Raw genomic sequence first — 57,671 nt, 5'->3', positions numbered from 1 at the left:
AGCCGGATCCACACCACGCGAGCCCGCCACCGATGCCCCAGATCGACATCCAGCACTTTCCTGCTCCGCTGCGCTGGTCCTTGCTGATCGCGCTTTCCGTGCTGGCTGCGGCCGTGCTGGAGATGATGGGGCTGCCTGCCGGTCAGTTGCTGGGGCCGATGCTGGTGGCGATCGTGTTCGCGCTGATCGGTTCGCCCCTTTCCACGCCTCCGGTCATGTTCAGTGCCTCTCAGGCGCTGATCGGGTGCCTTATCGCCTCCTCGCTGGGGCCGGACATGCTGCCGCAGGTCCTGCGGGAATGGCCGATCTTCGTATTCGTCTCGGTCGCCACGCTGGTCGTCGCTTTCGGAACCGGGCTGCTGCTGGCGCGGCTGAAAATCCTGCCCGGCGCGGTGGCAATCTGGGGCTCGGCACCGGGATTGGCCACGGCCATGGTGCTGATGGCGCGCGATTATGGCGAGGATTACCGCCTTGTCGCCTTCATGACCTATTTGCGCGTGCTGATGGTCGCCATCGGCGCCTCAACGCTGGCAATGGTCTTCGCGACCGGCAGCGGTCACGCCGCCGATGTCCGGCCGGACTGGCTGGCGCCGGTCAATCTTGCCGGTCTGGCGATGACGCTGGCGGTGGCGGCGATCGGCGCCGTGGGCGGCAGACTGGTGCGCCTGCCCGCGCCCAACATGCTCGGTCCGATGATCGTGGGCACCGTGCTGCAAATGTCGGGACTGATGGCCGGCTTCGAGCTGCCGCGCCTGCTTCTGGCGACGGCCTATGTGATCGTCGGCTGGGGCATCGGCATGCGCTTCACCCGCGAGACCGTGGAGCGCGCCCGCAAGGCCTTTCCCGCCGTGGTCGTCTCGATCGCGGCGATGATGACGGCGTGTTTCCTGCTCGGCCTGCTGCTGACCCGGATCGCCCATGTCAGCATCGCCACCGCCTATCTCGCGACGAGCCCGGGCGGGATGGACTCGATCGCCATCATCGCCGCCAACTCGCCGGTGGACATGGGCTTCGTGATGGCCATGCAGACGATGCGGATGTTCGCGATCCTGCTGCTGGGGCCGACAATCGCCCGCACCGTGGCGCGCCGGGTGGCGCCGCCGCAGGATTGAGCGCCCCAATCCTCCCCTGCAAGGGGAGGGGGACCGCCCGGAGGGTGGTGGAGGGGTGTCAGCCTCTCAGTAGTGCACGGCGGAAACCGAGACACCCCTCCGTCAGCGCTACGCGCTGCCACCTCCCCTTGCAGGGGAGGAGTTTACCGCCTCACCGGCCCAACAGATTGCGCGCCTGACTGGCGATCTGTGCCAGCATCGCCGGGGTCAGCGGCACGGTATTCTCCGCGCGGTGCACCATGCCCCGGAACGTACGGATCGCGGCGGTGTGCGTGCGGCCCCATTCCTCTGCGGCGGCGGCAGGATCGGCCCTGCCGGTTTCGGTCCGCGCCAGCGTCTTGAGGAAGTCCAACCGCATCTGCTGGAAGTCCCGCGCAAGACCCGCGACCAGCAAGCGCTCCCACGGATCGGACGGGTTCATCGTCGCCGCATTGGACTGCGCCCAGTCGAGCCCCAGCCCCGCGCCCACGCGCGAGAAGGCCCCGACAAGCCGGCGCGGATCGAGCCCAGTCTCTGCCGCAAGGTCGGCAATGCCGACAGCACCATCAAGGTCGTAGAGATTGGCCACCATCGCCGCCTCTTCCTCGGGCGCGCCGAGTTCCAGCAGACCCCGGCGCAGCTTCTGCGAATGCTGCGCCACGCGTTCGCCCAGCAGTTCCTCGATATCGACCGACAGCGCCGCTACCTGCCCGCCGATCCGCGCGATCACTTCGGAAGGCGCGCTGCGTCCGGCACCCGCGCGCAGCAGGTCGGCCATGTGGCTGCGCACCGCACCCGCCGCCTTGTCGAACAGGGCAAGGCGCGCGTTCTCGCTCATCGGCGCGTTTTCGAGCCAGTCCCACAGCGTGTCGAGATCGAACAGTTGCACGGCCAGCGCGAAGGCCGCCGCGACTTGCGCCAGTTCCGCGCCTTCCTCTTCGGCCAGTTCGAAGGGATGGACGATGCCCAGCCGGTTGACGATGCGGTTCGCCAGCTTGGTGGCAATGATCTGCGGCGCCAGTCGGTGGCCCTCGATGCAGCCGGCAAAGCGCGCCTGCATCGGCTGCGGGAACGAGGCGAGCAGCAGCGGCTGAAGGCTGGGATCGGCGGCAAGGTCGCTCTTCTCGATGGCGTCCTGCAGGACCAGCTTGCCGCTGGAGAGCAGCACGGCCAGTTCGGGCCGGGTCAATCCGCGACCGTCCTGTGCCCGCCGGGCAAGCGCCTCGTTGTCGGCAAGGCCTTCGGTCCGGCGATCCAGATTGCCGCCCTCTTCCAACGTCTCGATCAGGCGGACCTGTGCCGGAATGGCCGCCGCGCCGCCGCGTTCGGCAATCGAGAGCGCCAGAGCCTGAAGGCGGTTGTCCTCCAGCACCAGTTCGGCAACCTCGTCGGTCATCTGGCGCAGCAGTTCGACGCGGCCTTCCTCGGACAGCTTGTCCGCGCGCTTGGCAGCGGCCAGCGCGATCTTGATGTTGACCTCGTTGTCCGAGCAGTCGACGCCCGCCGAATTGTCGATGAAGTCGGCATTGATACGCCCGCCACGCGCGGCAAACTCGATACGCGCGGCCTGTGTGACGCCGAGATTGGCGCCCTCGCCGATCACCCGCACGCGCAGTTCGTTGGCACTGACACGCAGCGAATCGTTGGTGGGATCGCCCACCTGCACGTTGTTCTCGCTCGACGCCTTCACATACGTGCCGATGCCGCCGAACCACAGCAGGTCAACCGGCGCGCCGAGAATGGCGGAAATCAGCGAGTCCGGATCGATCTCGCTGGCTTCGATGCCCAGCACGGCCCGCACTTCGGGCGTGAGCGGGATCGACTTGGACTTGCGCGAGAATACGCCGCCGCCCTTGGAAATCAGCGCCTTGTCGTAATCGTCCCAGCTCGAATGCGGCAGATCGAACATGCGCTTGCGTTCGGCCCAGCTCTTGCCCGCATCGGGATCGGGATCGAGGAAGATGTGCCGGTGGTCGAAGGCCGCCACCAGCTTCAGCGCCTGCGACAGCAACATGCCGTTGCCGAACACGTCGCCCGACATGTCGCCGCAGCCGACCACGCGCACCGGATCGCTCTGCACGTCCACGCCCATTTCCAGGAAGTGGCGCTGGACGGAGAGCCATGCGCCCTTCGCCGTGATGCCCATCGCCTTGTGGTCGTAGCCGTTCGAGCCGCCACTGGCGAAAGCATCGTCGAGCCAGAAATCGTGGGATTCGGCGATGCCGTTGGCGACGTCCGAGAACTTGGCGGTGCCCTTGTCGGCGGCGACCACGAAGTACGGATCCTCGCCATCAAGGATCACCACGTCGTGCGGATGGACGACCGAAGTGCCGACGATGTTGTCGGTGATCGAGAGCAGCGTGGCGATGAAAATCTCGTAGCTCGCCTGCCCCTCGGCCGCCCAGCCGGTGCGGTCCAGCGCGGGGTCGGGAAGCTGCTTGGGATAGAAGCCGCCCTTGGCGCCGGTCGGCACGATCACCGCGTTCTTCACGCGCTGCGCCTTCATCAGGCCGAGGATTTCGGTGCGGTAGTCGTCGCGGCGGTCGGACCAGCGCAACCCGCCGCGCGCAACCGGGCCGGCGCGCAAGTGGATGCCCTCAACCCGGCGCGAATAGACGAAAATCTCGCGCCACGGCAGTGGCTTGGGCAGGCCGGGCACCTGGGCGGAATCGAACTTGAACGCGAGTGCCAACTGGCCCGCCGGCGCGAAGGCATTGGTGCGCAGCATGGCGCTCACAAGATCGCGATAGGCGCGCAGCAGGCGGTCGTCGTTGATCGCGCTGACCCCGGCCAGACCGGCACGGATGGCGTCCTGCGCAGCGGCCCGAGCGACGGCGCGGTCACCGGTGAACGCCGGATCGTGGATCGCGCGGAACAGGTCGATCAGGCCCAGCGTCACTTGCGGCGCGGCCTGCAAGGCATCGACCACCGTGGTAATGCCGAAGTTGGAGCCCGCCTGACGCAGATAACGATACCACGCGCGCAGCCAGTTCGCCTCGCGTTTGGAAAGGCCAAGGCAGGGAACGAGGCGGTTGAACGGATCGTCCTCTCCAAGCCCGTTGAGCACGCCGCCCAGTGCATCCTCGATCATCGCCGAGAGCGCCAGCACCTGATGGGCTTCGCGCCCGGCGGGCAGCGCCAGCGTGAAATCGTGGATCGTGCCGATCCGGCCCTTCTCCAGCGGCGTCGGCATTTCCGAGATCACGCGGAAGCCGAAGTTTTCCAGCGCGGGCACGGCGTCGGAGAGCTGGAGACTGCCCTCCGCCTGGTAGATCTTGAGCCGGAGATTCCCGTCTCCGTCGCCCTCATGCGCATAGAGGCGCACATCGCGGTGGCCCTGGAAGCGCTCGCCCTCGGCCGCTTCGCCGATGACAATCCGGCGCATATGCGCGATGTCGATCGCGGCTTCGGCAGGGCCGTAGTCGCTGCGATAGGCGAGCGGGAAGGCATCGGCATAGCGCGCGGCAATCGCAGCGGCACGTGCCGGTTCCAGCGTCTGGCCCAGCGCGGCCTCCACCGCCTCGCCCCAGCCGCGCAGCATGACTTGCAGGCGGTTGTCGAGCGCGGTCTCGTCCAGTTCCTGCGCGCCGTCGCGAATGTCGAGCGTGTAGCGCATCATCACCAGATTGCCGGCCTCGACCGTCAGCGCCCAATCGAGCGTCGGCGCCTGCGCGGCCTCTTCGATCAGGGTCTGGATACGCTTGCGCATCTGGGTGGAGAGCGTGTCGCGGGTGATCCACACGAAGGCGAAAAGATGGCGCGACAGGGGCGCGCTGGTGACGATCAGGCGCGGGCGCGGACGGTCGACAAGGCCGCCCATCGTCGTTGCCAACCGCTCCACGTCATCCTCGGCAAGCCCAAGCACGAGGTCATGCGGCAGGCTGGTGAGCGCATGGGCAAGCGCCTTGCCGGTATGGCCATTGGGATCGAGCCCGAGCTTGGAACCGAGCCCTGCCAGCAGCGTGCGCAGGCGTGGCACCCGGTCGGGCGTGGCGGCAAGCGAAGCGCTCGTCCAGATCCCGGCGTGGACCGAAAGCGCGGAGACCTTGCCGTCCTCGATCACCGGCACCAGGAACAGGTCCATCGGCACGCGGCGGTGGACGGTCGCGATGCGGTTGGCCTTGATGACCATCGGCGCGCGCACGTCGTTATCGGCAAGCTGGCGGTCGAAGTCCTCGAACGCGCGCTGGTAGCTGGCTTCGGACAGCAGGTCGGGCTGGCCCCGGCGGCAGACGCCGAGCAAGTCGGAATCGGTGCCATCGCGGCGGTGCGTCACATGGCCCAGCTGGGTCAGCATGCCGCCCGCGAACCAGCGCAGCAGCTCGGCGCCTTCGGCATCGCTCACCTGCACGGAATCGGCGGTCATCGTCGCCACCATCTGCGGCCAGTCGGTGACCGCAGCGCGCACGTCTTCCAGTGTTTCCGCAAGCTGACGATGGAGTTCGCCGCGCTGGCGGGCATCGACGCGCTCGGTCTCGATATAGATCATCGATTCGCGCGAAAAGCCTTCGGTTCCGGGCTCGGGCAGCGCGATCAGGCTGCCCTCCTCGTCACGCTCGACCAGCACCACCGGGTGGGCAAGACGGTCGATCACCAGCCCCGCGTCGGCAATCGCGGAGGCGACCGAGTCGACCAGGAACGGCATGTCGTCGTTGATGAGCGCGATGCGCAAATAGCGTCGGTCGTCGCTGGTGGAGGCCAATTCGATCACCGCCGTGCCGGGCTTGCGCCGGGCGGCAGTGGCCAGAAGGACGCCTGCGGCGCCGTCGATCCATTCCAGATCCTGTTCGGCAGCCTCGATAGGCAGCAGCGAGTCGCGAATGCGCGAGACGATCGCCGCTTGAAGCGCCGCTCCCCCCGGTCCTTCGTCCGACCGGGCTTTTGCTGCGACCTTCACTCCGTCTGCGCTCATGACTCACTCCCGCAATCCAAAAGGCTTGCAGCGCTTGCGCCCGATGAGGCGCGCAGCGCCTGCCTTCGACAATATAGGGCCGGTCATGAGTTCCGGCATCCACCTTCCTTCCGGAATTTCCGCCGGAGAAAGGTCGAGCCATTTCAACGATGCAATGCACCATCGCGCGCCACGGACGACCGGCTCGAGCCCGTGAACGTGACTCAGGGTTGTAACGAGGTTTCGTTGACGCGCAACAATCGTTTAACGAGACGAAATTGCATAATTTGCACTGCGGGGCATTTGGCTGCCCTCTGAATACGGTTTCGGCGGATTAGAGCCTTCCTGCGCCAACCACCAGAGCACCCATCGGCCCGGCATCGTCGCCCAGAACCGGCGGAACACAGATCCGCGTCAGGGCCTCGGGCGTGCAGTCGCGCAAGTAACCGCCGAGCAGGTCCGGCATCCGCGCAATCGCGGCGGGCAGGAGATGCGGTTGCCGGTTGGAAACGCCGCCGCCAACCACGATCCGCTGCGCCGAAAGTGTCAGCAGCAGCATGGCGAGCAGCTCCGCAAGGTCCCGAGCGACGGGATCCCACGCCGGATCGCCGGGCGCCACCGTGGCCGGATGGCGGCCGAAGCGCGCCGCCAGCGCCGGGCCGCTGAGCAGCCCTTCGATGCAGTCACCGTGGAACGGGCAGGCCCCGGCGAAATGGTCGTCCGCCGCGCGGCGCAGGCGCACGTGGCCGACTTCCGGGTGCATGAGACCGTGCACCGCCGCCCCATTCACCACCACGCCGACGCCAACGCCCGTACCGACAGTGATATAGGCCGAAGTCGGGCAGTCGCGCGCCGCGCCGAAGCGGTGCTCTGCCAGCGCAGCAGCGTTGACGTCGGTATCGAGGCCGAGCGGGAGGTCCAGCGCCGCCGCCAGCGTACCGGCAACATCCGCCCCGGCCCAGCCGGGCTTTGGCGTATCGAGCATGATCCCGAAATCGGGCGCCGTCCGTTCAACACGGATCGGCCCGAAACTGGCCACGCCAATGGCGTCCATCGACGCCGATTCCCGCCAGCCACGGATCGTCGCGATGGCCCGCGAGAGTGTTTCCTCAGGCGTGGTGGTCGGAAATTCCTCACGCGCCGCAATGGCGCCGGGACGTCCGCGCACGACCACGGTCTTGGTACCGCCCAGTTCGATGCCGGCAATGCTGTTCATGCCCGCGTCCCTGCCACTCGCTCGCCCCTGCCGCAAGCGTGCGTGACCCCTGAAACGGCGCGGGCGCCGATGCCAGGTTGCGAACTCGGCATGTCGATTTCCTTCCGTCGGCGCCGCCGAGGACTTAACTCGCAGCTTTTCAATATTTTAATCGCAACGCCAATGCCGCGCTGGAGGTCAACGCCGCCCTTCCCCTCTGGAGCGAGGCCGTTCGGGAATTCGCAAAATGCCCTGAACAGGGCCGGATCCGGGCCTTCGGCAGGGGCCGAGACGACGTTTCCGCCTGCCACAAATCCGCCGGAAGCCATGCCGGATCGCCGGGCCGCAGTTCCCCACAAGCCGCTTCCTCGTGGCGTTTCATACTGTTAATGCCGCGACGACGGACGGGGGGGCCATGACCGGAAAACGCAACCACGAAAAGCTACGGGCGGAAGCCGGAATTGCGGCGGGCGAAGTGCGCACGCTCGCCGATATCGCGCGCCTTGCCGGGGTCTCCGCAGGCACCGTCTCACGCGCGCTGGCCGGCAAGTCTTTGGTTAACGCAGAGACGCGCGAGCGCATCCGCGCCATTGCCCGTCAACATGGTTTCCGGCCCAACCAGATGGCCAGCCGCCTCCGCTCGCGGCGTACCGGGGTGATCGGCGTGGTCATCCCGCTCGGCCATGAGAAACGGCAACATGTTTCCGACCCTTTCTTCCTCACCCTGCTCGGCTATCTGGCCGACGAGCTGACCGAAGGCGGCTATGACCTCATGCTCAGCCGCGCGATCCCCGACGGGACAAGCGACTGGCTGGAACGCATGACCAGCTCCGGCATGGTCGATGGCGTTATCGTGATCGGCCAGTCCGACCAGTTCGCCGTAATCGAACAGGTTGCCGCGAACTACCGTCCGCTGGTGGTGTGGGGCCACCATCGCCCCGGCCAGACGCACTGCGTGGTCGGCACCGATAACGAGGCCGGAGGCCGGATGGCCACGCGCCACCTGATCGACGCCGGCGCGCGCAGGCTCGTGTTCCTCGGCGACACATCCGGGATGGAGATCGCCATGCGCTTTCGCGGCGCCGCCGCCGAGGCCGAGGCTGCCGGTATCCCGCTCTCGCACCTTTCCGCCGGGCTTGCGGGAGAGGACATGGGCTCGCAGATCCGGAGCGTTCTGGCGGAAATGGACATGGCGGTCGACGGAATCGTTGCCGCTACCGACCTCGTCGCCATGTCGGCCCTGCGCGCGCTTCACGAAATCGGCCGCGCGGTTCCGGGCGACATGCAGGTGATCGGCTATGATAACCTGCCGCTCGCCGCGCAGACGATGCCGCCGCTGACCACGATCCGGCAGGAAATCGCGGCCGGTGCCCGCGCCATGGTCGAACGGCTGAAGGCCCGGATAGAGGGCGAGAATGCGCCCGGCCTCGTCATGGCGCCCGCGCTTGTCCGCCGCGCCAGCACGTTGGATTAAAGGATCTGCCGCAAGGCATCCGTGGCCAAAAGGATCCATGCCCGAACGGATCCGCACATCACGCCACTTCGCGCTTTCGATCATCCTTCCTTGCCGTTAAGCACCGCTTCGAAGGCCGGCGATGCCGGGTGCGGCTTGGCGGCCGCTTTCGACGAACAGATGCGTTTTTGACGAATGAATACGGGGGAAGGACGGGCGTGACTCGGGACCTTGGCGGCGAGGCACAATGCTGATCGGCATCGATCTCGGGACGACCAACAGTGCAGTGGCGATCTGGCGGGACGGCGCGGCCCAGCTCGTGCCCAATGCGCTGGGCGATCTGCTCACACCCTCGGCGGTCAGCATCGCGCGCGACGGTCGCGTCTGGATCGGCCGCGCCGCGCTCGACCGTCTGGCGACCCATCCCGAAGATACCGCCACCAGCTTCAAGCGCCGCATGGGCACGGTCGCCAATGCCAAGCTCGGCGGCAAGGAATACGGGGCCGAAGACCTCTCGGCGCTGGTGTTGGAAGCGCTGGTCAAGGATGTCGAGGCACTGACCGGCGAGAGGCCGACCGAGGCAGTCATCACGGTCCCCGCCTACTTCAACGACCGCCAGCGCAAGGCCACGCGCCGCGCGGGCGAGCTGGCTGGCCTTTCCGTGCGCCGCCTGATCAACGAACCCACCGCCGCCGCGCTCGCATTCGGCCTTCAGGACAAGGGCGACCGCGAGGCCTTCCTGGTGTTCGATCTGGGCGGCGGCACTTTCGACGTCTCGGTCGTAGAGATGTTCGAGGGCATCGTCGAAGTCCGCGCCTCGGCAGGCGATAACCGGCTGGGCGGCGACGATTTCGACGATGCGCTGGCCGCCCTGATGTCGCCCCGGATCGATCCCGAGCGGAAGCTCTCCGCCCTCCCCGCCGAGCGCCGCGAAGCCCTGCTGAAGCGCGCCGCCGAAGCCTGCCGCCGCACGCTCTCGACCATCGCCGAGGCCGAATTCGCCGTGGTGATTGACGAGACCCGCCTGGCCGCGACCGTCTCCGAAACCGAATTCGAAGCCGCTTGCGAACCGCTGCTGCGGCGCTTGCGCGAACCTGTGGTGCGGGCCCTGCGGGATTGCGCCATCGATGCCGCCGAGCTTTCCGACGTGGTGCTGGTGGGCGGCGCCACCCGCATGCCGGTGGTGCGCCGCGCGATCACGCGGCTGTTCGGCCGCTTCCCCAATTCCTCGGTCCACCCCGACCATGCGGTGGCGCTCGGCGCGGCGATTCAGGCCGGGCTCGCCGGTCGCGATGCCGCGCTGGACGAGATCCGCATTACCGATGTCTGCCCCTTCACTCTGGGCATCGAAGTGGCCGAGCGCGACGGTTACGGCGGCCTCCAGCGCGGTCTGTTCTCGCCGATCATCGAGCGCAACACGGCCGTTCCGGTCTCCCGCGTGAACACCTATTCAACGCTGTCCGACAACCAGAAGAAGCTGGAATTCGGAATCTATCAGGGTGAGGCCCGCGAAGTGCGCGGCAACGTCAAGCTGGGCGACATGACGGTACCGGTGCCGCCCCGCGCGGCGGGCGAAATCTCGGTGGAGGTGCGCTTTTCCTACGACAGTTCGGGCCTGCTGGAGATCGATGTCCACGTTCCCGAGAACGGCGCCTCGCGCAATCTCGTGATCGTGGACGAGGAAGACCGGCCGGACCGCAAGGAGCTGGACCAGCGCCGCGGCGCGCTGGCCCGGCTCAAGCACCATCCGCGCGAGGAGGCGCTCCACGTCGCGCTGATGGCCCGCGCCGAACGCTGCTATGAGGACCATATCGGCGACCTTCGCCAGATGATCGGCCACTGGATCACGCAGTTCGCCGGCGCGCTCGACAGCCAGGATCCGCGCCGGATCACCGACGCCCGCACCATGCTGGCGACCCGGCTCGACGAGATCGAAAGCGTGGGTCCGTTATGAGCGACGCGTCATCGCAGGACCGCCATCCCTGGTCGCTGCTGGGCATCGAGCCTACCGCAGAGGCCTCCGTCATCCGCAAGGCCTATGCCGAGCGGCTCAAGGCCATGGATGTCGACAACGACGTGTCCGGCTATGCCCAGTTGCGGCAGGCCCGCGACCTTGCCTTGCGCCTTGCCCGTGTCATGAGCGAGACGCCGGATAGCAGCGCGTCCGACCCGGTCCTTGACGGCACCGAGGATGTCCCGAACGCCACCGAGCGCCCCGAACCTGCCGCCCCGCGCTGGACCTTCGCCGCGCCCGCGCTGCCCGGCGCATGGGATGAGTTCGCCGACCCCGCCGCCCGTCCTCTGGCCACCCAATCGCTGTCGACCAAGCCGGGCGAACTCGACGCTTCGACCATGCTCGAACGCATGGCCTGGGCCGCCGCCGCCGCGCGCGATACCGAGCAAGGCGGTGTTACCGGCGCGGGCATTCCGCTGACCACCATCGACCCTTTCACGGCCCCGCTGCTTTCGGGCAGTTTCGTCGGCGACGACGCGCTTGGCCTGCGCCCCGGCGAAACCCCGGCCGAGCGGCTGACCATCCTGCTCGATCCCGAGCGGGACAATTCCGGCGAACCGCTGTCCGAAACCGAAACCCGGCAAGCGACCCGTGCCTTGCGCGCGATCCTTGACGAAGCGACGCAGGCCCACGTCTCGCGCCAGCAGCAGATCGAGGACTGGCTGGCCGAGATCCTCGCACGCGGCTGGCCGCGCTCCGCGCCCTTGCTGGAGGATGCCAATCAGGCGTTCGGATGGGAACGCGAATGGAGCGCCCACGATGCGCGCCCGGCGGTCCAGTTCCTTGGCGCGCGCCTGCGCGGCTATCGTTTCCAGCAGAACGTGCTCCAGCCCGACCACCGCTTCCACAAGGCGTGGAACGAGCTTGTAAAGCCCGGCAAGGCTGGCCCCTTCCGCATGCTGGGCGGCCCGGCGCAAAGCGATGTCGATGCCCTGCTGCGCGGCGTGCGCAAGCATTTCCCCGAACTGGAATCGCACTTCGCGCCCGAACGCGTCGCCTCGTGGGAGAGCGGCAATCGTTTGCTGACGGGGCTGCTGGTGCTGCTGGGCATCCTGGCCTTTGCCATCGTCGTCGCCATCGCCGACAGCTCCAACCCGTCCCCGCATCCGACGCATGATGCCCCCGCCAGCGAGATGCAGGCCCCGCAGAGCGGCGAAGTCTCTGACGTGGTCCAGGCCTCGGTCGTCGAGGCATTCGGGCAAGGCCGCGATGCCAGCTGGCTGTGGAAGAACCAGCCCGATCTGGCCCAGACGCTCACCTCCAACACGCTGATGGGCGTGCACGCGGGCACCGATCGCGGCGCGATGATCGACAAGGCCGTGACCCTCGTGCGGATGCGCAGCTACCTCAACGGCCGCAAGCTTTCGGGTGAGCTGTTCGAAACGGCGATGCAGCTGCGCCTCGTCCAGTTGCAGGCCGCCCGCGAGCAGAGCGCTCACGCCTGCAGGCAAATGAGCGATTCCGGCTGGCTGGACGGTACCCTGCCGCTCTCCCCCGAGCAGCGCGCGAAAGAGCGGGCCTTCGCCGCGCGTTTGGTGGAACAGCACGCGCTCGGCATGCCCAAGCCGGACGGACAGCACAGCGCGATGATTCCGGGTGAGCTGATCGGCAAGATCCTCAAGTCAACGAAACTGGGCCAGAACGACGTGATCGCCGCGCTCAACGGCAAGGGCAGCGATGCCCACCGCTGCGCCGTGACGATTGCCCTGCTCGAAGCCACGCTGGACTGGACCGGCAGCAATCGCCGGGACATCCTGATGACGCTCTGAGAATTTATGTAACCACACTTATGTAACCGCTGGGCGGCCCGCGACGAACTCCCGACTACGAGTGACACGGGAGTTGCCGCGATGCCGATCCGTCCTGTCCCCCTGGCCGTCATGGTCGCGGCCGGAATTGCCGGAACCGCGCTTACCCTGACGCTGCCGCGCTCAGAGTCCGCGCAAGCCGCCGCCCTGCCCGCGCCGCCGCCGGAAACCGTCAAGCCCACGGGCCGGCAGGTGGCCGTGCTTGCGGGCGGGTGCTTCTGGGGCATGGAAGGCGTTTTCGAGCACGTGCGCGGGGTTGTCTCGGTGACTTCGGGCTATGCCGGCGGAGACCGCGCCAAGGCGAATTACGACGCGGTGTCCTCCGAAACCACCGGCCATGCCGAGGCAGTGCGGATCGTCTACGACCCGGCCAAGATCACATACGGCCAGCTCTTGCAGGTCTACTTCGGCGTGGCGCACGATCCCACGCAAGTAAACGGCCAGTACCCCGATCGCGGTCCCAGCTACCGCTCGGCGATCTTCCCGCAAAACGACGCCCAGCGCCAACTCGCCGCCGCCTATATTGCCGCGCTTGGCAAGGCCCATAGCTTCGACAAGCCGATCGCCACGAAGATCGAGAACGGGGCCTTCTTTCCCGCCGAATCCTGGCATCAGGACTTCATGCGCCGCAATCCCGGCAACGGCTATATCCAGCGCTGGGATGCACCCAAAGTGGCGGCTTTGAAAACGCGGTTTCCGCAGTTTTATGTGGGTTAGCGCGGGTTTTCGGGCGAGTCTTTGACTTCCCCCGCTCATCTTGAGCTTGTCGAAGGATGGAAGCCTCCCACCACGCCGCCGGGGGCTTCGACAGGCTCAGCCTGAGCGGGATTGAGGGAGTTAGGTTGAGCCGAGTGCGCCCGGTGGCAGACACGAGACCTCATCCCGCTCCACGTCATCCTGAACTTGTTTCAGGATCCATTTGGCGGTCTGCCTCGGACGGCAGCGCGAAGAGCGCGGCGATTGCGAGTTGCTGATCGAAGCACAGCGCAGGCGGCAACATGGATCCTGAAACAAGTTCAGGATGACGAGTGTTTTGGAACCTTTCCAATCGACCATTGCATCGGCTCACTCGCTCAAGTTGCCTCCGGAGCATTGCGACAGTTCAGGAAACCCCCGCGAACCAGTTGTGCAGGCCACTTGCCTTGCCTCGATTTCGTCACAAGCAAAGCCGAGGTCGTATTGTATTTAAGTGGCAACGCGCTGCCGGGCATCACCACGAACCTGTCGTGAAAACACAGCCGCATGTATTTTGGGCCGTCTGAAATGACGACAAAACTCTTCGACCGGCCATCATTCTTGCGGATCAGATTCGCGCCGTTCGCCGTTTTCGCGGCGGCGAAAAAACCATAGTCGGCAAACGAAGTCTTGCCGGGCATCCGCCTCGATCCGGTCGAATTCGGGAACGTGGTCAGGTCGAGGTTCCGGATAACACCGTCTATATCACTCACGTCGGCAGACGCCCCCAGCGACGATCCGATCGCGGCCAAGGCCGCAATGACAATCATCTTCATTCCCACCCCCCTGGCCCTGAACGTGAAAGCAATCACCTCATCGCATCGGGAATCTGAACGACTCTAGAACGTTGCGTCCGCAAGAGCCCGCGTATCGGGGACGGTCGGAAATCCCTTCATGCAGGCACGCCGCCTACGCTTCCGCCGAAATCGCCAGTCCCGCCGCCCGCGCGCTCGCCCAGGCCCATTGGAAGTTGTAGCCGCCCAGCCAGCCGGTCACATCCACCGCCTCGCCGATCGCATAGAGACTCGGGACTTTCCGCGCTTCCATGGTCTTGGACGAAAGCGCACCGGTGTCGATGCCACCCGCCGTCACCTCAGCCTTGGCGAAGCCTTCGGAACCGTCAGGCACGAACGGCCAGCGCGCCAGCTTCGTCTCCGCCGCAGTCAGCGCCTTGTCCGACATCATGCCGAGTTCGCCGGAGAGCCCCAGCCTTTCGCACAGCACTTCGGCCAGACGTTCGGGCAAGCCCTCGCCCAGAACCTTGCGCAAAGTGGCGCGCGGGCGCTCGCGCTTGGCGTCCTTGAGCCAGCCTTCGGCGCGGTCCGGCAGGAACTGCGTCGTCACCGTCTGCCCGCGCTGCCAGTAGCTGGAAATCTGGAGGATCGCCGGGCCGGACAGCCCGCGATGAGTAAACAGCGCCGCCTCACGGAAGGCCGCCTTGCCGCCTGCCTTGCCCTCTATGCGGGTAATCACTTCGGTCGAAACGCCCGAAAGGTCGCGGAACAGCGCCTCGTCGCCCGGCAGCGTCAGCGGCACCAGCGCGGGGCGCGGCTGCACGATCTTGAGGCCGAACTTGCGCGCAAGGTCGTAGGCGAAGCTGGTCGCACCCATTTTCGGGATCGACGGGCCGCCGGTCGCGATCACCAGCGCGGGGGCCGTGGCGATGCGATTGCCGTAGGCGACGCGGTAGAGGCCGTCGGCGTGGTCGATCTCGCCCAGCGCATCGCCGCAATTCAGCGTGACGCCGCCCTTGGCGCATTCTTCCAGCAGCATCGCCACGATCTGCTTGGCCGATCCGTCGCAGAACAGCTGGCCCAGCGTCTTTTCGTGCCAGGCGATGTCGTAGGATTCCACCAGCGCGAGGAAATCGGCGGCGGTGTAGCGGCTCAGCGCCGACTTGGCGAAGTGCGGATTGCCGGAGAGGTAGCGATCGGGCGCGGTATCGACGTTGGTGAAGTTGCAGCGTCCGCCGCCGGAGATCAGGATCTTCTTGCCCGGCTGGTCCGCATGGTCGAGCAGCAGCACGCGCTTGCCGCGCTGACCGGCGGTGGCGGCGCAGAACAGTCCGGCGGCACCGGCACCGAGGATGATGGCGTCGTAAGCGTCGCTCAAGGCATCCGTCCTTCGACAAGCTCAGGACGAGCGGCGTGGGTGGGATGAGCGGTGTGGGTGGAACGAGCGGTGTGGATTTGACGAGCCCTGTGATTGGGGAGAGCCACCACCCCCCGCTCATGCTGAGCTTGTCGAAGCATCCCCGCTACGTCCGAACCGGCAAGCTCAGGGCGTGCAATGTGAAGGACGCGAGGCGCAATCCCCCGCTCATGCCGAATATTTGGAAACATCACTGCGAAACCGGCGCCAGTTCCAGCGCCAGCGCTTCCGCCACGCGAATGCCGTCGACCGCCGCCGAGAGAATGCCGCCGGCATAGCCCGCGCCCTCGCCCGCCGGGTAGAGGCCGCGCGTGTTGAGGCTTTGCAGGTCCTTGCCGCGCGTGATGCGCACGGGCGAGGAGGTGCGCGTCTCCACCCCGGTCATCACCACGTCCGGATGGTCGTAGCCCGGCACCTGACGGCCGAACACCGGCAGCGCCTCGCGGATCGCATCGACCACGAAATCGGGCAGGCACTGCTTGAGTTCGGTCAGGTGGACGCCCGGCTGATAGCTGGGGGTCACTTCGCCGAATTCGATGGAGGGCCTGTCCGCCAGGAAATCGCCCAGCTTCTGGCCCGGCGCCTTGTAGTTCGAGCCGCCCGCCTTGAAGGCCAGTTCCTCGAACTTGCGCTGGAAGGCCACGCCCGCGAGCGGGTCGCCGGGGTAGTCCTTGTCCGGATCGATATCGACGACGAGGCCCGAGTTGGCGTTGAATTCGGCGCGCGAATACTGGCTCATGCCGTTGGTGACGACGCGGCCTTCCTCGCTGGCCGCCGCCACCACGCGCCCGCCCGGGCACATGCAGAAGCTGTAGACGGTGCGCCCGTTCGATGCCTTGTACGCGATCGAATAGGCCGCCGCGCCGAGGATCTTGTTGCCCGCGTTGTCGCCATAGCGCGCGGTGTCGATCCAGCTTTGCGGATGTTCGATCCGCACGCCGATGGCGAAGGGCTTGGCCTCCATGTAAACGCCGCGATTGTGCAGCACCTCGAAGGTGTCGCGCGCCGAGTGGCCCACGGCCATGATGACGTGGCTGGCGGGCAGCAATTCTCCGGTCGAGAGGTGGAGGCCGGTGATGCGGCGGGCGCCGTCGGTATCCTCGGCAATCTCGAAGTCATCGACGCGGGTGCCGAAGCGGTATTCGCCGCCGAGCTGCTCGATCGTCTCGCGCATCGACATCACCATGGTGACGAGGCGGAACGTGCCGATATGCGGATGCGCTTCGGTGAGGATGTCGTCCGGCGCGCCGGCCTTGACGAATTCGGTCAGCACCTTGCGGCCGAAATGGCGCGGGTCCTTGATGCGGCTGTAGAGCTTGCCGTCGGAGAACGTGCCCGCTCCGCCCTCGCCGAACTGCACGTTGCTTTCGGGGTCGAGCACCGAGCGGCGCCAGAGGCCCCAGGTGTCCTTGGTGCGTTCCCGCACGGCCTTGCCGCGTTCGACGATGATCGGCTTGAAGCCCATCTGCGCCAGGATAAGCGCGGCGAGCAGCCCGCAGGGGCCGGTGCCGATCACCACCGGGCGCTGGCCGGACCAGCCCTCCGGAGCATGGGTGACGAACTTGTAGCTGGTGTCGGGCGTGGGCCGCACGTGCTGATCGTCGTGGAAGCGGGCCAGCAGCGCGGCCTCGTCCTTCACCACCAAGTCGAGCGTGTAGACAAGCTTGATCGCGCTCTTGCGGCGCGCGTCGTTACCCCGGCGCACCACGGTCATGCGTTCGAGATCGGCAGGCGTGATACCGAGGCGCGTGCAAACGGCAGCCTCAAGGTCGGCCGGAGCGTGGTCCAGCGGCAAGGTAAGGTCGGAAAGGCGGATCATCCGCGCGCCCTTATACCCGATCGCTGCCGGGCGCCACGGCTTTGCGGGCTATTCCGAGAGGCGGGCGGCAAGCCACTGCGAAGCCTCGGCAATCGCGCGGTCCGCCAGCTTCGCTACGGCCATGGCCTCAAGGAAGCTGTGCGTGGCGCCGGGATAGACGCGCAGTTCCGCCTGCGGCAGGCGCGCGGCCATCGCCCGGTTCTCGTCCAGCAGCACGTCGCATTCGGCCACGCAGAGCCATGCCTGCGGCAGGTCGGAAAGGTCCGCCAGCAAGGGGCGCGCCAGCGGATCGGAGATGGGGTCCGGGCCCAGATAGGTCGCCCAGAACTCGTCCATTTCGGGGCCGGTAAGCATGTAGCGGTCCCCGTCGCCGTAGCGGGCGTAGCTGCCGGTCCAGGTTCCGTCCCAGGCGCCGTAATTGAGCAGCAGGCCACTCGGCAGCGCCTTGCCCTGCCCGCGCCGGACGAGCGTGGCCGCCACCGCCAGATTGGCCCCGGCGCTATCTCCGCCGATGACCTGACGCGATGAGTCCAGTCCGTGCGCGGCGCCTTCGCCGTCCAGCCAGTCGAGCACGTGGCCGATGGCATGGATCGCGGCCGGGAACGGATGCTCGGGCGCGAGCGGATAGTCGATGCCGAGTACCGCGCAGCCGCTGCGGCCCGCATATTCGCGCATCAGGCGGTCATGGGTGTCGATACTGAACAGCGTCCAGCCGCCGCCGTGGAGATAGACGAGCACGGGCAGGTCAGGCGTGTCGGAGGGCCGATGGATGCGGATCCGAGTGCCGGACGGGCCTACCGCGAGATCCTCGCTGGAATGCATTGCCGGGCCGCCGCGCGTCCATGGCGCGCGCTGGCGCTCGGCAATCGCACGCCGTTCCGGCGCGGAAAGGCCGGGGCGCGATCCCAGCGCGGCGGAGGCGGCGAACATCCGATCCAGCCAGGCGCGGATTTCGGGATCGACATCGTCGTTGTCGTTCTGGCTTTCGGGGATCGTAATCATGATCTGAGAATAGATCGCGGCCCGGCGCGAGGGAATCGCCGGGCCGCGAAGTGTGTCAGAAGTCAGCCGAGAGCGAGACCTTGAACGTGCGCGGCTGCCCCTGAAGGATCGAGGTCGCGAACGTATCGAAGGCCGAGGCCCAGTAGCGCTTGTTGGCCACGTTATCGACGTTGAAGCGCACCGTGACAGGCACCTCGCCAGCGGCCAGAACGTAGCGCGCGCCAAGGTTGAACACCGCCCAGTCCGGCAGGCGGATGGTGTTGGCCGCATCGACCCACTGCTTGCCGGTGTAGGTCACACGGCCGGTCAGCGTCAGGCCCGGAAGCATCGGCGTGTCCCATTCGAGATTGGCATTGGCGGTCCAGTCCGGCACGCCCTTGGCGTCCTTGCCCTCGGTCGAGGGAAGGCTGGTGCGCAGCTGCTTGGCATCGTTGACGGCAAGACCGGTGATCAGGCGCAGGCCGTGCGCAAGCTCGCCATTGACCGTGAATTCCACGCCGCGGTTCCGCTGGAGACCAAACACGCCAAAGGTCAACAGGTTCAGGCCGTCATCGGGCGTGAGGTCGATCGCATAGGAGTTGGGCAGCTTGATCTGGTAAAGCGCCAGACCCACGAACATCGGGCCCACCTTGGCCTTGCCGCCGAACTCGTACTGCGTGCTCTTGTAGGGGGAGAAGACTTCGTTCTGGTTGGTCGTGCCCAGCGGCGCGATCGAGCCGGGCTGAAGCGCCTCGATGCGGTTGGCATAGAGCGAAACCCCGTCCACCGGCTTGACCACAAGGCCGATCACCGGCGTCACCGCACTGGATTCGTAGACCGAATCGAGCAGGCCGCCATTGTAGGCGTTGTAGCTCTTGGTCTCGATCGATTGCAGGCGCAGACCGGCGGTCAGCAGGATGTGATCGTCCCAGAAGCCGATCGTATCGGATGCGAAGACGCTCCACAGCTTGTTGCGCGTGATCGGGAACGGATCGTCAAGGTTGCCGCCGACGAATACCGACGCGGGCAGGTCAATCTGGACCGGGTTGTAGAAGTTATTGGGAACGCCGTTGAAATCGGTGCCATAGCGGAAGTCGAAGGCGTTGCGGTTGACCTGCCAGTTGAGCGAGCCGCCGATGTTGAATTCTTGCGTGATCTCGCTGCCCAGCTTGATGCGCGTACCGATCTCAAGAGCTTCGTTGTTGTCGGTGCGCGGCACGTAGAGCGCGGTAACGTAGCCGTCGCCAGTCTCCGCATCGTTGACCGAAATACCGCCATAGATGCCCCGCTCCGAACCATCGCGCGCGCCGGCCTTGGCATAGAGCAGCACGTTGTCGGCCAGATCATACTCGACATTGAGCATGCCGAAGATGTCGCGCAGCTTGGAGTAGGTATAGTCTTGCGCGTAATTGGCATCGGCCTTGGGCACGCGCGGCAGAGTGGTGGAAAAGATCGTCACTTTCGGGCGCAGGTTGTCCACGCGGACCTGCTGGTAGGCCAGGTCGAGCGAAACGCGCAGCTTGTCGCCGCTATAGTCGATACCGGCGCCGAGCACGCGGGTACGGCGGTCCTCACCCTTGATGCCGAGATTGCCGTCCTGATAGCTGCCGTTGACGCGCACGCCCCAGCGACCGTCGGCCGAACGGCGGGCCACGTCGAAGCTGCCCAGCCAGTGCGAATCCGAAGTGAAGCCTGCCGTCACGCGCGTGAGCGGATCGTTGCCCGCGCGCTTCAGCAGCAGGTTGACGCTGCCACCAACGCCCGAGCCGCCCGGCGCCGCGCCGTTGAGGAAGGCCGAGGCGCCGTTCAGCACCTGCACGCTCTCGAACAGTTCGGGTGCGATCAACTGGCGCGGCGTGATGCCGTAAAGGCCATTGAGGCCGATATCATCGCCGAACAGTTCGAAGCCGCGGATCACGAAGGTTTCGGCGGCATTGCCGTAACCGTACGTCGTGCGGACGGTGGGATCGTTGTCGAGCACTTCACCCAGCGAGCGCGGCTGCTGGTTGAGGATCAGCGTCTCGTCGAAGCTGCGCAAGTTGAACGGCACGTTCTCCGCCGCCTGGTTACCCAGCACGCCTGCGCCGCCGCCGTTTTCGACATGCGTGGCGTTCACCCGCTGCGCGCGGACGATGATGTCGTCAGAGCTGCCGGACGAAGCCGGTGCTGGGGCCGATGCCGATGCTGCTGCCGCCTCAGCCTCATCGGCCATGGCCTGGCCCGAGAAGCCGCAAAGCGCGGCGGCAATGACAAGCCCGCTGGCGTGCAGACGTGCGGTTTTGGTGATCTTCGCGACACTCGACATAGCGATATTCGACATACTGGCCCTCATGTATTCGCGACGTTCGTTGCGCTGTTGCGCTAATGCGAATTGGTCGCATTTAGACGGTCTTCCCTGCGACCGCCAGCGTGAAAATTATAAGTGCGTTAGCCCCTTGCAGAGATCCAACCGATATCGCCCCGGGGGTCCAATCCGATCAGCCGTAGACTTTCGTCCCGCCCAGATGGGTGGAGACCACTTGCGCCTTGTCGATGGTTTCGGGATCGATAGCGGTAAGGTCCCGGTCCCACACGACAAAGTCGGCAAGGCGGCCGGGAGCAAGGGTTCCGGTATCCGCTTCCGACCGCCCGGCAAAGGCGGCGCCGCGCGTGTAGCAGAGCATCGCGTCGTGGATCTCGACACGCTGTTCGGGATACCAGCCCTTAGGATTGGCCCCGTCGAGCGTTTCGCGCAGGACCGCTGCCTTGAGGCCGGTGAGCGGATCAATGGGGGCCACTGGCCAGTCCGATCCAAAGCTGACATGGGCGCCGCTTTTGATCAGCGATTCAAAGGCATATGTGGTCTTGAGGCGTTCCGGACCGATGCGGCGGACGGCCCAGCGGCCATCGTCGACCGCGTGGAACGGCTGGACCGATGCGATCACGCCCTGCTCGGCAAAGCGGCCGATGCTGGCGGGATTGAGGTGCTGGGCATGCTCGATGCGGCCGCGCCGGTCGCGCGGGCCGTTGATCCGCGCGACTTCCTCCCACATGTCGAGCACCACGTCGTTGGCCCGGTCGCCGATGGAATGGGTGGCGATCTGGAAACCCGCCGCATCGGCCTCCCGCATCAGCCCGCGCATTTCCTCGGGGTCGGTCACGGTGATGCCGCGCGTCTTGGGATCGTCGAGATAAGGCTCGTAGAACAAGGCCGTACGCGAACCGAGCGAGCCGTCGAACACGACCTTGCAGCCGCCCCAGCGCACGAATTCGTCGCCGCGCCCTTCGGCTTTCACGATTTCCGCCAGCTTCTTCCAGTCCTTGAGCGGGATCATCGCGTAGAAGCGGAAAGGAAGCTCACCCGAAGCGCGCATGCGGCGCGCGGATTCGAAAGTGTTCCAGTCGATCCCGGTCTCGTGGACTTGCGTCACGCCTTTCGATAGCGCCAGAGCGATGCCGCGCCGGTTGGTGGCATCGCGTTGCGCCGCGGTCGGTTCGGGAATGCGCGCGAGCACCATGTCCTTGGCCGCGTCCTTGAATACGCCGGTGAGCCGCCCCTTGGTATCGCGCACAATCACGCCGCCGGGAACCTCGGGCGTATCGTCGCCAAGGCCGAGCATTTTCAGGCCAAGCGAGTTCACCACCACCATGTGCAGGTCGTAGCGGACCACCGCGACCGGGGTCTGCGGCGTCACCGCGTCGATCCAGTCGCGATTGGGCAGTTCGCCGCCCCAGGAATCGTTATCCCAGTTGCCGCCTTGCAGCCATTGCCCGGCGGGCATCGCGCGTGCCGCTTCCGCCACCGCGCGGACGAAAGCCTCGCGGCTATTGGCCTGCCGCAGCGAGGGCTGGCCGATGGTCGCCGATCCCATCGTGAAGTGGACGTGGCAGTCGGTGAAGCCCGGTGTGACGAAAGCGCCGCCAAGATCGATCACCCGCGTCGCCTTGCCGGCCAGACTGCGCGTGGCCTCCTTGCCCAGCGCCACGACGCGTGAGCCGACCAGCCCAATCGCATCGGTGAAGACATCGCGGCCCTCGCCTGTCCAGATCCGGCCATTGGTGTAGATGGTGTCGACCGGTGTGGCGCCCGCCCATGCCGCCTGGCTGTAGAGGAACGTGCCCGCCGCCACGCCGCCCGCGCGATTGAGGAAAGTGCGGCGGTCGAAACGTGTCATGATGCGGTCCCGTCAGGCTATCTGTCTGAAAGGAACTTGCGGTGGCGGATTGGAACCCGAAACGGCCAAGTTGCAAATTTATGAGGGGTCCAACCCGACTCCGCTTATCGCGCCGCTTCGGCAAGCGCGGCGATGGCGCGCGCCGCCTCGCCATCGTTGAGGCTCGCGAAGCCCAGCCGCAGTCCCTTGTCCGCCGTGTCACGCGTCATGAAGGAGTGGTGGCTGGCGAAGCGCAGGCCCTGCGCGCGGGCGCGTTCCTCGATGGCCTCAAGGTCGCCGCGGAATTTCACCCAGAAGGCGAGCCCGCCGTCCGGTACCGCGAAGTCGATGCGATCTCCCAGATGCGCGTCGAGCAGCGCCGCGAAGGACTGGCGGCGCTCGGCATAGACGCGCCAGGCCTTGCGCGAGTGACGGCGCAATTCGCCGTTGGCGATCAGTTCGGCGGCGGCTTCCTCGGTCACCGTGTTGCCCATGCCGTCGGTCAGCGAGACGCGGTGCGCAAGGGCGTCGATGACGTGCTCCGGCGCGGCGAGATAGCCGATGCGCAGCGCCGGCAGCAGCAGCTTCGACATCGAGCCAAGGTAGAGCACCTGCCCCGGCGCATAGGCCGCCATCGGCAGCAGCGGCTGCGACTGGAAGTGGAATTCGTGGTCGTAATCGTCCTCGATCACCGCCACGCCGAACTGGCGCGCGATCTCCAGAAGCTGGAGCCGCCGCTCGGGCCGCATGGCGATGGTGGTGGGGAATTGGTGGTGCGGTGTCACGAAGATCGCGCGCACGGCATGGCGGCGGCACATCGCTTCGACTTCGGCTACGTCGATGCCTTCCTCGTCAAGGCCGACCGGGACCACCCGGCCGCCCAGCGCGCGGATTGCCGCCACGGCGGGCTCATACGTGAGTTCCTCGACGATCACCGCGTCGCCCGGCTCGATCAGCACCTGAAGCGCCAGGAACAGCCCGTTCTGGCTGCCGCGCGTGATGCAGATATTGGCCGCCGTCACCGCCAGGCCGCGCTGGCTGCGCAGCATGTCCGCCACTTGCTCACGCAGGCTCTGGGCGCCGCGCGGATCGCGGTATTGCAGGCGATTGGCGCGCGAGGCGCGGCTGATCGCGGAACGATAGGCGCGGGCGAGCTGGTCGGCGGGGAACAGGCGGCCGTCGGGCGCGCCTTCGTCGAGCTTGATACCCCGTCCCGCGGGCAGCGCCAGCGACCGCGCGGGCGGCTCGGCGAAACGGTAGTGGATCTGCCCGGCGCGCGGCTCGGGCTCCGGCGAACCGGCCTGCCGCGATGGCTCCTGCGCCGAGGCGCCGACTGGCAGCGAGGGCGAAACCCCAACGGGCAGCGCCCGCGATATCATCGTCCCGCGCGTGCCCTCGGTCGAAAGCCAGCCCTGCGCGATCAGGTCCTCGTAAGCGAGCACCACGGTCTTGCGATTGACGCCCAGTGCGTTAGCCAGTTCACGGCTGCTCGGCAGGTAGGTGCCCGATGCCAGCCGGCCGGTTTCGATATCGCGGATCAGGGCGCGGATGATCTGCATGTAGATCGGCGTCCCGCGCTCGGGGTCGATTCGTTCGCTCAGGGTGACCTGCCAGGGACGCAGCATGCTTCGACTCCGTTCGGGGTTCTTGTTCTCGGGCGATCCAACAGGCTTGCTAGCAGCGGCGCTCTGCTTGGACCATCGAAATATTCGGTATTGGACATTGCCCGGGGGCCAGTTCCTCAAGATCAGCAAGGCAGCCGTCCTGCGCCACGAACCGCCCGGAACCAGACCATGACCGCCTCCTTCTCCCCCTCCTCCTTGCCAGAGGCCCGCTCGCAATGATGGACCCGCGCTTCCGCCAGTTCGGCGCCGACGATGTGCAGCGGCTGATCGCCGAATATCCGCTCGCGTGGGTGCTCTCTCCCGGCGCCCCGGCCGCCTCCGCCAGCCTCCTGCCGATGCTGGGTACTTATGACGCGGACGGCATGCTGACCGGCCTTGTCGGCCACATGTCGCGCGGCAACCCGCTCTGCGCACTGTTCACGGCCGATCCGGGGGCGCAGTTCCTGTTCACCGGCCCGCAGGGCTATGTCTCGCCCGAGCATGCCGGGCGGCGGCGCTGGGGCCCGACATGGAACTACGCCGCGCTGCAGATCGAGGCCGAAGTGCGCGTGGATGCGGACCTGACGGCCGAAGCGCTGGACCGCCTTGTCGAGGCTTGCGAACGCGGTCGCGCCCAGCCATGGACTGTCGCGGAATTGCAGGAGCGATATACCGGAATGCTGGGGGCAATCATTGGCTTCGAGGCCCGCGTCACGGCGCTGGACGGCACGTTCAAGCTGGCGCAGGACGAAGACGGCGAAGTGCTGGATCGCCTGCTTGAGGTCCATCCCGATGCGCCCCTGCGCGCATGGATGGAGCGCATGAACAAGACCCGCCTCACGTGATCCGGAGGTTCGTTCCCGCGCTGCTGCTCGCCAGCGCGCTCGCCCTTCCCGCCATGGCCCAATCGGGCTTACCGATGCAGCCCGCCCGCGTGCTGACACTCCATCCCGAGCGGACGACCTGGACTTCCGTGTCGGTCTCGCCCGATGGCCGGACGCTGGTCTTCGACGTGCTGGGCGACCTATTCACCATGCCCGCAAGCGGCGGCAAGGCGCGGCAGATCAGCGAGGGCCTTGCCTTCGATTCCCAGCCGGTGTTCTCGCCGGACGGCCAGTGGATCGCCTTTGTCAGCGACCGCAGCGGCGCCGAAAACGTCTGGATCGCCCGGCCCGACGGCAAGCAGGCACGGCAGATCACGCGGTTCGACGACGATACCGCCCTCGCCTCCCCGATCTGGAGCGCAGACGGCCGCTCGGTCATGGCCAGCCGCTTCCGGCCAGACCTCAACAACTACGAATTCTGGCAATTCCCGCTCTCTGGCGAGGCGCGCCTGCTGGTTCCGGTGAAGCCCAAGGACGGCGCCCCGCGCGCCGAATGGCGCTCGACGCTGGGCGCCACCGCCACGCCGGATGGCAAGGCGGTCTATTACGCGCGCCGCACCGAAGGCCTCGAATTCGACATGCCCACGCGCTGGACGATCCTGCGCCGCGACCTCGCCACGGGAACCGAGACCGAGGTGATTGCCGGAACCGGCGCGCGCGGCACCAAGGAAGAGACCTTCTTCGCCCCGCTGCTCTCGCCCGATGGCCGTTTGCTCGCCTATGTCACCCGGCGCGAGGGGCTGAGCCGCCTGCGTGTGCGCGACCTCGTCACCGGCGAAGACAAGGCGCTGGGCGATACCGAACTGGACGCCATGCAGGCCTCCTCGTGGATGGGCATGGTGCCGTCGATGGCGTTCACGCCGGACAGCAAGGCGGTGATCCTCAGCCACGGCGGCCGCTTCGAACGGCGCGAGATCGCGACGGGCCGGAGCACGGCCATCGACCGCGCGATCACCGCACGCGTGGCGGTCGGCGCCTCCACCCGCTTCGCCATGCGCGAGGAAACCGGCCCGGTCGAACCCAAGCTCGCGATGGGCCCCGCGCCCTCTCCCGACGGCAAGCATGTGGCTTTCGCCGCGCTTGACGGGATCTGGGTGCAGGACCTGGGCACCGACAAGGCCCACCGTCTTTCGCTCGGTGAAGGCATTGAAGCCCCCGCGCAGCCAAGCTGGTCGCCGGACGGCAAGACGCTGGTCTTCGTGACATGGAGCGAGCGGGCCGGTTCGGCGATCTGGACCGCACCCGCCGATGGCAGCGCGCCGGCAATGCGCGTGGCCGCAATGCCCGCCTATTACCGCTTCCCCGCCTTCACGCCGGACGGGGCGGCGATCCTCGTCCTGCGCTCGGCGCTGGAAGAGCGCCGGCAGACGAACTTCGAATTCGGCCCGCTGCGCCGGGGCCAGCTGGTGGCAATGGCGCGCGACGGCAGCAATGTGCGCGTGCTCACCGAGGGCACGCTGGGCGGCAAGCCGCACTTCGCGGCCAGCGCGCCGGGCAGCGTATTCCTGCTCAACGACGCGGGCCTCGCGCGGGTCGACATCGCCTCCGGCAAGCTCTCGCCCGTCGCCCATGTCACCGGCCCGGGCTGGTACTTCGCCGAGGGCAATGCCGATGCCGACGACTTGCGGATCAGTCCGGACGGCCGCACCGTTGCCGCCGCCATTGCCGACCGCGTCTACATTATGCCCACGCCTGCCGATCCCGCAAAGGAGATCGACGTGCTGGCGCCCGCCACGCCCGCGAAAGTCCTGCCCGGCATGGGCGCGGACTGGTTCGAATGGAGCGCAGCGGGCTCGCTCGACACCGTGAACGGCACGCTGTTCTCCCGCCGCAACGTGGCGGACGGGCAGGAACTGGCGGCCATGCGCCTTGAAGCGACCGCCCCGCGCGCGGCGCCGCAAGGCTCACTGCTGCTGCGCGGCGCGCGGGTCCTGACCATGGCCGATGGCGACCGGGTGATCGAGAACGCCGATGTGCTCGTCACCGGAGACCGCATTGCCGCCGTGGGGCCTCGCGGCACGCTTACGGTGCCCGAAGGCGCGCAAGTGCGCGACGTGACCGGCAAGACCATCCTGCCCGGCTTCATCGACGATCACGACCACGTGGGCGAGATCCGCCGCAACAATCCGTCCAACGAGCTGTGGGGCATGCGCGCGCGGTTGGCCTATGGCGTGACCACCAGCTTCGATCCCTCGACGCTGTCGCCCGATCATCTGGCCTATCAGGGCCTTGTCGATGCCGGATATGTGCTGGGGCCGCGCATGCGCTCCACCGGCACGGCGGTGTTCTCCAAGCAGCGCATCACCTCACTCGACGACGCGCGGCGCGTGCTTTCGCGCTATTCCGAAGGCTATCGCACCAGCAATCTCAAGGAATACCGCACCGGCAGCCGCGCGGTGCGGCAGTGGGTTTCCATGGCCGCGCGCGAGCAGCACCTGCTGCCCACGACCGAGGGTGCGCTCTCGCTCAAGCTGGACCTGACGCAGATCCTCGACGGCTATGCGGGCAACGAGCATGCCCTGCCCGCCCCCGTGCTGGGCGACGACGTGATCGCGCTGATGAAGGCGATGCGCACCAGCTACGTCACAACGCTGAGCATCACCAATTCCGGCTCGCCCGCGACCGACTGGTTCGTCGCCCATGACGACCCGGTGGTGGACGACAAGCTGCGCCGCTTCTGGCCCGCTCCGGCGATCCGCCAGAAGATCGCCCTCGGCCGCGATTTCCACCCGCTTGAGGAGACGCGCTTCCCGCAGATCGCGCACGATGCGGGGACTTTCGCGCAGGCAGGCGGCCTGCTCGGCATGGGATCGCATGGCGAAGTACCGGGCATCGGCTATCACTGGGAAATGGAGGCACATCAGGTGGGCGGCATGACGCCGCTGGCCGTGCTCCACGCCGCGACGGCGGGCGCAGCGGAGACGATCGGCCGCCTTGCCGACCTTGGCACGATCGAACCCGGGAAGCTCGCCGACATGGTGATCCTCGACACCGATCCGCGCGGAGACGTGCGGGCCGCGCGCGAAATCGCCTCGGTGATGCGCGGCGGCTTCCTCTATGAGGCGGCCACGCTGCGGGAACTCTGGCCGGTCGCGGGCGATGCGCCGAAGGCCTGGTTCGAGGGGATGAGCGACGAACAATGGCTGCCTCCCGTGGCTTCCCGGCGCCCCGACGAACCGGAGCATTGACCGAGACGATGCCGTCCCGATCCGGTACGGCATCGGTTTCGAATTGATTGTATTAAAAGGCCGATCCCTCCGTCCCGGCACAAATACACGTTGCCTGCCCCGATCATTGCACGCTAGAATTGGTATTATCCCAGGGGGGATTTCAAATAGACGTGCCCGATTCATTCGCCGTGGAAATCCATGGCGAACCATTTCGGCATCGGGGGGAAATCGACGTGGCGGGCAGGTGCGGTCTTGCGGCAATCCTCTGGGGATTGGGCGCATTGACATGGTGTGCAGGAATAGTGGGCGCGCAGGCGGCACCTGTGCCTTCCCGTTCCTCCCCCGCGCGTCCTTCTTCGGCGGAAAGCTTTTCGATCGGCGGCGCCGGTCCGGCCTGCGAGGTGCAGGGCGTGGAAATGGGCGCGGCCCGCGCTTCGGTGTTCGATCGGAAATGGGCGATCCTCTGCGCCGACGTCACCCGCCCGGTAGGCAGCGCATGGCAATTGCGGGGCGGGACGGACGCCGCCGCCCGGCTTGAGGGCACGCGCGACGAAGCATTGGCCTGCCTCGATCCCGCCGCCGCCTTTTCCGCCGAAGGCGCTACCTGCACCGGAAGCCGCACCGGTCTTTCCTGGCGCGTCTACCGGCGGCGCACCGCAGACGGCATTGTCGCGGTGGAAGGACTGGCGGCCTATGATCCGGCACTGCGCCTCGCCCTTGCCTCGCTGGTCGATGACCGCGTCGCCAGCGGTTCGGTCGCCATCGCCAACCTCGGCGGCGCCGACGCGCTGAGCCTTGCCAAGGCCCGCGCGGCCAATGGCGACGCCGCGCAATTGCTGGGTCAGGGCTATCGCGGCAACAGCGCCGGGTCCTATGCCGAAGCGGCCGAGTTCTTCGCCGCCGCCCCGGCCTTGCTAGCCCAGATGCAAGGCGGCGACAGTGCGCAGCAGCCCGCCCGGCGGCACGAAGCGCTGATCAATTACGCGCTCCAGCTTTCCAATCTCGGCGACTTCACGCAGGCCCGCATCCGCTTTGCCGAGGCCGAGGCGATGAAGCTGGCCGATCCGGTACAGGCCCGCCTTGCCCGCAATTACAGCGCGATAGATGCCATCAACCGCGGCGCTCTGGACGAGGCTCTGGCGGCGCTCGACCGTTCGGTGCCGCAGTTCGTGCCCACCGTTTCGGCCGAGGGCGCGCTTACCATCGACCGGCGGACGGCCGATGGGCTCAATGCCGGTTCGGCGGCGCAGCTCACCGGGCTGCTGGGCCAGCCGGGCACGCTCTCGCCGCAGGACCGCGCCGCGCTGATCGATGCGCAGGCGCTCCAGCTTCGCGGCACCGTCCTGCGCCTTCAAGGCCACCCGGACGATGCCCGCACCGCGCTGGAAGCCGCTCAGCGCCAGACGCTGCAAGTGCAGGACGGCCGCATCGTCTCGGCCACCCGCATGCGCGCGCAGATCCTCTCCGAAATCGCGCTGGTGGATGAGGCGCAGGGCCGCTTCGGCGCCGCCGAAAGCAGCCTGCGCGCGGCACTTGATCTGGTCGACAGCCGCTATCCGGATAGCGCCTCGGTCAATGTCGTGCGCGCGCGGCTTGCGGGCTTCCTCGCCCGGCGCGGGGAGCGTGAACCGGCGCTCGCGCTCTACCGCGCGGTCGTGGCCGACACCGTGGCCAGCCACGGCGCGCTGGTGGGCATGGAAAACCTCATGCGCCCCTACTTCGACCTGCTTTCGGGCGGGGAAGCGGGCACCCATGACCGCGATGCCGTGGCTGCCTTGTTCGAGGCATCGCAACTGCTCGAATCCTCAGGCGCGGCGGATACGCTGAGCCAGCTTTCGCGCCAGCTTGCCGGCGGATCGGACGATGCCGCCACGCTCTATCGCCGCTCGCTCGGGCTGAGCCGCGAACTGGAACGCACCCGGATCGAGATCGCCCGCCTCGGCCAGCCGGATCCGAGCGGCCAGCAAACCGCCACCGCCGCGCTCGACGCACTGCGCACGCGGCAGGCCCAGCTCGAACAGGCGCAGCTTGAAGCGATGCAGGCGCTCGCCGCCTATCCCCGCTACCGCGCGGTCGCCCAGCGCACGGTGCCGCTGGCCGAGATGCGCGGCGGGCTCGAACCCGGCGAGGGCTATCTCAAGCTCGCCCAGCTCGCGGGCGGCATCTACGCGATCTATTTCGACGCGGGCACCGATCAGGTCCTCGCGTGGAAGACCGCCATGGACGCGGCGCAGACCGAGCAGGCGGTGAACACCCTGCGCGATTCGATCTCGCTGACGATCAACGGCGTGCAGTCCACCTATCCGTTCGACGTGGACACGGCCGTCACGCTGGACAAGGCTCTGCTCGGCCCCGCTCGCGAGCGGATCGCCGGCCTCTCGCACCTGATCTTCGAGCCCGACGGCGCGCTGAAGCGCCTGCCGATCAACCTGCTGACCGACGACGGCAAGGGCGTTGCCGCCTATCACGCGCGGGTCAAGGCCGGCGGCGACGAGTACGATTTCACCGGCATCGGCTGGCTCGGCCGCAACCTTGCGGTCTCCACCGCGCTGTCGGCAGCCAGCTTCCGCGACGCGCGGGCAGCACCGGCCTCGAAGGCCCAGCGCGCCTATCTCGGCCTTGGCAACAATGTCCCGCTGGGGCCAGTAGCGGAGCACGCGATGCTGCGTTCGGGCGGCGAAACCGCCATCGACAGCGACTGTTCCTGGCCGGTTTCGACGTGGAACCAGCCGATCTCGCCGCTCGAACTCCAGCAGGCGGCCGGGCTCTTCGGAAATCGCGGCACCGCGCTGATGACCGGCTCGGCTTTCACCGACACCGCGATCGAGGCGCGCGGAGACCTGGCGACGTTCCGCGTGGTCCATTTCGCAACCCACGGCCTCGTCACCGCGCCGCACACCGGCTGCCCGGTACGCCCCGCCCTGCTGACCTCGTTCGGCGGCGCCGGTTCGGACGGGTTGCTCTCGTTCGGCGAGATCTTCGACCTGCACCTCGATGCCGACCTCGTCGTGCTCTCGGCCTGTGACACCGCCTCCGGGGCCAGCCTTGACGCCACGCGCGAAGCGGGCCTGTCGAGCGGCGGCGGGCAGGCGCTGGACGGTCTGGTACGCGCCTTCATTGCTGCCGGGGGCCGTCAGGTGATCGCCAGCCACTGGCCCGCGCCGGACGATTACAGCGCCACCGAGCGGCTGTTCAACGGCTTCTACCAGTCCGGACAGGCCACATCGATCGGCGCCGCCTTCACGGCCTCACAGCGCCGCCTGATGGACGATCCGGCAACCTCGCACCCTTATTACTGGGCGGGTTTCGCGATCATCGGCGATGCCGCCCGCCCGGTGCCGGGGCGCTGAGACACAGGCCTTGACCGAACTTTCGACCTCCTCCAACCGCACCGGCTGGCGCGGCCTGCTCCGCAAAGGCTGGCGCAACGTGCGCGCGGCAAGCGGACGGCAGCTTGCGGCGACCGCGCTGATGCTGGTGGCCGCGCTGCTGATCACGCGCTTCAGCTGGGACTTGCCGGTGGTCGGCAATGCCGAGGACGCGCTCTACGACTTGCGCAGCTTCGTCACCGCGCCCGTGGTCGATCAGGACCCGCGCATCCAGATCGTCGCCTATACCGACCAGACGCTGATCGCCGCCAAGAAGCGCTCTCCGCTGGACCGGGGCCTGCTCGCCCGCGCGCTGCAAAAACTTGACGGCATGGGCGCGAAAGCCATCGGCATCGACGTCCTGTTCGACCAGCCGCAGGACGAGGACGAGGCGCTGGTCGGCCAGCTTCGTGCCATGCGCACGCCGACTTTCGTCGCCTATGCCGACACGGCGACCAACAAGGACGATATCAATTACGAGCAGCAGCAGTACCTCAAGGGCCTGCTCGCCCGGCTTCATGGCACGCAGGCGCACCCCGCCTCTATCCGCCTGTCCAACTATCAGGGCGCCACGCGCGTCTGGCCCAGCATCGAGCCCGGCCTGCCCCCGCTGATCGGCCGTGCCATGGTCGAAGCCGGGCCTGACGCGGAGCGGACGCGCGCGTTCGAAGGCTATGCCGGATCGATCCGCTATCGCCGCGCCGCCACCGATGCGCCGGTCTTCTCGATGCTGCCGATCGACCTCTTCGCGGCGCTCGACGATCCAGACATGGCCGCCGCCCTCGCCGCGCAGATCAAGGACCGCTACGTCCTGATCGGCGGCGAGATCATCGACACCGATCAGGTGACCACCTCGCTCACCGCCTATACCGGATCGACCGTGCCGGGGATCGAGGTCCACGCCGCCACCATCGCCCAGATGCTGGACGGCGCGCGGATGACGCAAGTCGCGCCCTGGCAGCGTTGGGCCGTGGCCCTGCTGGTGATCCTTGCCGCCATGCTGACCGCACTCGTCGACGCGCGGGTCTGGCGCATGGCGCCGTTGCTTGCCGCGCAGCTTGTCGTGATCGGCGGCCTGCCGTTCCTGCTCCAGTGGCGCGGGGTCGAGACATACGGCACCCCGGCTTTCGGCTGGGTGGCGGGCTGGATCCTTGCCTTTACCGCCGTGTCCAGCGCCGTGCGCGCATCGGGCGCGGTCGAGCGGCGTTTCGCGCAGGACGCGCTCGGCAAGTACCTGCCGCGCGACATCGCGCAGGAAATCATCGACAATCCCGAACGGCTCACGCTCTCGGGCAGCAAGCGCGAACTCTACATCCTGTTCAGCGATCTGGAGGGCTTCACCACGCTCTCGCACCAGCTTGAACCGGAAGTGGTGGCGCGGCTGCTCAACGACTATCTCGACCGGCTAACGCGCGTGGTGCTCGACCATGGCGGGCTGGTGGACAAATACGTCGGCGATGCCGTGGTCGCCTTCTGGGGCGCCCCGATCCCCCGGCCGGACGACGGCGAAAAAGCCGCCCGCTGCGCGCTCGCCATGTGGCAGGCCGGCGAGGATTTCCGGCGCTCCGTCGATCCCGCGCTGCCTCCCATCGGCCGCACCCGTGTCGGCGCCCATTACGGCGAGGCGGTGGTCGGCAACTTCGGCGGCGAGCGGCGCATCCAGTACACCGCGCTGGGCGATGCGATGAACACCGCGTCCCGGCTGGAGTCGGCCAACAAGTCGCTCGGCACCTCGGTAGTAGTGAGCCGCGAATTCGCCGAGCGCTCGGGGCTGGACTGGTGGCGCCCGCTTGGCCGCGTGGTGCTGCGCGGACGCGCGCGCCCGGTCGATATCCTCGAACCCATGCCGGACATGCCTGCGGACGAGCGCGAGGCGCTCGAAGCGGCCGTGGCGCTGATCGACAGCGATCCCGCCGCCGCCGCCGGGCGGCTGGCCCTGCTCGCCGCGGCCCGGCCCGATGACAAGCCGATTGCCTGCCTGCTCGAACGAACCCGTAAACTCCAAGGGGAGAAAGCCTATGTCCTGGCTTGACCGCCGCCCGCTGGCGCTGGGCGCCGCACTGATCGTTGCCGCACTTCCGGCCGTCGCCATGGCCGGTATCGTCGTCGCCTCCAGCGGCCCTTCGGCCAAGGACTATCCGCCCGGCCGCAAGCTGCCGGACACCGCTTCCGTCACGCTCAAGTCCTCGGACAGCGTCACCATTCTCGACGCCAAGGGCACGCGCGTGCTCAAGGGCGCAGGCACCTACACGGTCGGCGCGCCTGCCGGTGCCAGCCGCAGCAGCACGTTCGTCGCCCTCACCCAGCAGCGTGACGCCAGCCGCGTGCGCACCGGAGCCGTGCGCGGCGCCGGGCCCAACGGCCAGCCGCTGCGTCCGAACCTGTGGTACGTCGACGTGACGGTGCCCGGCCCGGTCTGCGTGATTGCCGGTGTCCCGATCCGCGCCTGGCGACCGGAGATGGAGGGCGCGGTCAGCTACAGCACGGCTGCCGTCGTGAACCACAAGCCCGCCGGAAAACGCGCTGCGCTGGCCTTTGCCGACAAGTCCACTGTCGCCGCCTGGGACGAGACTGCCGCCCCGGCCGAGGACGGCGCTTCCTACGAAGTGTCGGACGGATCGGCACCGCCCGTGAACGTGACCTTCTCGGTCATTGCCCAGGCCCAGCGCGATCCCGAACAGCTGGCCTCCCAATTGATGGGGCGCGGCTGCAACGGACAGCTCGCGGTACTGACCCATGCTCTGGCGCTTCCCAGCGACGGGCCGCACGAGGGCGCGATCGGAGAGCCGACGGGAGGGCCGAGCGATGGCGCCACGGACGGCGCTACCGACGGGGCCACGCTACCGCCGCAATGAATTGACGATCAGCCGGACCGGGGAAGTCCGGCGAGGGGGAATGTGAAATGAAACCGAATGCCTCGCATCGGGAATGGCTGCGAGTTTCCGGCATCGGCGGGGCGCTCTCCGCGCTGCTGGCGCCGGGGATGGCGCTCGCCCAGGTGGCGGCTCCGCTTCCGCTGCCCACTCCGCAGACGCGCGAGGAACTGAGGGCCGGGCAGGAAACCCCGCCGGCCACGCCCGCTCGCCCCCGCCTGACCATCGACGACGATATCGAGCGTGGCCCCTGCCCCCTTGCCGCGCCCGGTTTTGCCGCAACCCGCGTGCGGTTCTCGCGGGTCGAGTTCGGCGGATTGAAGGCCGTCGATCCGGCGATCCTCGACGATACCTGGCGGGACATGGCGGGCAAGGACCTGCCGGTTTCCGCGCTCTGCGAAGTGCGGGACCGCGCGGCGACGGCGCTGCGCGCGCTCGGCTACCTTGCCGCCGTGCAGATCCCGCCGCAGCGGATCGAGAAGGACGGCACCGTCCATTTCGACGTGATGGTCGCCCACCTTGTCGAAGTGCAGGTGCGCGGCAGGCCGGGCACGGCCGAGAAGCAGATCGCCGCCTATCTGAACCGGCTGACGCATGAACCTTGGTTCAATACCCATCAGGCCGAGCGCCAGCTGCTGCTGCTGGGCGACATGCCGGGCTACGAAGTGCGCCTGACCTTGCGCCCCGCCAAGGGCAAGCCGGGCGACGTGGTCGGAGACCTGCTGGTCCACCGCCGTCCGTTCGAACTGGGCATCGGCATCCAGAACCTCGGCTCCAGCAGCACCGGGCCCACCGGCGTCTTCGTGCAGGCTGCGCTCAACGGGCTGACCGGGCTGGCCGACCGCACCAGCTTCAGCCTGTTCAACACGCTCGATTTCGATGAGCAGACCGTGCTTCAGGGGGGCCACGAATTCGCCATCGGCACCAGCGGGTTGCGGCTGGGCGGCAATATCCTGTGGGGCGTTTCGAAGCCCTCGGGCCCGCTGCGCTTCAAGACCGAGACGGTGGTGGGCGACATAGGGCTCACATATCCGCTGGTACGCCGCCGCGCGCTGTCCGTGCGGGCCGGAGCCGGGCTGGAAGTGGTCGATCAGGACCTCGATTACGCAGGCGCGCCGTTCACGCGCGACCGTCTGCGAGTGCTCTACGGCCGCCTCGCCTTCGACACCATCGACCATGACAGCCTGATCGGGCGCGGACGCTTTTCGCTGGGCGAACCCCGCTGGCGGCTGGGCGGTCTGGCCGAACTGCGGCAGGGGCTGAGCGGGCTTGGCGCCAGCGACGATTGCTCGCCGATCACCCAGTGCCTCGCGCCGCATGTGCCGATCAGCAACCAGCTTGCCGATCCCAGCGCCTTCGTGATGCGCGCGCAAGTCAATGCCGAGTTCCGGCCGGTGCCGGGCATCACCCTCGCCCTCTCCCCCCGCGCGCAATATTCGCCGGACACGCTGCTGTCCTACGAGCAGTTCAGCCTGGGCAACTACACGATCGGGCGCGGGCTCGATCCCGGGACGGTCGCGGGCGACAGCGGCCTCGGCGCCGCGTTCGAGGTGCGCTACGGACGGCTTTCAGGACGGCGCAGCGGCGGCCTTGTGGTCCAGCCCTATGCCTTCGTCGATGCCGGCTGGGCATGGCGCCACCGGCCCGGCGCGCTCGAAAATCCGGACGAGGCTTGGACCGCCGGCGGCGGCCTGCGCGGCCGCTGGAACGACCGTTTCGACGGCAATCTCTCGCTCGCCGTTCCGCTGAACCGCACTGGCCTTCAGGCCGAGCGCGGCGACGTGCGCGTGCTCTTCACCATCAGGGCACGGCTGCTGCCGTGGGATGCGTCATGATCCAGAACCGCATTTCAATGGCGCTTGCCGGTGCCAGCATTCCCGCGCTGGTGCTCGCCGCCCTGCTCCCGCGCGCGGCGATGGCACAGTCGTTTCAGGGCACCGGAACCGTCACCACCGGCAACGCCACGATTAGCACCGGCACCGGCACCACGCAAGTGCAAGTCAGCTCGAACCAGACGGTGATCGACTGGGTGGCGCCCGATTCCGGCGGCGGGCCGGTCAACTTCCAGCCCGCCGGCACCACCGCCAGCTTCACCACCGGCAGCGGTTTTTCGGGCACGGACTACACCGTGCTCAACCGCATCGTCACGCAGGACACGCTGGGCGCGCCGACCAATTCGGCCGTCCAGTTCAACGGCACCGTGCAGAGCGACCTGCTGGGCGGCACCGGCGGCAACGTGTGGTTCTATTCGCCCAACGGCATCATCGTCGGCGCCACTGCGCAGTTCTCGGTCGGCGGGCTGGTGCTCACCACCGATCCCATCGACACGACGGGCGGGCTTTACGGCCCGAACGGGGAGATCCGCTTCACCGCACCGTCGAACGGGGCCTCGCTGGTCAGCATCGCCGGCGGCGCGCAGATCACTGCCAGCCTCAACCCGCAGGCGCCGAACAACGGATCCTACATCGCCATCGTCTCCCCCCGCATCGAGCAGGGCGGCACCGTGCGCGCGGACGGGCCCATCGCCTATGTCGCCGCCAATGCCGCCGATATCACGATGAACGCGGGAATGTTCGATATCGCCGTCTCCTCCGGCACCGACGATCCCAATGGCATCGTCCATACCGGATCGACCGGCGGCAGCAGTTCGGCCGGGGCCGCCGATCCGCGCGTGATCCGCATGGTGGCGGTCAGCAAGAACGACGGGCTGACGATGCTTCTTTCGGGCAGCATCGGCTATGATGTAGCGGCCTCGGCCACCGACGACGGCAATGCCGTGATCCTCACCGCCGGGCATGGCGTGGACGGCGTGGATGCCGCCGATCCGTTCACCCAGCCGGGCAATATCACGATCGGCGATGCCCATTTCACCTCGGCGACGACGGCGAATGTCACCGGCAGCATCCACGTGGCCCCCACGATCCAGACGGTGTTCGACAATTCCGTACAGTTGAACGCCATCGATACGATCCAGCTCGACGCGCTGGGCGGTGCCTCGATCATCGACAACAACCCGACGACTTCCAGCGCATTCTCGGCCTATGCCGGCTATGCCGAGCGCGGCGGCACCATTGCGATCAACGTCGGCACCGGCAGCACATTCTCGATTGGCGGCGCTCTTGAGCTCTCGGCCCGGGGCGACTTCGACAATTCCCTTTCGGCCAGCGGCGATGCCGTCGGCGGCACCATATCGCTGACGAATAGCGGTGGCAGCCTCTCTGCTCTTTATGGAGATTTCAACGTCAGTGCCGTTGGCGGGCTGAATGCGATCGACGGCGGCAGCGCAACGGCCGGCACGATCACCATCGCCAGCGGCGGCCCGATGAACATGCAATCCCTGGCCCTCACCGCCGGTGCCTTTGGCGCGGATAGCGATTACTCCGGCAGCGCGGGCGGCCTTGCCAGAGGCGGCACGATCCAGCTTTCACTGACCGGCAATGGCAGCCTGACCAGCGGCTACCTGCAAGTTTACGCCTCAGGCGAAGGCGGCAGGGGGGCTGTCGCGGGCGGAGACGCATACGGCGGTTCCGTCACCATTTCGACAGGCGCAAACACCGCCTGGAATGCGAGCAACTTTTACAACGGCGATGTCCGCATCGATGCCACCGCCAGAGGCGGTAATGGCGGAGGCGGCATCGGCGGGAATGGGTACGGCGGACGGGCCGAGCTTGTCAGCAGCGGCGGCGTGCTCGATTTCGGCTATGTCTCGCTGGGCGCAGACGGCCATGGCGGCGATTCCACCGCCCAGTCCGGCAATGGTTTTGGCGGCACTGCGGGCATCTCCCTAACCGGCGGCACTTACGACTGGGACGGCATCACTCTTAACACAAACGCCGCTGCGGGCGGGGTCGATAGCGGCTCCGGCATCGGCGGCAACGCCACCGGCAACCTGACCGGTGGCGCCAATCTGACGCTGAACGGCGCGACCGTCACGCTGACCGGCGAACTCTATGTAACGGCCGATGCCAGCGGCGCGACGAACGGGCAGCCCGGCGCCTTTGCTTCGGCGGGCCACGCCGGCGTCGCGCTGAGCAGCGGCTCCTCGCTCACGATGGAAGGCTCTGCCACGGTCAGCGCCCTGGCGACGATGAACCTGGAAGGCCTCGGTTCCGTTCCCTTGAGCAGCCCTTCGCTGACCGGCGGCGAGGCAGTGCTCTCGATCGACGGCTCCAACTTCGATTCCAGTGACGTGTCCGTCCTTGCCAATGTCTCAGGCGTCGGCGCCTTGCAGGATGCCGGAACGATGACCGGCGGAACCGCGCGGCTGAGCGTGGCGAACGGCGGCACCCTGCAAGTGCGCGCCAATTCCAGCTACGGCTACGCAGGCGTGCTCTCGGTCGATGCCAGCGCTTCGGGTAATTTCCAGGGCTATATCGACGGGGTTTACGGCACGGTCGACACGGGCGCAGGCGCCAGCGCCATCGGCGGCACCGCGCAGATCGGCCTCGCGGGCGGCACGATCGCGGTGGACAGCACCGGCACCGTCAATGCCAGTGGCAACGGCGGGCCCGCCGGAAACGCCACCAGCGGCAGCGGCACCGGCGGCACCGCGTCGCTCACGATCACCGGCGGCACGATGTCGTTGAACGGCGCGCTCACCGTGATGTCGGAGGGGACTAGCGGCGACAACGGCGGCGGCTTCGGCACCGGCAATGCGGCGGGCGGCCTTGCCGCCATCGACGTCGCGGGCGGCGCGCTCAATGTCTACGCCAACATGCTGACGGTTTCGGCCAATGCGCTGGCTGGCGACACCGCCCCCGATACCACCGCCACGGCGGGCAACGCCATCGGCGGCACAGCGCGGTTGCAGACCTCCGGCGGCGCGGTCTTTGCCGAGGGTCAGGCCCTCGTCAGCGCCAACGGCAGCGGCGGTCTCTCGAACGATGCGACCGGCGGCTCCGGCACGGGCGGTTCCGCGATGACCGCCAACAGCGGTGGCGGCACGATGGGGCTGGTCGGCCCGGTGGCTGTGCTGGCTATCGGCACGGGCGGAAACGGCAATGGCGCCGCAGGTCTGGGCGGAGACGCCCGGGGCGGCAGCGCCGTGATCGACCAGTCGGGAGCGGGCGGCACGCTCGTCATCAGCGGAGACCTCACGGTCGGCGCCGGCGCGACCGCCGGTTACAGCAGCGCCGACAACGCTGCGCTCGGCACCGCCACCGGCGGTACCGCCGCGCTGCTTTCGCGAGCGGGCGACGCGCGGATCGGCGGCAACGTCTCGCTCGATGCTTCGGCACTCCCGGGCGGCAGCGCGCTGCTTCCCCCGCCGCCGACAGTGGCGGGCCTTGTCCAACTGGGCAGCGCGAATGCGGCTTCGGGGGGCTACCTGACGATCGGCGGGAACCTGGCGGCCCGCGCGGAAGGAGACGCTGCCCGCGCCGATGGGCTCGGGCTCAGCGGTGCAGCAGCGGAGCAACCGATCACGGTCTACGGCCAGACCGCCCTTACTGCGACCGGCAATATCGACTTTGCCATGACAGGCGTTGTCGGAAATCTTCAAAGCACCGGGTCGCTCGTGGTATCCTCGACCCAGGGTGCGGTCACGGGAACCGGCGCGCTTCAGAGCATCGGTAACGTCTCGATCACTGCGCCGGGCGGCATCGCCCTTTCCCAGATCACAGCGGGCGGAGATGTCCTTCTGCAATCGACGGCGGGCGCGATTTCGATCGCCGACATGCTTTTGAGCGGGGTGGTGACCGTTTCCGGCCGCTCGGTCGACATCAGCTCTGCCGGCATGCTGACATTTGCAGACGCGGATGCGACGGGCGGCGCGCTCTCGTTGGCGGCAGGCGGTGGGCTCGTCGTTAACACGGTCGATGCCACGGGCGCCGTCACTCTCTCCGGCGGCTTGCAGGTCATTTCAAACGGCGCAGTGAATGGGAGTTCGGTGACATACTCGACCGGAGGCGACATCACGGCCTCCGCTCCGGTCACCGCGACCGGAGACCTGACGATGACTGCGACCGGCGACATCTCCGCCGGCGCATTGAGCGGCGGCGGGAATGTTTCGCTCATTGCGGGCGCTGGCGGCGTGGTGCTCGGCGATGTCGTGCAGGCCGGTGGTCTGCTCACTGTCTCCAGCGGAGCAGGCATAACCACGCTTGCCGCCGTGAACGGCAATTCGATCACCTTCTCGGCCGGGGGCGATATCGCGACTTCAGCCCCTGTCACGGCGCTCAGCGATATCACCGTGCAAGCCGTGGGGAACCTGTCCGCAGGCATGCTGAATGGTGGCGGGAACATCTCTCTTACGGCCACCAACGGCGACGTGACGCTTGGCGATACGGTTCAGGCCGGCGGTCTGCTCGCCGTCTCCAGCGGAGCAGGCATAACCACGCTTGCCGCCGCGAGCGGCAATTCGGTCACCTTCTCGGCCGGGGGCGATGTCGCGACTTCCGCGCCTGTCACGGCGTTCGGCGATATCACCATGCAAGCCGTGGGGAACTTGTCCGCAAGCATGCTGAATGGTGGCGGGAACGTCTCGCTTACGGCCACCAACGGCGACGTAACGCTTGGCGATACGGTGCAGGCCGGCGGTCTGCTCGCCGTCTCCAGCGGGGTGGACATAACCACGCTTGCCGCCGTGAGCGGCAATTTGATCACCTTCTCGGCCGGGGGCGATATCGCGACTTCCGCGCCTGTCACGGCGTTCGGTGATATCACCATGCAGGCCGTGGGGAACCTGTCCGCAGGCATTCTGAATGGCGGCGGGAACGTCTCGCTTACGGCCACCAACGGCGACGTGACGCTTGGCGATACGGTGCAGGCCGGTCGGTCACTCGCCATTTCCGGTGGGGCGAATGTCACCATGCCGGCAGCATTGTCCGCTGGCGCGGACATGAGGATTACCGCCGGGCATGATCTCACCGCGGATGGCGACCTTACCGCTGGTGGGGGGATTGATCTTGCTGCAGGCAATCTTGTGACGCTTGGCGGGGAAGTTGCGGGGGCAACGATCTCGGTCGCCTCTGCAGACATCGCCATCGGGCGCGGCGCGCAAGTCGGCCGACGCGGCACGACACAGACGGTCCGCTTCACCAACTCGTCCGGCGGGACCACGACATGGCTCGGTGGGACCGCTCAGACCGGCGGTTACAGCCTTGATGCCTCGGAATTCGCACGGGTCTTTGCCGACCAGTCGATTGCCGTCGCGGCCGGGCAGTCGAGCCAGCCGGGCGACATGGTGGTGGACGCCCTTTCCCTGAGCTTCGGTGCATCGGGGCAGATCGGCACCGGTGGATCGCTGCTGCTGTCCTCTCCCGGCCGGATCGCCGTGACCGGGCCGCTCGCCGTGCAAACGTCCTCGGCCAGCGACAGTCTCGGGATCGACGCCGGCAGTCTCGAAGTGGTGACCGACACCGGCGGCATTGCGCTGGCGGACAGTGCGGGCGCACGACAAGGCCGCCTCAACGTCAATGCCGATCGCTTCGTGGTCGCCAGCAGCGCCGCCATTACTGCGCTCGATCAGGCCAGCGGGATCGCCGAGATCAATGCGGCGATGGACACGCCCCCTGCCACCAGCGGAACCGGCGGCGTCAGTGCCGGAGCGATCACCGCCACGGTGCGGGACGGGATCTATGTACAGAACACGGGCGCCTCGACCGCCTATGCCGATCGGCGCGGGTTCAATGTGGGAGCCCTCACCATCGCCACCGGATCGCGGGCCACGCGGATCGTCATCAACGGCGTTACCTACGATGCCAATGGCCAGATCGTGACCGGGCTCGACACCGTGGGCACTATCGCCATCAACGGATCCTATGCCGTTGGTTCGACGGTCAACGGCTGCGCGATCGGCAGCAATTGCGGCCCGATCGTGCAGCCCGAAATCGTGGCCCCTGTCCTAACCAAGGGCGACCTTCAGGGCGCTCTCGATCCCGATGACACGCCCACCACGCCGCTCGCGCAGATCACCGTGTCGCCCATCACGGTCGACGTGCCCGAATTCCAGCCGGGCGAGAACCTGCCGTTGGTCGACGATCCCGTCACCGGCATCGGCAACGAAGACCTCTGGGAGGCCGGTTGCCCTTCCGGCGCGCAAGGTTCCGCGGGAGACAGCAGCAAGTGATTGCGAAGAAACGAAAGTCCCTGATGCCCCGGTTACTGGTCATTGCGCTTACCTGTCTTACGGCGGCAACGATGGCACAGGCGGCAAGCTACCTTGGCGTTGCCAGTTGCGCGGGATCGACCTGCCACGGGCGCGGCGAAGGCGACGGCAAAGTCGTGCGGCAGGATGAACTGCGGCTGTGGCAAGACCCGTCCAGCCCCGCCGGTGCCCACTCGCGCGCCACGGCGGTGCTTTCCGGCGCGCGCGGCCAGCGGATCGCGACGGCGCTCGGCCTTGGCAGCGCGGCATCGGCCCCGGCCTGCCTCGGCTGCCATGCCACCAACGCGCCCGCCGCCATGCGCGGCGAGCGATATCAGGCCTCAGACGGGGTGGGCTGCGAATCCTGCCACGGCGCGGCTTCCGGCTGGATTTCCAGCCACTATGCCATGCCCGCCAGCCATGCCGGCAATCTAGCCGCCGGGATGACCGCGCTGGACAGGCCGCAAGTGCGCGCCCGCGTCTGCCTCGATTGCCATTACGGCAGCGACAAGCCGGGCCAGTTCGTCACCCATGCGATGATGGCCGCCGGGCACCCGCGCGTTTCTTTCGAACTCGACTTGTTCTCCGCGCTGCAGGCGCATTACGACCTCGACGGCGACTATGCGAAGCGCAAGGGCCGGCTGGACAGCGTGCAGCTTTGGGCCGTCGGCCAGGCGGAGGCGATCCGCCGCCAGACGCGGCTTTTCGCCGATCCCGCGCTGGCGAGCGAGGGCCTGTTCCCGCAATTCACCTTCTTCGACTGCCATTCGTGCCACCGCCCGATCAGCGACGATCCTGCCGCCACCCGCAAGTTCGAGGTCAATCCCGGCCGGCCGATCCCCTTCGGCAATCCCCCCTTCAATGACGAGAACATGATCATGCTGTCGGCCGTTGCCGCCACGCTCGCCCCGGCGGAAGCCGCGCGTTTCGATGCCGCCGCGCGCGGGTTCCATGCCGCCATGGCCAAGGGCCGCCCGCAAAGCGTGGTCGCCGCGCAAGCGCTGGGCACCGCCGCCACAACGCTTTCCGACACGCTGGCCGCGCGCAGCTATCCGGGCGACACCGCCTTTTCGGTGATCGCCGCGATTTCGGGCAAGACCACGGCCGCACGCTTCACCGACTATACTGGGTCGGCGCAGGCGGTGATGGCGGTGGACACCCTGCTGAACGCGCTGGTGCGCGACGGCCGCGTTACCGTGGGCGCCGCCGCCGGTATCCGGGCGGAGATCAACCGCGCCTATGCCGCCACCGCCGCGCCCGAGCGGTTCGATCCCCCCGCCTTCCGCGCCGCGCTGGGGCAGGCCACCCGCGCGATCGGGGCGTTGCACTGATGCGCCTGCGATCGATCCTGACCATGGCCGCCTTCGCCCTGCTCACCGCTTGCGGGGGGAGTGACGGGTCTTCCGGCGGAACTTCCGGAAGCAATTCGGGCGGCAGCAACTCCGGCGGCAGTTCTTCGAGCGGAAACTCGGGCACCGTGCTGGGCGAATATACCGCGCCCGCGCAGCTTGCGCTGACATCGGCCCAAGTGGGCAAAGTCGTCGCGCAGGCCGCCGCGCAGGCCAGCCAATCGGGCCATCCCGGCACGATCGCGGTGGTGGACCGGGTGGGCAACGTGCTGGCCGTGTTCCGCATGAACGGCGCCCCGGCCACGGCGAAAATCCCCGATGCGCCGAACGGCCAGAACATCGACATTCAGGGCCTTTCGGTCCCATCCGAAGCCGCCGCCATCGCCAAGGCCGTGACCGGGGCGTACTTGTCCAGCGGTGGCAATGCCTTCTCCACGCGCACCGCCAGCATGATCGTACAGCAGCACTTCCCGCCCGCGCCAAGCGCTGTGGGGTTGGAGAGCGGGCCGCTGTTCGGCGTGCAGTTCAGCCAGCTTCCCTGCTCCGATTTCGCGCAGCGTTTTCAGGCGTCCGGCAATGCCGCGATGATCGGACCCAAGCGTTCTCCGCTGGGGCTTTCGGCCGATCCGGGAGGCTTTCCGCTCTATATCGACGGCGTGCTGGTCGGCGGCGTGGGCGTCAGTGCGGACGGGGCCTATTCGCTCGATACCAATGTGCTGGACACCGATACCGACATCGACGAGCAGATCGCGCTGGCGGGCACAGTGGGCTTCGAAGCTCCTGCCAGCATTCAGGCCGACCGCATCTATGTGGACGGCACACAGCTGCGCTATTCGGACGCGGTCTACACCGGCCTGTTCGACGTTTCCGCCGCTACATACGCGCAGACCGCGCCCGCGCTGGGCAGCCTCGTCACCGTGCGCGGCTACTTCGAGACCGCCACTTTGCGCGCAGGCACCGCCTATGGCTCCGAAAGCTCCGGCATTCGCGCCTCCACCAGCGCCGAGTTTTCCGACCGTGACGCCTTTGTGCTGACCGACGGCAGCGGCGCCAATCGCTTCCCGATCCGCGCCGCCACCGATGGCGGAGACGTGGCCCAACCGCTCACTGCCGACGAAGTGCGCACGGTGCTGGAACAGGCCTTCGCGATCATGACCCGCGCCCGCGCGCAGATCCGTCAACCGCTGGACAGCCGCGCGCAAGTGACGATCTCCATGGTCGATACGCACGGCGCGGTGCTGGGCATTGTCCGCGCGCCGGATGCGCCGATCTTCGGGGCGGACGTTTCGCTTCAGAAGGCGCGCACCGCCGCGTTCTTCTCTGGCAGCCACGCGGGTAGCGATCTCCTGGCCGATCCCAGCGCCGATGTGCAGGGATTCGTCGGCAAAGTGCGCACGTTCCTGAACGATGCCAATGCGCTGACCGGCACATACGCCTTTGCCGATCGCTCAGGCGGCAACCTGTCGCGCCCCTATTTCCCCGATGGCGAAGTGGGCAATCCCAACGGCCCGCTCTCGCGCCCGATCGCGCAGTGGAACCCGTTCTCCACCGGGCTGCAATCGGCATTGGTGCTGACCAACCTTGGCCAGCACCTGAACTATGTGACCGGGGCCAGCGCAGCCGATACGCAGGCGCGCTGCACCTTCCTGCCCGATGCGGCCAGCGGCCAAAACCGGTTGCAGAACGGCATCCAGATATTTCCCGGATCGGTGCCGATCTATCGCGGCAATGTGCTGGTGGGCGCCATCGGCGTGTCGGGCGACGGCATCGATCAGGACGACATGATCTCGTTCCTCGGCACCAACAATGCCGGGATCAAGCTGGGCACGCTGGGCAATGCCCCGGCGGCGATCCGGGCGGACCAGATCGTGGTGAACGTGAACGGCAGCGGCGTGCGGCTGCGCTATATCAATTGCCCCTTCGCGCCGTTCCTCGACACCAGCGACCAGAACGTCTGCCAAGGCTTATGACGTGCTGAGCGCCCTTTTCGTCCCCCTGATTGTCGCGCAGGCGGCGCCGCCCGCTGCGACTCCTGCAAGCGAGCCGCCGGTGCTGAATGCACCGGGCAGCGAAGCCGCGCCGGAGGATGTCGATAACGGCGTGATTCCCGGCCGCCGCCGCCCCGGCTATCAGGCGCCGCTGCCCGACCGCGTCACGCAGGACAATCCCGGCGCCGTGCGCGCCCCCCCGCCTGAGGCTTTTCCCACCGACCAGATCCCGGTACCGGACCGCTGGCGCCTGATCGAAACGCTGGGCGTGGTGAAGGAACGCTGGTTCGATCCCTATCACCAGAACACCCTGAAGGGCGATCGCCCGATCGACCGCGCCAAAGTGAAATGGCTGCCGATCACGGGGGACGACTGGTTCTTCTCGCTCTCCGCGATATCGGACATGGTGTTCGAACCGCGCACTTTCCCCATTCCCGTGGGCGTGCAGACCACCGAACGGCCGGGCAGTCTGGATGTGTTCGGCAAGGATGCCAGCCTCGTCTTCTCGCAGACCTTCATCCTCGGCGCCGGGCTGACCAAGGGCAACACCGCCTTCAAGCCGCCGGAGATCGAGTACCGCGTCGCCCTCGCATTCAACTACAACTACGTGAACGTGCCCGAAAAGCGCGTGCTGCATGTGGAGCCCAGCAAGCCCTCGCACCGCGCGGACCAGTTCCTGGGCGTGCAGGAACTGTTCGTGGACTATCACCTGCGCAACGTGTCCGACCGGTACGATTTCGATTCCATCCGCGTCGGCATCCAACCGTTTCAGGCCGATTTCCGGGGCTTCCTGTTCAACGACCAGCAGCTTGGCATTCGCCTGTTCGGCAACCGCGACGGCAACCGCTTCCAGTACAACCTCGCCGCGTTCTGGCGGCTGGAGAAGGACACCAATTCCGGCCTCAATTCGGTGGTCCAGCGTCCGCGCGACGATCTGCTGTTCATTGCCAACGTCTATCGGCAGGACTTCTTGATCCCGGCGCTGACCAGCCAGATTACAGTGGCCTACAACCGCAATCGCGAGGCGGGCCGGATCGAGATCGACGATAACGGCTTCCCCGTCCGCCCGGCGCTGATCGGCAATCTGCGCGGGCGCGATTATGACGTCTATTACCTTGGCTACAATGCCGATGGGCATGTCGGCCGCCTGAACCTCACCGCATCGGCCTATGCCGCGCTGGGGCAGGATCGGGACAGCATTTTCACCGGACGCCCGGCGAACATCCGCGCCTTCTTCGCCGCCGGTGAACTGAGCTACGACCATGACTGGATGCGCTTCCGCCTGTCCGGCCTCTGGGCCAGCGGCGATCACGATCCTTACGACAATACGGAATCCGGTTTCGATGCCGTGTTCGAAAACCCGGTCTTCGCCGGTGCGGACACCAGTTACTGGATTCGCCAGTCGGTGCCTTTCGCCGGCGGCGGCCGGGTGATCTCCATCAACGGGCGCAACGGCATTCTCAATTCGCTGCGCTCGTCGAAGGAACAGGGCCAGTCCAACTTCAACAACCCCGGCACCATGCTGGCGGGCGCGGGCGCGGACTTCGACCTGACGCCTGAGCTGCGCCTGTCGGGCAATGCTAACCACTTGTGGTTCGAGAATACCACCGTGCTGCAAACGCTGCGCAACGAAGGCTCGATCCCGGGCGATATCGGCTGGGACCTGTCGATGGCGGCGGTCTGGCGGCCGAAAGCGACGCAGAACATCGTCATGCGGCTCAGCGCCGCGACGCTGGTGGCAGGCAAGGGCTTCCGCGACCTGTTCGACAACAATCAGGGCAACCGCAGCTATTACTCGGTGCTCGCCAATGTGATCGTGAGTTACTGATGCGCTTGAGCCGCCTCGTCTTCCTTCTGGCGCTGCTGACCGCCTTTGCCATTCCGGCGGCGCGGCTCATGGCGAGCAGCGAGGAACGACCCGTCACGCGCGATTATTCACTGGTCCGCGCGCCGGCCGCCCCGGCGCGGCAGAGCGCGGCGGATGTGCTGTCGAAATCCGCAGGTTGCCTCACCTGCCATACCGATTCCGATGCACCCTCGATGCATGCCAGTCCGGCCGTGCAATTGGGCTGCGTGGATTGCCACGGCGGCAATCCCGCCGTGCGCGGCCGCCCGGAACTGGGCTTCGACCATCCCGACTATGTGGCCGCGCGGAATAAGGCGCATGTGCTGCCGCGCTATCCGCACGGCTGGAACTGGCCGAGTTCCGCCAATCCGGAACGCAGCTATACCCTGCTGAACAAGGAAGCGCCCGAATACATCCGCTTCGTCAATCCCGGCGACTATCGCGTGGCGCGCGATTCCTGCGGCAATTGCCACATGCCCGCGATCGAGGCGGCGGAACGATCGCTGATGGCGACCGGCGCCATGCTCTGGGGCGGCGCGGCGTACAACAACGGCATCGCGCCCTTCAAGAACTACATCTTCGGGGAGGCCTACACCGCCAAGGGAGAGCCTGCGAAGCTGCTCTCCCCCGGAACCCCGCCCGGCACGGTAACGCCCGCGCAGGAGGCACGCGGCGCGCTGGCGGCACTCTATCCGCTGCCGACATGGAACGTCATGCCCCCTGCCGACGTGTTCCGCGTGTTCGAACAAGGTGGACGCACCAATGGGTCGGGCTTTGCGGAAGTAGGCCTGCCGAACCTGTCCGGATCGATCCAGCGGCTGGAGGAGCCGGGCCGGCCGGACCTGAAGCAGTCCAACCGCGGCCCCGGCACCGGCCTGCGCGTGGCCATTCCGGTGCTGAACATCCACAAGACGCGCCTCAACGATCCCTATACCTGGTTCATGGGCACGAACGACCAGCCGGGCGACTATCGCTCCTCCGGCTGCACAGCCTGCCACGTGATCTATGCCAACGACCGCGAACCACGCCACTCGCTGATCTATGCCAGCCTGGGTCGTGACGGGCAGAGCATCACCCGCGATCCCACCATCGCCGCCCTCACCCAGCGGGGCGCGCATGGCGCTCTCAAGGACGGGCATGACGCCGAAAGTGGACAGGGCGCGGACAAGCGCGAACGCGGCCACCCGCTCCAGCATGTGTTCACCCGCGCCATTCCCACCGCGCAGTGCATGAACTGCCACATGCACCAGCCCAACATCTTCCTGAATTCCTACCTCGGCTACACGATGTGGGATTACGAGGCGGATGCGCCGAAGATGTGGCCGGAAAAACAGAAGTATCCCACCGCCGCCGAGGTGCGCGCGGTGAACGATCGCAATCCCGAAGGCGCCGCCCCGCGCGGCAAGTGGGGCGATATCGACTTCCTGCGCAACCTCTACGATCTCAATCCCGAACTGAAGGACACCCAGTTCGCCGATTACCACGGCCACGGCTGGGCCTTCCGCGCAATCTTCAAGCGGGACCGCGCGGGCAACCTGCTCGATGCCGGGGGCAACATGGCCACCTGGGGCACCGACAAGGCGCACATCATCTCTCCCGACGATCCGGAAAAGTGGCGCCGCGCCGGGGAAGGCAAGTTCGTGAAGCCCGGCGTCAATCCCGGCAAGGCCGTCCACATGATGGACATCCACGCCGAAAAGGGCATGCAGTGCGCCGATTGCCACTTCGCGCAGGATGCCCACGGCAACGGGCTGATCCAGGGCGAAGTCGCCAACGCGGTGGAGATCGGCTGCAAGGACTGCCACGGCACGGCGGACGCGCTGCCCACCCTGCTCACCTCCGGCCCGGCCGCCCCACCCAAGGGCACCGATCTGTCGCTGCTGCGCAATCCCGATGGCAAGCGCCGTTTCGAATGGCGCACCGATGCGGGCGGCAGACGGCATCTGACGCAGCGATCGGTGGTCGATCCCAATCTTTCGTGGGACGTGAAGCTGGTGGTCAACGCGGTCGACCCCGCCTCTCCCGAATTCAACGCCAAGGCCGCGCGCGCCAAGCTGATGAGCCGTTCGGGCGCGGATGACGGTTCGTTCCGCTTCGGCCCCGGCGTGCCCATGGCCGACCGCGCGCACAAGACGGAGGAGATGGCCTGCTTCACCTGCCATCTTTCGTGGACCACCAGTTGCGGCGGCTGCCACCTGCCGATCGAAGCGAACTGGAAAACATCCTCCCACCACTTCGAGGGGGAGGAGACGCGCAACTTCGCCACCTACAACCCGCAAGTCGCGCGGGACGACATGTTCCAGCTTGGCAAGCACATGACTACCAAGGGCGCGGAAGTGGCCCCTGTGCGCTCCACATCCGCGCTGGTGCTGTCCTCCACCAATGCCAATCGGGAACGGATCTACATCCAGCAGCCGCCGATCAGCGCGGCGGGCTTTTCCAGCCAGGCCTTCGCGCCGCATTTCCCGCATACGGTCCGCCTTTCCGAGACGAAGACCTGTTCGGACTGCCACTTGTCCGAAAAGGACGACAACAACGCGATCCTGGCGCAGACGCTGCTGCTGGGCACCAATTTCGTGAACTTCGTCGGGCTCAATTCATGGGTCGGGCTCGAAGCCGGGTTCGAGGCCGTGCGCGTTACCGAATGGGATGAACCGCAGGCGGTGATCGGCTCCTACCTCCAGCGCTATGCCTATCCCGATTACTGGCGCCTGCATGTCGAACAGAACGGGCGTGAGCTGAAGAACTGGACGCGCGGCAGCACGTTCGATGCCAAGCTTTCGGGTGAGACGCGTCCGCTGGAACAGTTCCGCAATGTCACGCAGGGCACGCGCGATCAGGTCGGCTGTCTGCAATTGCGCGGCGAATACATGTTCGTTGCCGAAGGGCGCGGCGGCTTCAAGGTCTATGACGTCGCCTCGGTGGCGAACAAGGGCGTGTCGGATGCGGTGATTTCCGCGCCGTTCTCACCCTTGGGTCAGGATACCGGGGTCAAGAGCAAGAACGCCACTTGCATGGCGATCGCCACCACCCAACCGATCGCCCCCACCCGCAATCGCCAGATGGCCGCGACCATGCTGGCCGATGCCAAGGGCCAGCCGCTGCACAAGGCGGACGGCATGCCGATGAGCCTGCGCGATGCCAATCAGGAGCAGGCGTTCGAGCCGATCTATTCCTACGCCGTCGTGACCGACAGCGAGGAAGGCCTGATCCTGGTCGATATCGACACGCTGGCGGATGGCGAATTCCGCAACAACCGCCTGACCCGCGCGCTGACGTGGAACCCGGATCACGTGCTGGACGGGGCACGGCATGTGACGCTGGCGGGCGAAGTGGCCTATATCACCGCCAAGGTCGGCCTCGTCGCGGTGGACCTTCACGATCCGCTCCACCCGAAAGTCACCGCCGTGCGCCCGCTGGACGACGCGCGGGCCAGCGCGGTGCAGTTCCGCTACCTCTGGGTGACGGACCGCGAGGGGCTGAAGCTGTTCGACGTGACCGATCTGCGCAATCCGGTCGCCGTGGCGTCGGGCACGGTGCACCTCACCGACGCGCGCCGCCTCTATGTGGCGCGCACATATGCCTATGTGGCCGGCGGGCCGGAGGGTCTGGTGATCGTGGACGTACTGCGGCCATCGATGCCGCAGATCTACCGCAAGGAGACGTTTGGCGGGGTAATGAACGATGCGTCCGACGTAGTGGTGGGCAGCACCAATGCCTCGCTCTTCGCCTATGTGGCGGACGGGGTGAACGGGCTGAAGGTGGTGCAATTGACCTCCCCCTCCAGTCAGCCGAACTTTTACGGCTTCTCCCCCGCGCCGATGCCCGAACTGATCGCCTGGGCCCATACCCCCAGCGCGGCGCGCGCGCTGTCCAAGGGGCTAGATCGCGACCGCGCGGTGGACGAGACCGGCGGCCAGATCGCGGTGTTCGGCCGGCTCGGCTCCCGCCCCTTCACGCGGGCGGAGATGGAGCGGCTGTTCCTCAACCGGCGGGGTGTGCCGTTCAAGGTTTCGGATGAAGTCGACATGCGCGTCTGGGTGCCGCGGCAGTAACTGTCACGGGACGCCGCCCACCCGTCCCACCCACCTCTCGTCATTGCGAGGAGGCGAAGCCGACGCGGCAATCCAGAGCGGCGCAAACCGCCTCTGGATTGCTTCGCTGCGCTCGCAATGACGAAGGTTGAGTGTGCGAGGCTGAAGTGGCCGGGCCTTTAGCCACCCTCGCGCGGGTAGACGCCTTCCAGCACTTTATCAAAGTGATTGCGCACTTGCGCGTTGCACGAACAGGCCTTGTCGCTCAGCCCCGTGCGGTCGAGGATCGTGATCCCCCCGCGCCGGGTGCGCAGCAACCCCTCGCGCTTGAAGCGCTGGAGCACGCGGCTGGCATAGCTGCGGCCGATACCCATCATCGCCGCCAGTTGCTCCTGCGTCATGGTCACATCGTCGCGCCCGATGCGGTCCACCGCCGCGCCCAGCCAGCGCGCCGCGCGCTGCTCTATGGTGTGGACGGCGTTGCACGCGATCGACTGGAACACTTGCGCCATCACGCAGTCCGCATAGCGCGCGAACAGGTTTGCGATGGCGGGAGACCGGTCCTTGATCTCCTCAAGCTGCCGGCTAGGAATGCGCCAGAACCGCCCGGCGTGAAGCACACCGGACCGCGCAAACGCCGGCAGATGGCCCATGCTGACCACCCCGCCCAGCGCCCCTTCGCGGCCGACCAGAATGGTTTCCACCTCGATCCCGCTGTCCATTTCCACGAAGTAGGAGCAGACCGCCGCTCCGCGGGGCAGATAACAGAATTCCACCAGATCGCCCGGTCGATAGATCACCTCACCCGCCCGCAGCCGTACGTCGACGAGATAGGGGTCGAGCAGCGCCCGGTCTCCGGGACGCAGCGCCCCGAGAAGATCGCTGTCCTCTTGAACGGTCTGTACGTCCATGTCGAATTCCTGAACTCGCTCGCTATCATGCTGCGCCGGGCCGGGTTTTCCAGGCACGGCACCACTCTTCGGCCGGACAGATCCAGCCGCCGTGAGCCAGACAACCCGGCAAACGGAGCAAGGTTCCGTGCACTTGTGGACAGACGGAACCGGTTCGGATGGGTAAGACTCTCCGGAGCGGGAGCGCCCTCCAGTGTTCCCGCACGATCCGCGCAGCGGGAGGGAGAAACACTCCGACGATACGGAATTGTCAGACCTTTCCGTCAGGGAGCCAATAGGCCAGAGTGCGCAGGCCCAGAGCGAGTAGCAGATGCAAACCGACCACAAGACCACCCGGAGTACCGCCGCCCTGAATACCCCCGCCCCGGATACAGCCGGAGGTATCGGTAACGATGGCTGACGGCGCGCCGACGGTCGATCTCAACACATGCGATCTGGAGCCGATCCACGTAATCGGCCGCATCCAGAGCTTCGGCTGGCTCGTCTCGTTTTCAAGCGACTGGATCATCAACCATGCCTCGCTCAATTGTGAAGCGTTGTTCGGCCTCGATCCGCATGCGCTGATCGGCCTGCCGGCCGCGCAGTTCCTCTCGCCCGACGCGCTGCACGATGTACGCTCGCGGCTTCAGATCCTGGGCGGCGGATCGAGCGTGGAGCGCATCTTCGAAATCGATCTTATGGGCGACGGCCGCCTGTTCGACATGGCGCTGCATATCTCCGGCCGTTCCTATGTGCTTGAAATCGAACCGCGCGAGAGTGGGCGGCGGCGCGATTTCGTCAGCTATGTCCGGCCGATGATCGAGCGGCTGCGCGAGGCTCCGTCGCTCGAACAGCTCTGCGCCAATGCCGCCCGGCACATGCGCGCGCTCACCGGGTTCGACCGCGTGATGATCTACCGCTTCGAGGCCGACGGCGCCGGCGAAGTGATCGCCGAAAGCCTGAACGGCATGGTGGACAGCTTCCGGGGCATGCACTTCCCGGCCTCCGACATTCCCGCACAGGCGCGCCGGCTCTATGCGCGCAATCTGCTGCGCATCATTTCCGACATCGACGATCCCACCGTGCCGATCTACCCGGCGACCGGGCCCAGCGGCGATCCGCTGGACCTTTCGATGTCGGGCCTCCGCGCGGTTTCGCCGATCCATGTCGAATACTTGCGCAACATGGGCGTGAAGGCATCGATGTCGGTTTCGATCATGCGCCGGGGCAAGCTCTGGGGGCTGATGGCCTGCCATCACTACTCCCCGCTCACACTGTCCTACTCGGCACGGACCGCCAGCGAGCTGTTCGGCGAATTCTTCGCTTATCTGCTGGAGCAGAAGGAAACCGATTTCGCACTCGCCCGCCGCTCCGCCTCGACACGGCTGCATGACGAGATCATGGCCCGCGTCGCCGGGGGCGGTTCGCTGCTGGAAGCTTTCGAGGATTTCGGCGAGGCGATCGGCCGCGTCATCCCCTTCGACGGCGCGGTCGGCTGGGTCGACGGGCGCTTCGTCAGCCGCGGCGCCACTCCGGACGAGGCGCAGTTCGCCGAACTCGCACGCTTCCTCAACACGGCGGGCGCCAGCACGGTCTGGTCGACCGACGCCATCGCCCGCATTTTCGAGCCCGCGCGTGAATGGGCGGACAAGGCGGCGGGCCTGCTCGCCCTTCCCGTCAGCCGCACGCCGCGCGATTACATCGTGCTGTTCCGCCGCGAGCAGCTGCGCGAGGTGAACTGGGCCGGTAATCCGGAAAAGACCATTGAACTCGGCCCCAACGGCCCGCGCCTCACCCCGCGCAAGAGCTTCGAGATCTGGAAGGAAGAGCGTCGGGGCCAGTCCCACTCCTGGAGCGAGGACGAGATCCAGGCGGCGGATTCGCTTCGCGTCACTTTGCTCGAAGTGGTGCTGCGGCTGGCCGATTCCGCCCATGCCGAACGCGAGCAGGCGAACCGCCAGCAGGACATGTTGATCGCGGAACTCAACCACCGCGTGCGCAATATCCTCAACCTGATCCGCGCGCTGGTGACGCAGAGCAAGGAAGGCGCGCGCACCATCGACGAGTTCGCAGAGATTGTCGGCAGCCGCATCCACGCACTCGCCCGCGCACACGACCAGGTCACGCAGAAGGACTGGACGCCCTCCTCGCTTTACACCCTGATCCGGACCGAGGCGGCCGCCTATGCCGGGCACAGCGCCGACCGTGTGCGCATCCTCGGCCCCGACGCGCTGATCGCGCCGGGCGCTTTCACCACGCTGGCGCTGGTGTTCCACGAGCTGACGACCAATTCGGTCAAGTATGGCGCTCTGTCCGACACGCACGGCTGCGTGACAGTAGCGCTCGCCCGCGCTGCCGACGGCGCGCTGGAGGTCGACTGGCGCGAAAGCGATGGCCCGCCGGTCTGCCCGCCGACCCGGCGGGGCTTCGGGTCGACGATCATCGAACGCACCATCCCGCACGAATTGGGGGGAACGGCCTCGGTCGACTTCCCCGTGCAAGGTTTGCACGCCCGGTTCCTGCTGCCGGCCGAGCATATCGCGGCCTTCGAGACGCCCGCGGTGCCGCTCGCCGAACCGCGCTCCGATCCGGCACAGGAAAGCGGGCTCTCCGCCGCCAGCATCGGCGCGGCCCTGGTGGTGGAGGACAATGTCATCATCGCCATGGAAGCGGAGGACGTGCTGCGCGATCTGGGCTTCGAGGATTGCCGCGTTGCCGGCGCCGTCGCCGATGCGCTGGACATGGTCCATTCCGGCGAGATTGCCTTTGCGATGCTCGACGTCAATCTGGGAAAGGATACCAGCGAGGATGTCGCCCACGCGCTGACGGAGCGCGGCATTCCGTTCATCTTCGCCAGCGGTTACGGCGAACGTTCGATGCTCGCGGAGGTTTTCCGCAACGTTCCTATCGTGACCAAGCCTTACGGCCTGCGCGATGTGAAGGCGGCGCTGGCGCAGCTTGCGAAGAGGTGAAGGGGCGTGATCTGATGCCCTACTGCCCCCTCCCCTCCTCCCGCACACCGCTCATCCTGAGCCTGTCGAAGGATGAGGAGCCTCGCGCCCCGTCTCGGGGGGCTTCGACAAGCTCAGCCTGAGCGGGGTTGGAGAGGAGGTCAATTGAGAAGCGCCGGTTGCCCTTGCGGTGCGCTCAATCGCCAGAATTTGGTCAATCGAGACCTCGTCCCCAACCCCGTCATCCTGAACTTGTTTCAGGATCCATTTTGCCACCTGCGCCGTGCTTCGATCGGCAACTCGCACCGCCGCGCCATTCACGCAGCCGTCCGGGATAGGCCGTGAAATGGATCCTGAAACAAGTTCAGGATGACGGGGAACGAAGCGATGACGGGGAATAGGGCGATGTCGCGGGACGAGGCGATGCTGTTTACCCCCAACTCGCCGCCGGTGGTGCCGCTTCCAGAAACGCGATCAACCCCCGCTCCTCGCCCGTGAGCCACTTCGTGCGGCGCGGCAGCCGGGCAGGCAGTTCCGGCACCGGGTCAGCCTTGCGCACGAACGCGATCAGCGCCGGGTGGACGTAGGACTTGCGCGCGATGGCGGGCGTGTTGCCCAGCCGCTCCGCCACTTCCTCCAGCATCGTTTTCAGCGTCGTACCCGGCGCCTCCCAGAGCCGCGCAAACGCGATGGTGCTGGCAGCGAACGTACGAAAGTCCTTGGCCGAAAAGTCCTCGCCCATGGTTTCGTGGAGGTAATCGTTGACGTCTTGCGAACCCACCGGAACCGCGCAGCCCTCGTCATCGAGATACTGGAACAAGTGCTGCCCCGGCAGGTCCTGCATCCGCCGCACACACGAAACCAGTGCACGGTCGGCGCTCACCACTTCGCGCAGTTTTCCATGCTTGCCGCGAAAACGCAGGCGCAACTTGCGCCCCTGAAGGTTTGCATGGCGCATGCGCAGTGTGGTCGCGCCGAAGCTCTTGTTGGTGGCGGCATAGCGCTCGTTACCGATCCGGATCGCCTCCGCATCGAGCAGCGCGACAATCGAGGCCACCGCCCGCTCCCGGCACAGCCCGGCGCCCGCCAGATCCCGCGCCACCCGCTCGCGCAAGACCGGCAGGGCCTGACCGAACGGAGCGCAGCGGTCGAACTTGCGCGCATCACGGCCCGCGCGCCAATCGGGGTGATAACGGTATTGCTTGCGCCCGCGCGCATCGAAACCGGTGGCAAGCAGGTGAACTTCGGCCTCGGGCGAGAACCAGCAGTCCACATAGGCGGGCGGCAAGGCAATGCGGTTGAGCCGGTCGATCTCGTCGCGCTCGATGATGCGCGTGCCGTCCGCGCCGTAATAGGCCCATTTCCCAGCGCGCGTGCGGCTGCGGGTGATGCCGGGGGCATCGGGATCGGCGAAAGTCAGGCGCGGCATCGGGCGGTGGTCCTGCTTTGAACGGCTTGTCCTGTGCAAACGCACCAGTGGCCGCGAGGTTGTCCGGAATGCGGCAACGCCCCGCGAACGGATGACCATGAAGTGCCGGGCAACACCCGAGAATAGAGAAAGAATGGATCGGCGTAATTCGACCTCGCCGCCGCCATAATATCCGTATCTTACCGAGATACTCATGTTGCGAGCGCGTCTTCCACGCAAATGCCTTTTCCCTGTATTCTTGCGGTACGGGAGGCAATCCGGGAACGTCCGTAGCCATCGCAGCGTTTGACTTGGTGCAAATGAGAGGAGGATCGTCATGGATTCCAATGTGCGCGAGACGTTCTGGAAAGCCTTCGCCGTCAGCCCGATCACCATGATAAAGCTGGATAATTCGCACGGCCATGCCGAGCCGATGACGGCAATCCTGGACAAGGAAGCCCATCACGCCGTCTGGTTCGTTTGTCGAAAGGACAATCGCATCGGCAAGGGTGGCCGGGCGATGGCGCAAGTCGCGACGCTCGACCATGAAGTCTTCGCCTGCGCCGCCGGGACCCTGATCGAGGAAACCGACCCCGCCGTGCGCAACGCGCGCTGGAACAAGGCCGTCGAAAGCTGGTTCCCCGGCGGACGCGACGATCCCGCCGTGGTCATGCTGCGCTTCGAGGTCGACGATGCCGAAGTCTGGACGGTGGACACCAGTCTGAAGGGCGTGTTCCGCCTTGCCACCGGCGGCTCGATCGACCCGGCCCGCATCGGCGAGCACGAAACCGGGTTAATCTGAAGCGCGAAAGCGCTTTCAGATTAACCCGGGCAGTTTTTCAGAGCATCGAGCGCGATTGCTTGAGCACCATGCCGCAGACCTTCTTGCGAACCGACGGCGGCGCCTGATCGAGCGAGAAGCTGGAACCGCTGCCGGACTGTATCGTCC

At 67.0% G+C, this 57,671-nt stretch carries 30 protein-coding genes (1 of these 30 only partly in view); 18 read left to right on the top strand and 12 right to left on the bottom strand.

Annotated elements, in window-relative coordinates; all coding sequences use genetic code 11:
* The first annotated feature begins 32 nt into the window (after nucleotides 1-32).
* Nucleotides 33-1,112, top strand: coding sequence for an AbrB family transcriptional regulator (locus tag AC1VVM_RS08555; RefSeq protein WP_482903557.1), 1,080 nt, complete (start codon nucleotides 33-35; stop codon nucleotides 1,110-1,112).
* A 151-nt stretch (nucleotides 1,113-1,263) separates the two neighbouring features.
* Here the strand turns inward: AC1VVM_RS08555 and AC1VVM_RS08550 are convergent, their stop codons facing one another.
* Together AC1VVM_RS08550 and AC1VVM_RS08545 are read right to left on the bottom strand one after the other, a co-directional pair.
* Nucleotides 1,264-6,003, bottom strand: a complete 4,740-nt coding sequence (locus AC1VVM_RS08550; protein ID WP_482903556.1) for an NAD-glutamate dehydrogenase domain-containing protein — start codon at nucleotides 6,001-6,003, stop codon at nucleotides 1,264-1,266.
* 313 nt (nucleotides 6,004-6,316) lie between these two features.
* Nucleotides 6,317-7,198: an ROK family protein gene (locus AC1VVM_RS08545; RefSeq protein WP_482903555.1), complete on the bottom strand. Its 882-nt coding sequence runs from the start codon at nucleotides 7,196-7,198 to the stop codon at nucleotides 6,317-6,319.
* 394 nt (nucleotides 7,199-7,592) lie between these two features.
* Here AC1VVM_RS08545 and AC1VVM_RS08540 point away from each other — a divergent pair, with 394 nt between their 5' ends.
* The 4 genes from AC1VVM_RS08540 (at nucleotide 7,593) to msrA (ending at nucleotide 13,169) form a co-directional block, all read left to right on the top strand.
* Nucleotides 7,593-8,651, top strand: coding sequence for a LacI family DNA-binding transcriptional regulator (locus tag AC1VVM_RS08540; protein WP_482903554.1), 1,059 nt, complete (start codon nucleotides 7,593-7,595; stop codon nucleotides 8,649-8,651).
* Between the two features lie 226 nt (nucleotides 8,652-8,877).
* The gene (locus tag AC1VVM_RS08535) at nucleotides 8,878-10,584 is read left to right on the top strand and encodes an Hsp70 family protein (RefSeq protein WP_482903553.1); all 1,707 of its coding nucleotides are present in this window, start codon (nucleotides 8,878-8,880) and stop codon (nucleotides 10,582-10,584) included.
* On the top strand, nucleotides 10,581-12,413 hold the full coding sequence (locus AC1VVM_RS08530) for a hypothetical protein (RefSeq protein ID WP_482903552.1): 1,833 nt from the start codon (nucleotides 10,581-10,583) through the stop codon (nucleotides 12,411-12,413). The genes AC1VVM_RS08535 and AC1VVM_RS08530 overlap by 4 nt, the downstream gene beginning before the upstream one ends.
* 81 nt (nucleotides 12,414-12,494) lie before the next feature.
* Nucleotides 12,495-13,169 carry a peptide-methionine (S)-S-oxide reductase MsrA gene (gene msrA, locus AC1VVM_RS08525; RefSeq protein ID WP_482903551.1) on the top strand — a complete coding sequence of 225 codons (675 nt, stop codon included), beginning with the start codon at nucleotides 12,495-12,497 and terminating at the stop codon, nucleotides 13,167-13,169.
* 356 nt (nucleotides 13,170-13,525) lie between these two features.
* Here msrA and AC1VVM_RS08520 read toward each other — a convergent pair whose 3' ends face one another.
* The 7 genes from AC1VVM_RS08520 to pdxR all read right to left on the bottom strand — a co-directional run bounded on the left by AC1VVM_RS08520 (nucleotide 13,526) and on the right by pdxR (nucleotide 23,896).
* Nucleotides 13,526-13,963, bottom strand: coding sequence for a hypothetical protein (locus tag AC1VVM_RS08520; RefSeq protein ID WP_482903550.1), 438 nt, complete (start codon nucleotides 13,961-13,963; stop codon nucleotides 13,526-13,528).
* A 133-nt stretch (nucleotides 13,964-14,096) separates the two neighbouring features.
* Nucleotides 14,097-15,299, bottom strand: a complete 1,203-nt coding sequence (locus AC1VVM_RS08515) for a BaiN/RdsA family NAD(P)/FAD-dependent oxidoreductase (RefSeq protein ID WP_482903549.1) — start codon at nucleotides 15,297-15,299, stop codon at nucleotides 14,097-14,099.
* Between the two features lie 229 nt (nucleotides 15,300-15,528).
* Nucleotides 15,529-17,157: an NAD(P)/FAD-dependent oxidoreductase gene (locus AC1VVM_RS08510; RefSeq protein ID WP_482903548.1), complete on the bottom strand. Its 1,629-nt coding sequence runs from the start codon at nucleotides 17,155-17,157 to the stop codon at nucleotides 15,529-15,531.
* 48 nt (nucleotides 17,158-17,205) lie between these two features.
* Nucleotides 17,206-18,159, bottom strand: a complete 954-nt coding sequence (locus AC1VVM_RS08505) for an alpha/beta hydrolase (protein WP_482903547.1) — start codon at nucleotides 18,157-18,159, stop codon at nucleotides 17,206-17,208.
* A 55-nt stretch (nucleotides 18,160-18,214) separates the two neighbouring features.
* On the bottom strand, nucleotides 18,215-20,458 hold the full coding sequence (locus AC1VVM_RS08500) for a TonB-dependent receptor (protein WP_482956316.1): 2,244 nt from the start codon (nucleotides 20,456-20,458) through the stop codon (nucleotides 18,215-18,217).
* Nucleotides 20,459-20,615: 157 nt separating this feature from the next.
* A complete protein-coding gene (locus AC1VVM_RS08495) occupies nucleotides 20,616-22,292 on the bottom strand; it encodes an amidohydrolase (RefSeq protein WP_482903545.1) in 1,677 nt (558 codons plus the stop codon).
* 104 nt (nucleotides 22,293-22,396) lie between these two features.
* Nucleotides 22,397-23,896 (bottom strand): MocR-like pyridoxine biosynthesis transcription factor PdxR, encoded by a 1,500-nt coding sequence (pdxR, locus tag AC1VVM_RS08490; RefSeq protein ID WP_482903544.1) that lies wholly within the window; start codon nucleotides 23,894-23,896, stop codon nucleotides 22,397-22,399.
* 215 nt (nucleotides 23,897-24,111) lie between these two features.
* On the opposite strand from pdxR, the gene AC1VVM_RS08485 reads away from it, so the two are divergent.
* From AC1VVM_RS08485 to AC1VVM_RS08435, 11 genes are all read left to right on the top strand, one after another.
* Nucleotides 24,112-24,720 (top strand): FMN-binding negative transcriptional regulator, encoded by a 609-nt coding sequence (locus tag AC1VVM_RS08485; RefSeq protein ID WP_482903543.1) that lies wholly within the window; start codon nucleotides 24,112-24,114, stop codon nucleotides 24,718-24,720.
* Nucleotides 24,717-27,947 (top strand): amidohydrolase family protein, encoded by a 3,231-nt coding sequence (locus AC1VVM_RS08480; protein ID WP_482956315.1) that lies wholly within the window; start codon nucleotides 24,717-24,719, stop codon nucleotides 27,945-27,947. Before AC1VVM_RS08485 ends, AC1VVM_RS08480 begins: the two co-directional genes overlap by 4 nt.
* A 305-nt stretch (nucleotides 27,948-28,252) precedes the next feature.
* A complete protein-coding gene (locus AC1VVM_RS08475; protein WP_482956314.1) occupies nucleotides 28,253-31,279 on the top strand; it encodes a CHAT domain-containing protein in 3,027 nt (1,008 codons plus the stop codon).
* Between the two features lie 10 nt (nucleotides 31,280-31,289).
* Nucleotides 31,290-33,329 carry a CHASE2 domain-containing protein gene (locus AC1VVM_RS08470; RefSeq protein WP_482956313.1) on the top strand — a complete coding sequence of 680 codons (2,040 nt, stop codon included), beginning with the start codon at nucleotides 31,290-31,292 and terminating at the stop codon, nucleotides 33,327-33,329.
* The gene (locus tag AC1VVM_RS08465; RefSeq protein ID WP_482956312.1) at nucleotides 33,316-34,152 is read left to right on the top strand and encodes a hypothetical protein; all 837 of its coding nucleotides are present in this window, start codon (nucleotides 33,316-33,318) and stop codon (nucleotides 34,150-34,152) included. Before AC1VVM_RS08470 ends, AC1VVM_RS08465 begins: the two co-directional genes overlap by 14 nt.
* Before the next feature lie 47 nt (nucleotides 34,153-34,199).
* On the top strand, nucleotides 34,200-36,005 hold the full coding sequence (locus AC1VVM_RS08460) for a ShlB/FhaC/HecB family hemolysin secretion/activation protein (protein ID WP_482956311.1): 1,806 nt from the start codon (nucleotides 34,200-34,202) through the stop codon (nucleotides 36,003-36,005).
* Nucleotides 36,002-42,238 (top strand): hypothetical protein, encoded by a 6,237-nt coding sequence (locus AC1VVM_RS08455; protein WP_482956310.1) that lies wholly within the window; start codon nucleotides 36,002-36,004, stop codon nucleotides 42,236-42,238. Before AC1VVM_RS08460 ends, AC1VVM_RS08455 begins: the two co-directional genes overlap by 4 nt.
* 23 nt (nucleotides 42,239-42,261) lie before the next feature.
* A complete protein-coding gene (locus AC1VVM_RS08450) occupies nucleotides 42,262-43,587 on the top strand; it encodes a multiheme c-type cytochrome (protein ID WP_482903536.1) in 1,326 nt (441 codons plus the stop codon).
* Nucleotides 43,587-45,575, top strand: coding sequence for a heme-binding protein (locus AC1VVM_RS08445; protein ID WP_482956309.1), 1,989 nt, complete (start codon nucleotides 43,587-43,589; stop codon nucleotides 45,573-45,575). Before AC1VVM_RS08450 ends, AC1VVM_RS08445 begins: the two co-directional genes overlap by 1 nt.
* Nucleotide 45,576: 1 nt before the next feature.
* Nucleotides 45,577-47,421, top strand: coding sequence for a hypothetical protein (locus AC1VVM_RS08440; protein ID WP_482903534.1), 1,845 nt, complete (start codon nucleotides 45,577-45,579; stop codon nucleotides 47,419-47,421).
* Nucleotides 47,421-51,494, top strand: a complete 4,074-nt coding sequence (locus tag AC1VVM_RS08435; RefSeq protein WP_482956308.1) for an LVIVD repeat-containing protein — start codon at nucleotides 47,421-47,423, stop codon at nucleotides 51,492-51,494. Before AC1VVM_RS08440 ends, AC1VVM_RS08435 begins: the two co-directional genes overlap by 1 nt.
* A 158-nt stretch (nucleotides 51,495-51,652) precedes the next feature.
* Here the strand turns inward: AC1VVM_RS08435 and AC1VVM_RS08430 are convergent, their stop codons facing one another.
* A complete protein-coding gene (locus AC1VVM_RS08430) occupies nucleotides 51,653-52,384 on the bottom strand; it encodes a Crp/Fnr family transcriptional regulator (protein ID WP_132389410.1) in 732 nt (243 codons plus the stop codon).
* A gap of 392 nt (nucleotides 52,385-52,776) precedes the next feature.
* On the opposite strand from AC1VVM_RS08430, the gene AC1VVM_RS08425 reads away from it, so the two are divergent.
* Nucleotides 52,777-55,335, top strand: coding sequence for an HWE histidine kinase domain-containing protein (locus AC1VVM_RS08425; protein ID WP_482903532.1), 2,559 nt, complete (start codon nucleotides 52,777-52,779; stop codon nucleotides 55,333-55,335).
* Between the two features lie 409 nt (nucleotides 55,336-55,744).
* Here the strand turns inward: AC1VVM_RS08425 and AC1VVM_RS08420 are convergent, their stop codons facing one another.
* Nucleotides 55,745-56,743, bottom strand: coding sequence for a DNA topoisomerase IB (locus tag AC1VVM_RS08420; protein WP_482903531.1), 999 nt, complete (start codon nucleotides 56,741-56,743; stop codon nucleotides 55,745-55,747).
* 316 nt (nucleotides 56,744-57,059) lie between these two features.
* Here AC1VVM_RS08420 and AC1VVM_RS08415 point away from each other — a divergent pair, with 316 nt between their 5' ends.
* A complete protein-coding gene (locus AC1VVM_RS08415) occupies nucleotides 57,060-57,524 on the top strand; it encodes a pyridoxamine 5'-phosphate oxidase family protein (protein WP_482903530.1) in 465 nt (154 codons plus the stop codon).
* A gap of 37 nt (nucleotides 57,525-57,561) precedes the next feature.
* Here the strand turns inward: AC1VVM_RS08415 and AC1VVM_RS08410 are convergent, their stop codons facing one another.
* On the bottom strand, nucleotides 57,562-57,671 hold the 3' portion of the coding sequence (locus tag AC1VVM_RS08410) for a DUF2501 domain-containing protein (RefSeq protein WP_482956307.1). 412 nt of this gene lie beyond the right edge of the window; the window shows 110 of its 522 coding nt (coding positions 413-522); its start codon lies off the right edge, out of view — the gene reads right to left on this strand; it ends in the stop codon at nucleotides 57,562-57,564.

Source organism: Novosphingobium sp. BL-S-33 (assembly GCF_056857025.1).
This window is presented reverse-complemented; position numbering and strand designations above follow the sequence as displayed.

What these genes read in the sequence shown, in the direction of transcription:
- AC1VVM_RS08555 (WP_482903557.1), top strand. Translation starts at nt 33, where the DNA reads ATGCCCCAGATCGACATCCAGCACTTTCCTGCTCCGCTGCGCTGGTCC.
- AC1VVM_RS08550 (WP_482903556.1), bottom strand. Translation starts at nt 6,003, where the DNA reads ATGAGCGCAGACGGAGTGAAGGTCGCAGCAAAAGCCCGGTCGGACGAA.
- AC1VVM_RS08545 (WP_482903555.1), bottom strand. Translation starts at nt 7,198, where the DNA reads ATGAACAGCATTGCCGGCATCGAACTGGGCGGTACCAAGACCGTGGTC.
- AC1VVM_RS08540 (WP_482903554.1), top strand. Translation starts at nt 7,593, where the DNA reads ATGACCGGAAAACGCAACCACGAAAAGCTACGGGCGGAAGCCGGAATT.
- AC1VVM_RS08535 (WP_482903553.1), top strand. Translation starts at nt 8,878, where the DNA reads ATGCTGATCGGCATCGATCTCGGGACGACCAACAGTGCAGTGGCGATC.
- AC1VVM_RS08530 (WP_482903552.1), top strand. Translation starts at nt 10,581, where the DNA reads ATGAGCGACGCGTCATCGCAGGACCGCCATCCCTGGTCGCTGCTGGGC.
- msrA (WP_482903551.1), top strand. Translation starts at nt 12,495, where the DNA reads ATGCCGATCCGTCCTGTCCCCCTGGCCGTCATGGTCGCGGCCGGAATT.
- AC1VVM_RS08520 (WP_482903550.1), bottom strand. Translation starts at nt 13,963, where the DNA reads ATGAAGATGATTGTCATTGCGGCCTTGGCCGCGATCGGATCGTCGCTG.
- AC1VVM_RS08510 (WP_482903548.1), bottom strand. Translation starts at nt 17,157, where the DNA reads ATGATCCGCCTTTCCGACCTTACCTTGCCGCTGGACCACGCTCCGGCC.
- AC1VVM_RS08505 (WP_482903547.1), bottom strand. Translation starts at nt 18,159, where the DNA reads ATGATTACGATCCCCGAAAGCCAGAACGACAACGACGATGTCGATCCC.
- AC1VVM_RS08500 (WP_482956316.1), bottom strand. Translation starts at nt 20,458, where the DNA reads ATGTCGAATATCGCTATGTCGAGTGTCGCGAAGATCACCAAAACCGCA.
- AC1VVM_RS08495 (WP_482903545.1), bottom strand. Translation starts at nt 22,292, where the DNA reads ATGACACGTTTCGACCGCCGCACTTTCCTCAATCGCGCGGGCGGCGTG.
- pdxR (WP_482903544.1), bottom strand. Translation starts at nt 23,896, where the DNA reads ATGCTGCGTCCCTGGCAGGTCACCCTGAGCGAACGAATCGACCCCGAG.
- AC1VVM_RS08485 (WP_482903543.1), top strand. Translation starts at nt 24,112, where the DNA reads ATGATGGACCCGCGCTTCCGCCAGTTCGGCGCCGACGATGTGCAGCGG.
- AC1VVM_RS08465 (WP_482956312.1), top strand. Translation starts at nt 33,316, where the DNA reads ATGTCCTGGCTTGACCGCCGCCCGCTGGCGCTGGGCGCCGCACTGATC.
- AC1VVM_RS08460 (WP_482956311.1), top strand. Translation starts at nt 34,200, where the DNA reads ATGAAACCGAATGCCTCGCATCGGGAATGGCTGCGAGTTTCCGGCATC.
- AC1VVM_RS08455 (WP_482956310.1), top strand. Translation starts at nt 36,002, where the DNA reads ATGATCCAGAACCGCATTTCAATGGCGCTTGCCGGTGCCAGCATTCCC.
- AC1VVM_RS08450 (WP_482903536.1), top strand. Translation starts at nt 42,262, where the DNA reads ATGCCCCGGTTACTGGTCATTGCGCTTACCTGTCTTACGGCGGCAACG.
- AC1VVM_RS08445 (WP_482956309.1), top strand. Translation starts at nt 43,587, where the DNA reads ATGCGCCTGCGATCGATCCTGACCATGGCCGCCTTCGCCCTGCTCACC.
- AC1VVM_RS08435 (WP_482956308.1), top strand. Translation starts at nt 47,421, where the DNA reads ATGCGCTTGAGCCGCCTCGTCTTCCTTCTGGCGCTGCTGACCGCCTTT.
- AC1VVM_RS08430 (WP_132389410.1), bottom strand. Translation starts at nt 52,384, where the DNA reads ATGGACGTACAGACCGTTCAAGAGGACAGCGATCTTCTCGGGGCGCTG.
- AC1VVM_RS08425 (WP_482903532.1), top strand. Translation starts at nt 52,777, where the DNA reads ATGGCTGACGGCGCGCCGACGGTCGATCTCAACACATGCGATCTGGAG.
- AC1VVM_RS08420 (WP_482903531.1), bottom strand. Translation starts at nt 56,743, where the DNA reads ATGCCGCGCCTGACTTTCGCCGATCCCGATGCCCCCGGCATCACCCGC.
- AC1VVM_RS08415 (WP_482903530.1), top strand. Translation starts at nt 57,060, where the DNA reads ATGGATTCCAATGTGCGCGAGACGTTCTGGAAAGCCTTCGCCGTCAGC.